The organism is Flavobacterium sp. MEB061 (assembly GCF_000834715.1).
GTDB lineage: Bacteria > Bacteroidota > Bacteroidia > Flavobacteriales > Flavobacteriaceae > Flavobacterium > Flavobacterium pectinovorum.
In genome coordinates this window covers 461,371-519,041 of the sequence record NZ_JXQR01000074.1, presented here as the reverse complement: position 1 = coordinate 519,041, position 57,671 = coordinate 461,371, and the positions used below count along the sequence as shown (strand labels likewise).

The window sequence follows — 57,671 nt, the reverse complement described above, 5'->3', positions numbered from 1 at the left end:
TTGCAGATAATTTCTTTTCTTGGTTCCCGGAATAGGAATTATATCTTCACCCTGCGCTAGCACCCAAGCCAAAGCTAGTTGTGCGGGTGTACAACTTTTAGAGGCTGCAAATGCTGCGAAATTTTCTATAAGCTTATTGTTGTTGTCAATATTTTCACTTTGATAGCGCGGAAGCGTTCTTCTGAAATCATCAATGGCAAGTGTATCCACATTAAGTTTATTGGTAACCAGACCACGCGCCAAAGGAGAATAAGGGACAAGAGAGATACCAAGCTCACGAGTAGTTTTTAATATTCCGTTTTCTACATCTCTTGTGAGAAGTGAGTACTCACTTTGAACAGCAGAGATTGGATGTACAGCATGTGCTTTTCTTAAAGAATTGGCAGAGACTTCACTAAGTCCGAGATAGCGAACTTTACCTTCTTTTACTAAATCTGCCATTGCCCCAACAGTTTCCTCAATCGGGACATTTGGGTCAACCCGATGCGCATAATAAAGATCAATTGTGTCAATTTTCAAACGCTTTAGACTCTGTTCAACTGCAACTTTCATCCAGGCAGGAGAGCCGTCAAAGTAGGTTCCTGAAGCACTGCTTGGCCCCGCAATTCCATCTTTAAAACGAAATCCGAATTTTGTTGCAATAAATATCTTATCGCGGTTAGGTACAAGGACTTTAGAGATGAGTTCTTCATTGGCACCGTTGCCGTACATATCGGCTGTATCCCAAAAGTTAACCCCCAAATCAAGTGCTTTCTCCAGCGTAGCCAGACTTTCTTTATCGTCTGCCGGACCATAAGCAAAGCTCATGCCCATACAGCCTAAACCAAGTGCTGATAGTTCCTCACCGGTTGTTCCGAGTTTTCTGTATTTCATTTTTATCTAATTTTGTTTCTACAAATGTAAACCTGAAAACACAGTCGGGACTTATAGCGATCAAACAGTTAATTATAATATTCAAACAGTTATTCTCAGCTGAGTTGGTGCCAAACCGGTGTGCTTTTTAAAAAAGAGTGTAAAATAGGAAGGATATTCAAAACCAAGGCTGTAGCCAATATCGGCAATATTCCAATCTGTGTGCTGCAATAAGGTTTTAGCTTCTTTAATAATACGATCTGCAATATGAGTTGATGTAGTTTTTCCTGTAATTTCCTTTACTGAACGATTAAGATGATTGATGTGTATAGATAAAGAATTGGCATAATCTGCCGGATTTTTTAATTTTAGTTTGAGTGAAGGAGAGTCAATTGGAAACTGTCTTTCGAGCAATTCAAGAAACAAAGCAGATACCCGGGAAGAGGCATTTGTATAGGTATGAAAATTTGTGGCAGCATTATTTTTCATGGCCTCATGAATTATCAGATGCAGATAGCTGCGCAGAATATCGTACTTATGCGGATAAGTAGAGAGCATTTCTGATTGCATCTTCATATATATGGCTGAAAGCTCCTTTAATTGAGTATCATCGGGAAAAAATATCGGATTACATCCAATTTTGAATAAAGGAGAATCTAGTAAGCTATTCATGCGTTCGCTATGCTGTATAAAATCTTCGGTAAACAGGCAGTACCAACCGGACTGATCCTCAGATTCTGCTTCCCACGAATAAGGCACTACAGGATTAGAAAAGAGTAGGGCAGGTTTGTCAATCTGTATCCATTTGTCGGCATAATAAATCTTGCCCTTGCCGATGATTAGAGAAATCTTGTAAAAATCCCGTCGGCTGTAAGGACTTACTTCGGCACATGATTCCCTGCTAAAAACATTAATATGGCCGATCCCGGCATTATTAAGTGGCACATTTACAGGTGCATGGTTTGGCAGTCGTTTATAAAATTCGCTAACGGTTTCTGCTTGTTTCATTGCGTAAATTTATAAAAATAAAATAAACCTTAAATAGGGAATTACAATTAACAAAGCAGTTGCTTGTGATTTTTATCAAGATGTTTATTTATTTTCGTCTTCTGTTGCTGGCAGGTTACTTCAGGCGGGGCAAACAGTTTTCCATTAAAAAAATCAAAAAAACGTTTTACGTATGCCTGTTCCAATAACGCATTGGTAACTTACGTAGGTTTATCGAACGTTACCATATAATTTGATTTTGTATAAAAAAAACTGCTGAACTTATCGGGTTCAGCAGTTGCATGTTGTAATTGATTCTACAAAAAACTATTGATTATTTTTTAACCATTCTAAACGTCTTTGATCCGGAAGATGCGTAATTTTAAAATCTTCAAAAATAGCCGTAAAGCCTTTTCCATCAGGACTTGCAGCCATCATGCCCACTTGTACCGTTTTAAATTCCGGAAAATAAACGGTATTAGTCATCGTATAATTAACTCCATCAATAGAATAAAAAATCTCCAGTGCATCTAGTCGACGTACGGCCTTCATCCATACATTTTTAGGTTTTTCTTTTAAGCCAAGAACACTCCAGGAACTTTTATCGATAGTATGAACAGTACTAATATTATAAACTCCGTCTACATATTCGACACCAGTTTTTACGTAATTGTTTTCATCAATTCGAAGCATAAGGCAAACCTGATCGAATCTGGTCTTATAAACACCGCTCATTTTTACAACAACTTCAAACTCGCCACTTCTCTCCGTATAGAGAAAAGGTCCATCGTATACAGTAAATCCGTAGTGGCTTTTGTTCCAATAATCAGATTGTGGTGTAACCTGCATAGTAAGTTTATTGTCTTTTATTTCCCAGTCAGCTGGTTCATTGAGCCAGTTCATTGAAGTTAGTTTTTGAGCGTTTCCTTTTACAGCCATAATGCATATACATATTAAAACTAAGTGAATTCTCTTCATGATTTCTTAAATTTGGATTTTATTAATAATTTACAAAGAATGTAATTTGAGTTTTTTGCAGCAATAGTTAAATATAACCATTTTTAAAATCACTCTAATCTCCTTTCTTATAACTTAGTACAGTAATAACGAATTATAGTTATGAATCCTATCTCGAACCTGGAAGACAAATTTTCTTTTGAATCAATAGACAGCCCTGAAAAGCGTAAAGAAGCATTAAATGAGGCTATAACAATGATGGAGGCCTACGTGAAATTAGATAATTCAGTAGCTGTACTCTCAGATTTAGCTAGTAATAAGAGCTATATATTTGCGGGTAATTTTGGTCGTTTTTTTGATATTCATACTTCCGGATTTACAACAATTGATTCTATTTGGGAAGATGATATTTATAACCGCATTCATCCTGATGATCTTTTTCAAAGGCATCTTTTGGAACTGGAGTTTTTTAATTTCTTAAAGACAATATCTTCTGAGGAAAGATTAAATTATGCTACAAAATGCAGAATTAGAACCTTAAATACTAAAAAGGAATACCAGTATATTTTGCATCGCAGTTTTTATATGAAAAACAGTTCAGAAGGCGGATTGTGGCTTGCTGTGTGTCTATATAATTATTTATTAGAAAAAACAGCTGGTGTAAATGGTATAGAGGGAAAAATTATCAATACTAAAACAGGAGAAATCTTTTATGTAGATACCTATGAAAATTGTGTTGATCTTTTGACTTTGCGTGAAAAAGAAATTTTAGTTTTAATTAGTAAAGGTATCATTAGTAAAGAAATTGCTGCGAAACTCAATATCAGTATTAATACTGTAAACAGGCACAGACAAAATATTCTGGAAAAACTAAATGTAAATAATTCTATTGAAGCAGTTCGAACAGCAGGAGCTTTAAATTTGTTGTAATTATTGGATAACTGCGAAGTCGGCAGACTTCGCAGTGCAAAAGGTATTTAAATTAATTTCCCATTCTGAAATCAGTAACACTATTTTGAACTAAGCTTAAATCTTCAAAGTAGCTTAATGAACCTTTGTCAACTGGACATTGGTTACTAATTCCTACCCAAATTTCAGATGGATAGTTGTTTTTGTATAAGCGTACCATGTGCCAGTCTTTTTTATCATAAGAGTAGTAACTAGCAATTGTTTGTGTATCTGAAGAGATTTTCATGTAAATAGATGGAGTAGTTACGATATCATGATTATTATCGTCAGATGTACCTATGGTTCTAACACTTACTACACGGTGTTTTCCACGTTCGTCTTGTTCAAAACATAATTTTTGCCAAAAATTATCATTCACATAAATATATAATACGCCTGCATTGTACAAACCTTCTTTTGTAAATTCAGGAGTTACTTTTGAAATTAAAGTGAAAGGTTTTTTATTGTCAATTTTGGATAACAAAATAGGAGCGGTGTTGTTAGATAATTTTTCGTTTGGATCACAAAAATAATCCTTTTTGGCTCCCGCTTTAAATGTTACTTTTCCATTAGCATCTGCTGTAGCAAGTGTATCTGCACCATTAACCGATTTCGTAAAATGGATTCCCGAAATGGTAATATCGCATGTTGTTCCATTGACACGTGCCGAATCTTGGTTTGTGGTTTTAGTTTCTTTTGTAGTTTCGGCTGTAGATTGATTCGATTTATTCTTGTTTTCGCAATTGGCAAAAAGAGCAATAAGTAACAACGAACTGATACTAGTGATTTTTGTTTTCATAAAAAATATTGTTTTTATAATTAAGGGGAGGATTTTAATCCACTAAAAAATATTTAGCAATACAAATGTATTGGAACTTTAATCTTGTAACAATAGTCAAAATTAACCATTTATTACTACGATGAGTATTTAAAAAATAATATTTACAGCACTGACAGTTGCTTTATTACATCAAATATTATGCAAGTTGTACACCCAACGGTTTACAATTAATCTTTATATTTGAAAGATTAAAATTAATAAAATGAGCGAAAAAACGAAACCGTATGCCTTAATAACTGGCGCTAGCAAAGGCATTGGAAAATCTATTGCTTATGAATTGGCTAAACAGGGTTATCCGCTATTGCTTGTTGCAAGAAGTGATGAGGAGTTAAAAGCACTATCTGATGATCTTCAGGTTAAATACGGCATCAATGCTCCTTTTTTATCAATTGATCTTTCGACAAATGGAGCATCGCTAAAAGTAAGCGATTGGATAAAAATGAATAACTATTCAGTTGGCATTTTAGTAAACAATGCGGGTTATGGTGTTTGGGGCGATTTTAGTCAGTCTTCTCTAACCGATCAGCTTGGCATGATGCAACTTAACATGAATGTAGTTGTAGAGCTTTCACATTTATTAGTACCCATACTTGCACAAGAAAAGCAAGCCTACATTTTAAATATATCTAGTACTGCTGCATATCAGGCTGTACCTACGCTGGCTGTTTATTCAGCTACAAAGGCTTTTGTATTATCGTTTACCCGTGCCTTGCGTTTTGAACTTGCTAAAACTTCAATTTCAGTAACCTGTTTTAGCCCAGGTCCCGTTGATACTGGTTTTGCTTCAAGAGCTGGTTTAGACGCTTTTAGCAAAATGGCTGAAAAGTTTAATATGCAGCCTGATGAAGTTGCAAAAATGGCTGTAAAAACCATGTTCAACAAAAAATCAGAAGCTATTCCGGGTTTTACAAATATCATTTCGGTTTATGCCAACCGTATACTACCAAAGGCATTTATCGAAAAAATGGCAGCCGGGATTTATAAAATTTAAATTTTTCAAAAAAAAATAAAAAAAAATTCTTTGCAAATGAGAAATTATATTACATTTGTATAAATGTCTACTAATTCTATAGAGTATATCTAATATGAGAAATGAGTTTAATTTTACTAAAGATCGAATGCACGCCAACACTATGCGAATGTGTTGCTGTTGTTGCTGTTGCTAATCCTTTAGATAAAATTTAAAACACTATTATTTCATTTATTAAATATATTTATCATGGTATCTTCTTATAAAACTTTTACGCTTACTGAGCAATTAACTGCTGAGCAAATCAACTTTTTTAACGAACATGGCTTCATCCATTTCAAAAAATTTATAAATCCGGAAACGGTTTCATCCATCATTGATGCGTCTAAACAAGTGGAGCAAAAATGGATTCACAATGACCTTCAAAAAGTAAATGGTGTTCCAATTAAATATGGAAAAGATTTAGATGGTTCTCCTATTGTACAACGTTTTGCTTTTATCAATCAACATCATCAAACCTTAAGCGGTCTTTTACTTGATCCAAGATTTAATAGTTTATTACCATTGGCAGGCGATGGTGCAAGATTAGGTACTGAAGAAAAAGACGGAATGGTTTTCAATCATTATATTAATGGGCCAGAAAGTAAGTTTACTAAAATGGGCTGGCATACAGATGGTTTGAGAGATATTTTTTATGGTGCAAAATTAAACCCGATGCTCAATGTGGGTATTCACTTAAGCACTTTACAACCCGAAAACGGCGGTCTTAAAATTATACCGGGTACGCACAAGCAAAGTATTTATCAAATGCTTTTCCGTAAAAAGTACTTTTTAGATAATAAACCCGATCCACAGGAAGTATCCATCACTCCGGAAGCTGGAGATTTAACCATTCACGATGGTCGTTTATGGCACAGAGTGGCTGAATCTTCTATCCGTGGCGAAGACAGTAGAAGGAGAGTTATTTATATTCCAATTATAGCAGGAAAATATGCTCCTAAAAACGAGAACAGCCCAACAGTTTTCTATCAACGTTTTGCAGGTATTGTTAAATAATTATGCTGATTGTCCTCGCATTTAGTTATCTGGTTAGATCAGGTAAACTAAAAAGAACCACCGATTTCTTTAAAAATACGCAAAGAAAAATAAAATTAAAAATTATAAAACTAGAATTAGTATAATACTATCTGGCTTATAAATATTGCGATATTAATGAGAAAAGAAACACAGGTTGAAGATCATAGTGCAATTGTACAAAGAACATTTTCAGACCGAAAGCGTACTAATATTTTAAAAAGAGCAGAACAGTCAACGATTGTATTTTTGCTGCCAAAGGTGCCTAAATTCATTTCGCCAAACGTACTCACTTTAATGGGTACACTGGGTTCTGGATTGGTTTTTTTAGCTTTTGTTTTAGGTACTTATGTAGCAAACTGGTATTTGCTTTTGGGTATTATCGGTTTGGTTATAAATTGGTTAGGCGATTCTTTAGATGGAAGATTGGCTTATTACAGAAATATTCCGCGTCGTTGGTATGGTTTTGCACTTGATATTATTGCCGATTGGATTGGTATTGTATTTATAGGCTTTGGCTACTACATTTATGCCAAAAATAGCACACAAATAGTAGCCTTTGCTTTTGTCGCATTGTATGGCTGGTCTATCATCATCAGTCAGTTACGCTACAAAATTACAAATGAATACAGTATAGATTCTGGCGTTGTTGGCCCAACAGAACTTCGATTTATTATTGCCTTAATTTTAATTATTGAAGTTTTATTTTATGGATCAATTGCATATTTGGCTGGCTTAATCACTATTATATTGCTCATAATTAATATCGTAGATAGCTTAAAACTTTTAAAGCTGGGCGATTTAAAAGATAAAAACCAAGACTGATATGTTCCCGAAAAAATCTATTTTCACTTTTCTACAAGCACAAGTTGCGGCATTTTTAGGAGGCATTACCGATTATGGTTTAATGATTTTATTAACAGAAGTATTTAAATTGCATTTTACCTTTTCGATTCTAATCTCCGGAACCGTTGGCGCAATTGTCAATTTCAGCATCAATAGATTTTGGGTATTTAAAAAACAATGTGGTTATCGTAGCCGTATCAATAGTCAGCTTTTTAAATTTGCGTTGGTTGTATTGGGAAGCATTTCCTTAAAATCATTTGGTACGCTTATTTTACAAAAAGTATTTCAAATCGATTATAGAATCGGAAGATTAATCACGGATAGTTTTGTTTCTTATGGATTTAATTATCCGCTGATTAAATATTGGGTTTTTAGGGTAAACGAAAAACAGAATGTAATTGAATAAAATTAGTATGTAAATAACCAATTGGGTGTAATTCGTGGTTTTTCTGTTCTAACACATAGTCCCCAAAGCCCAATGTCATTAAGTTAAGGAATTAGTAAAAAGACAGAGAAGTAACCACAAAGTTTGTCATCTCGACGAAGGAGAGATCACACTAGTATTTCCGATCAGATATTCGCCAATCTTTGTCGAGTTTCTTGTGTGATCTCTCCTTCGTCGAGATGACAAGATTGCGGATTCTGAAAGGGTTAATCTGCATTAAAACATGTAAAACACCTTTTTTAAGCGTCCTGAATCTATGTTTCCAGCCTGCACTGAGCGGAGTCGAAGTGTGTTTAAAATATTTGCTACCAATGAAAATTTCGTTTATGAATAAATTACCATTTAAAAATTTTAGAAAATCACTAATTGTTGTAACGATGTTAGTAAATATAATTTCCGGAAATCTATTGGCACAATCTAAAAATCCATCGCCATTACATTTTCCAACGCCTAAAAATATAGAGAATATGGTATTTTATATTCAGCGAGACCCCAATATAAACACTGCTATTTATGCCATTAACTATCAGGAAAACGGAAAAATAGACAAAAGCAATCCTATAAAAGCGTATTGGATTCGATATGCTGAGAAAGGAGAAAAAAAAGATTTTAACTATCTACAACGCAAATATGCATACGGAATAGAAAGTAAAGCGTCAAATAATGAGGAGTTTGAACTTCAATTTGTATCGTATAAAAAATTACCCTTAACCTTGAAAAAGATAGATTCAGATCAAAAATATCATGTTTTTGTAAATTTAAATCAGAAAAGAATACAGGTAGAAAAAATATTTGTGCGCATTGAAGGAGGTTCTTTTTGGTTACCAAATGTAAAGTATGCCGAAGTTACCGGAATTGATGCTTCCTCAAATAAAACAATTACGGAAAGAATGTTATTAAAATAAGATGCCTATAATATCTACAAAGAAAATTTTTAAGAATAAACTCTAGTTGAATAATTACTTTAGTTAGACTGTCTTATCCTTATGATACTGCAGGAGCCACTGTTCCATTCGTTGGAGGAGTCTTACTTCTTTTGGGTCACCCATTGGGTTTTCAAGTCCGTTTATAGTCCTGCTTATGTTAAATTTTTTATTTTCAAACTTACAGGTAAATTTCGGAAATTCATTATGGGTAATAGTCCAATGATCGTCGGCTGTTTTATTAATTGCAAATTTTTTCATTTCACGGCTGGGCAGTTTGTTGTATTTGAATTATAAACGATAATGTGTTTTGATTATTATGGTTGAATCAGGTAGCTGTAAATATACGATTGTTAACAATAATTGAGACTGTATCTCTTAGAGTCTTAATTACAATTACTAATGTCGTGTGTATTTGTTTTAATATTTGAAGTTTTGAGGATGCACACGACAATAATCCTGTTATAGGATAAACACTGATTTTTATAGGCAATGATAAGCAAGATCACAAAGGCCACTGTGCAATAACTCTCATTTGCGAAAACTAGAATTTATTTTTTTAAGTTTGCTGATGGGCCGCGATTTATCACAAAACGTACAAAATTAATAGGATCGCTTTAAACCTTTCCAGCCTGTTCGAATTAAAAATTGTTCCCAGGAAAGGCTTTGCGGATTAATTTTTTTGCTCCATTGTAAATCGCGATTTTCTGCAAAATAACCATATTCAACAGCATACTCGGCCATTCCAATTATCTCGTTCACTAAAGTTTCATTGGAACTGAATTCTGGAAAATGTTTCAGAAAATCGTTTCGCGTATATGCCGAACTGTACACAGCTTTCTTGCCTGTAACCTTTATAAAAGTATCAACTATTTCCTGAGGCGATAAAATATCACCAATCACAGGTAATGAGCTGCCTGCATATTTATCTGCATTAGAGAAAATTTCTAAAACAGCTGGACCTGTAGCAGTAAGAGGGTCAACAAACGGTGCACGAAAGTCTTTTGGTAAGTAAATTGGAAATACAAGAACATCATCTTGGATAATCGGGGTATAAAATTCGAGGAAGTTCGTATAAAAAAAGGCCATATAAATGAATGAACTTTTAATTGGCAGTGTCCGTATATACGTCTCAATATTGGCTTTGTCGGTGAAATGGGGCGCAAACTTTTTTCCTGACGTAATTCTATCAACATTTTCCAGGCTGCTAAAAATTAGGTGTTCAGCCTTTGCCTCAAGTGCTGCATCTGCAAGCTCCTTTCCCAACGCAAATTCATGCGTTTGCGGAGGTGCAATACTGGGTGTTATCAAAAAAATGCCGTATGAGCCACGGAAAGCCTCTACAAAATCTTTTTTATAACCCAAAGTAAGAGGTATACTAATTAGTTCTACTCCTTGTTCTATCAAACTTACTGCTTCCGTAGAATCGAGTCTTCTGGTAATACCACGTACTTGATATTGTCCGCTCTGTATTAGGGACTGTGCAACACTGTAGCCTTGTTTGCCTAAAATACCAACAATGGTAATAAGCGGTTTGCTACTTTTAATACTTGATTTGGCTGCGCTAAAATCTTTTTCCATAAGTTCATTACTTTGATTAATTTTGGACTATAAAAATTATAGTTGCAAAACTATTCATAGTTAGATAAATTTGCAATAACTATCTATTTGGATAGTTGGTCTAAAAAAGAAGTTTATGAAAATTGAATGTCAAAGTGATTATATAAAACTGGATAGCAAATTGTACCCATGCACTGTTAGTATAGCTATGGATTTAATCGGTGGAAAGTGGAAAGCGGTTATTTTGTATCATTTAAAAGACACTGATAAACGGTATAGTGAACTTAGAAGAGATATTCCGGCTATTACAGAAATGACTTTAAGCCTCCAGTTAAAGCAGCTTGAAAATGACGGTCTTTTATCACGTACTGTTGAAGGGAAAAAACCTCCGATAAAAGTTGTTTACAGTTTAACAGATTTTGGAAAATCCTGCATACCATTACTAAATGCAATAACGGAATGGGGAAATAAGGCTGCCATACATAAAGGTGAATTTGTAAATCACAAAATACTTTAAAACAGTAGATTGTAAATTTCAACAACCGCATAAAGGGCCATAAACGATATCGCTGGCTGTTAATTTGTAAATGCTTTTAAGATTATTGCCTGGTGGCAATTTTAGTAAGCATTTAAATAGTACTTTTGGAAATTGTAAAACCGTTTTGACATGATAAATTCTGAAAACCCAGTTGGAACTACTAAAGACTTAAAAGAAATCGAGCCAGTAAAAATTATATTGGCTGAGGATGACAAAGATGATCAGGAATTATTTAAGGAAGCTCTTGATGCAACAAAAGTTCCTACTGAAGTTATTACAGTGGACAACGGCGAAGAACTGGTTAATGCCTTAAAGGATGGGTCTGAACCAAAACCTGATATTGTTTTTATCGATATAAATATGCCGATTAAAGGGGGTAAGGAGGCGCTGGAAGAAATAAAAAGCGATCAGGAACTGAAGGAGATTCCTGCGGTTATGCTCTCGACTTCTAATAACCCTAAAGATATTGAAGATACTTTCAATAAGGGAGCAAACCTGTATATACAAAAACCAAATTCTTTTACCAGCTTTATTCTCATTCTGAAAAAAGTATTTATTCTGCACTGGACAAAAGCTTTAATGAATCCGGTGAAAAATATTTTTTTTGTTTCTGAAAAGAATATATCTCCAAAGGATTAAATAGGTTTTAATCGAACCCATTTCCCTTGCAGTACTGAACGTAAAATTATAATTACAGCAATCTTTGTGTTTTTAATAAAGAATCGATCACCACTCAGATATTATTAATTGTTTATTGGCAGGTAGACGTTAAATACCGCTCCATTTTCATTGCTTTGTAGGGCGTCAATTTCACCATTATGATTCTGGACAATTTTTTTGCACATAGCCAGTCCGATTCCTGTGCCCGCAAATTCACTTTTACCGTGCAGCTTTTGAAATATATTGAAAATTTTCTCTGTATCTTCAGGCTTCATGCCGATGCCATTATCAGTAAATTGAATTTTATAATAAGCTAGCCCTTCTTTTAGATTTACTGACTGGATCTCATCGGGAGAGGCAATACTGCAATGAATATGAATTTTGGGCTGCACACCAGGGCGTATAAATTTTAACGCGTTCCCTATCAGATTAAAAAACAGCTGGGACATCTGCAAGGGAATGCCTTTGATGACCGGAAGCGTATTCCATGTAACTTTAGCTCCTGTGCGCGCCATTACTACATCGTAATCTTCCAGCGCATTTTTGACCGTATCCTCAAGGTTTACCGTAACGAAATTGATATCGTCTTTCGGCAGGGCAGAATAGGCGAGCACATCTCGAATAAGTTTGCCCATACGGCTTGTGGCGTCTTTTATTTTATCTATGTATCCTAGTGATTTTTCGTCAAGATGTTCCGTGATTTTGCCCTCCAGCAACTGCACAAAGGTGCTGATTTTGCGAAGCGGTTCCTGCAGGTCATGCGAAGCTATGTAGGCAAACTGTTCCAATTCCTGATTAGAATGTATCAATTGTACGTTGGTCTGTTCCAATTCTTCATTTGTAGCCCTTAATTCCTCTATAACAGCGCCAATCTCTTCGGTACGCTGCTGTATTTGGTTTTCCAGTTCCATCTGTAGTTCCATCTGGATGGTAATATCCTGAGCAGTCCCGTTCATGCGTACAGGTTTGCCCTCGGGATCAAAAACAGTTTTACCCTGCGCATGCAATATTCTTTTCTTTCCGGTAGTGGGATGTATTACCGTGTAGGTCTCATCATACAACCCTCCTGAAGCAGGATTCAGTCCCCATGCCACGGCATTTGCTACTCGTTCGCGATCTTCTTCGAGCAAAATCGGTATAACTTCATTATAGTCCTGAGCGGCAGGATCATATCCAAACCATTCAATAAGACGGTCTGAATAGGTTAACCCGTTTGACGCCACATCAATACTCCATGTGCCAAGCTGGGCAAGCTCAACTGCGCCTCTCATGTTTTGTTCGGCTTCTTCCAGCTTATTGCGCGCAATTACCTCTTCAGTTACGTCAATAGCCGTACAGATGACACCATGGATTCTGCCTTTTGCATCGTACAATGGCTTGTAAGTGTAATCATAATAACCGTAATAAGGCGAACCATTCTTAACAAACATGATGCGGGCGGCGGTTTCGGTATGAATTTCTCCTGTATTTAAAACATTACTATAGGCCTGAAACAAATGCGTCTCTTTGATTTCCGGTACTGTTTCCATTATAGGCCTGCCGATAATCGAATTTCCTTTGCCAAATATTTCAAGCATTTTCTCATTAGCCTCGCGTAAAACCATTTCAGGTCCGGTGTACACCAATTTCGCCACAGGGGAATTATAAAAAACGGTACGCGCAAATTTTTCGCTTTCTTCCACTTTATGCCTTTGATTGACCTGTACTGTATTGTCCATTACCCAGACAGCCACTTTTTTTACATCTCCGGAAACATCTTTTAAAGGGGCATAAACAAAAGTCACGTAACGAGTCTCTTCCTTTCCGTGTCTGATCAGCACAAGTTCAGCCTCATTGACAGAGTAGGACTTCCCTTGAGAAATAACATCCGCCAATGCACTTTCGTAGTAGGAGCGTACTTCAACGAAAGTCTCCCAGTAAAAATGACCAAGGATCGCTTCTCGCGGTTTTCCGGCCACTTCTATAAAGCTGTCGTTTACAATTTCGGCAACCAGCGTTTGGGCATCCAAAACGCAGATGCCGACCGGCGCATTCATAACTAGTAAATAGAGTTCCTGTTGGTTTTCGATATTCATATACTTTAGATTAAATAAGGGCGCAGAAGATTCGAAAGTTCTTTGATACTGCTGGGTTTGTCAGGAAACCGCTGGCACCTCCAGCTTTGAGCTTATGAGCTGTTACAGAATCCGAAGATGTAGAAAGAATAATTAAAAGAATAATTACTGGTATATCCTGTAACGTCGCTTTTAACGTATCCAGAAATTCTTTGCAATGCTTCGGACGCATCAGTAAACGAAACCTAGCTAACAATATCTCATTATAGAAAGTTAATAATTATAATGAAAATAAAAAAAAATATTTTATTGAATCCTTAGATTAGACTATTATAATGATACGTCACTTTCCTTATCGATTATGTTTTCCACATTTCTAAATATTAGTTTACAATGTTTTTAATTATCGTAATGGTAAAAGTACAGGTAAAAAAAAACTTTAATTTATAATATCGAAAAGGAGGTTTATATAATTATCATTGATTAGTCACAATTAGACCTATAAACAAAATCCAAACTGTTAGAACTAATTAAATGTAACAGTATTGTATAATTAAAAGTAAAAGCAACGATATATCGTTGGCAGTCAATTTTCGTATATTTTAAATTTAAATAAAGAATTATCAATACCTTCGTTAAGCTGATTAATTCCAAAAAAAAATGCTCTTAAAGCACTACAGAATAATTCTGTTTCTCCTTGTATGGTTTACATTTGGAGAAGTAAACGCATTGGCTTTTTCGAAGAGCACAATGGAGATAGGAATTGTAGAAAAAGAGCTGTCTAATCTGAGAAATGACCTGGCGCAAGAAGTAGTTTATAACGAACTGCAAGTAAAAAAAGCAGAAGAATTACTAAGTAAATTACCTGAAAGCACAGACAAAATCAAAATTTTATTAAAAGTAAGTGACTGGTATGAAGCTTCTTATAATAACCCTAAAACATTGCAAAAGGCATTTCAATATGCTGAGGAAGCCCTTCGGATAAGCCAGATACTTCATTCTAATATTTATTCTGGTAAATGTTATCTTCAACTTTCGATGGTCCAGGAGTTGAGAAATAACAATTCGATGATAGAAGTCAACGCCAGAAAAGCAATAGAAGTATTAACCAAAACAAATCAAACAGATGATTTGGGAGAATCATGGGTAATGGTTTGGTCAGCTAAAATGCGTACTAATGCACCAATAGCAGAGAGATTAGATCCAATTTTTAAAGCAGCTTCACTATTTGAAAAGTCCGGAAATAATAAAAGAAGCGGTGACTGCTACAGAGAAATCAGCGAATTGTATTTTTCAATCTCAGATTTTCACAACGCTCTAAATTCACTCAAAAAAGCTATATTTTTCTATAAAAAAGCCAATCTTAAAGAAAGCGATATTTATCCTATTTCCTCCAGACTCAATATTATCTATGAAACTGAAAAGAAAAGCATGGATATTATCAAACTTAAAAACAAAACACTGTTGCAGCAAAGCAAACTTAAAAACGAAGTGTTTCTACGTAATTCCATGGTCATTTTTGTTTTGCTTTTACTTATAATACTTGGATTACTTTATAAAAGTTTTATGTTTAAGAAGAAAACAAACAAGGTACTCGAAATACAACAAAATGAAATCAACAAAAAAAATAATACACTGCAAAAGCTGGTTGTTGAAAAAGAATGGCTTTTGCGTGAAATTCATCACAGAGTAAAAAATAACCTGCACATGGTGGTCGGTTTGCTTGCAAGTCAGACTGAATTTTTAAAAAATGAAGAAGCTCTTCAGGCAATTAATAGTAGTCAGAACAGAATTCATGCCATGTCTTTAATCCATCAGAAATTATATCAATCAGAGAATTTATCGATAATTGATATGCCGTCTTATATATTTGAATTAACAGAATATCTAAAAGATTCATTCGAAATCAGAAAATCAATACGGTTTGTATTAGATGTTGACAGCTTTAATCTGCCTTTGTCCCATTCAATACCTATTGGACTGATTTTTAACGAAGCAGTTACAAATGCTATTAAATATGCTTTTCCAGATCATAAAAACGGAATAATTGATATTTCCCTTAAAACAGAGGATCATAAAAATTATATTTTAATAATTCAGGACAATGGTATTGGTCTTCCTGCGGATTTTGACCCTTATAACAATCCTTCATTGGGAATAAAATTGATGCATGGACTTTCTGCTGATATCGATGGAAAGTTTCTAATTACTAATGCAAATGGTACTAAAATAACGCTGAAATTCATTTTTAACGAAAATAGTTCTCATTTATAATTTCGATAAAATGGCAAAACAATTAAAAATACTTATAGTTGAAGATCAGTTTGTTGAGGCAAATCATTTACGACTGATGCTGAAAAAAGCCGGACATTCTGTTATTGGGATGGCAAGGTCAGTTCCTGATGCTAAATATTATATTGCAGAGCAGAGGCCGGAATTGGTATTATTAGATATTTTTCTTTCAGGAAAAGAGACCGGTATTGATCTTGCCGAAATACTCAAAAACGAAAATATTCCTTTTATTTATCTCTCTGCCAACTCTAATGAAGAAGTTCTTAGCAAAGCTAAACTGACTCATCCCCAAGGCTTTTTGGTAAAACCTTTTAGAGAAAAAGATTTGTTGGTAACAATTGAAATTGCCGAATATCACCAGCAATATGGAATAGAATCATCAATTAGAAAAGAGCTTTTGTTTCAAAAACAATTAAAAACTATAGTAACGAAAAGCGGTACCTGGGATGAAAGGGTTCTCAATATTATTACCGCCCTGCAGTCTCTTATTTCTTTTGATCTTGTAATGGCTGTTTTTTATATGGAAAATAAATTATCCAGCAGAGTTTTGGGCTACGCAAGAACAGGTTTACACGAATACCAACGAATAGGAATTGAGGAGTTGCAAAATATTACCGCCTTAAAAGAATCTGAGATTACTGAATTGCGAAACAAAAGCAAAGTCGAGACAGATGCGACATTCTATAATGGTCAGGATTTTATAAAAATATGCGATAAAACCCCTATCAAAAAATTGATTGCGACCTCGATGAATATGAAATCGAATCTCATGCTGCCGGTTCCTTTGACATTGACAGAAAATGGCGGGCTATATCTGTCTTTTTTCAGCAGGCAGGCAGACAATTACAATAAAAATCATTTAACGCTGTGTGAAAGACTTCAGGAGCCTTTGATTTTTGCAATTGAAAATTTGATCAGTCATGACAAAAAACGGGATAAAAAAAACACTTCTTCTGAAAATATTGTGTCAGTTAAGAATATAAAAGATGCAGGTTTTGAATCGATCATTGGTAAAAGTCCGGCGTTGTTAAAAATATTTGATCATATTTTACAAGTTGCCCCCGCCGATACAACAGTTTTAATTACCGGGGAAAGCGGTACTGGCAAAGAGAGTATTGCCCATAGTATTAAGGAACTTTCAAATAGAAAAAATCAGCCGTTTGTAAAAATTAATTGCTCAGCACTTCCTCAAAGTCTGATAGAATCAGAATTATTCGGACATGAGAAAGGATCTTTTACCGGTGCAGCAGAAAGACGAATTGGTAAATTTGAACAGGCAGATAACGGCACTTTGTTTTTGGATGAAATTGGTGATATGCCCTTAGAAATGCAGGCAAAATTACTGCGGGCAATCCAGGAAAAAGAAATTGAACGCGTTGGAGGTAATGCCTCAATAAAAGTTAATGTGCGAATTATTGCAGCTACCAATTGTAATCTTGAAAAAGAAGTTGCTGACGGCCGTTTTAGACTTGATTTATATTACAGGTTAAATGTGTTTCCAATTCAGCTGCCTCCTTTAAGAGAGCGGAAAGAAGATATTGGACTTCTTGCCCGTCATTTTATTGCTGTCTATAGTTCTAAAACGGGAAAAAATGTGACCGAAATATCAGAAAGTGCTTTAAAAAGCCTTTTATTGTATCAATGGCCAGGGAATATTCGTGAACTCGAAAACCTTATTGAAAGAAGTATTCTTTTGGCAAAAACAAATACCATTGAGCACATTCCGCTTCCGGCTTTTGATGACGCTAAAATAAATACCAAGTCAAATGACTGGTATTTTAAAACTATTCAGGAAAACGAAAGGGAGCACATTATCAATGTGCTTGAAAAATGCAATGGAAGAATAAGAGGTATTGGAGGAGCATCAGAAATCTTAGGATTACCGCCTACAACATTAGCTTCGAGAATGCAAAAATTGGGTATAAAGAGAAGCCACTTTTAAATGATGAATTATGAGTTATGAGTTATGAATTAAAAGCACATTTTACGTTTCAACTACGCGTTACTTTTCATTCATAACTCATAACTCATAACTCAAAATTCATAACTCAAAAAACGATATTAAGTTGCTTTATTTTCGTTGTACGACGAAATATAGTCGTTTCAAATTTCAATATAAATGTTTAATTAATTGAAAATCAGTTAAATAAAATACAGGTTCGGTTTTAGTTTCTTCTTTGGCATAACATTAAAAACAATGTATTATGCTGACTGAAAACCCTACTACAATACTTTTTATTACAGGTGCATTTGTAAGCAATAAATGCTGGGATGACTGGAAAGTCTTTTTCGAAAGTAAAGGATTTACAACTCTGGCGCCAGCGTGGCCGTACAAAGACGCTCCGGCTGCTGTTTTACGAGATCGTCATCCAGATCCTCAAATTGCCGGTCTACGCTTGACCGCTTTGATAGATCATTTTGAAAATATCACAAAAAACCTTCCTCAAAAGCCCATAATAATCGGCCATTCTATTGGTGGGCTTATAGCTCAAATACTTTTACAGCGTAATTTAGCCTCGGCCGCAATTGCCATACATTCGGTTCCTCCTCAGGGAATTATGACCTTTAAATTTTCATTTTTAAAAGCCGGCTGGGGACCGCTTGGTTTTTTTACCTCTGCAAAGAAAACTTTCTTAATGACTTTTAGCCAATGGCAATATGCATTTACTAACGGAATGCCAGAAGAATGGCAGGAAAAAGCATATTATGATTCGGTTATTCCCGAATCTAAATTAATCGTGCGAGATACCATAACCTCGGCTGCAAAAGTAAATTTTAACGCTTCTCACAATCCATTATTGTTACTTGCAGGATCTGCAGATCATACTATTCCCGAGTCACTTAACTATTCTAATTACAAAAAATATACGGATAAAAATTCTATTACAGATTTTAAGGTTTTTCCCGAAAGAAATCACTTTGTTTTAAATCAGCCGGGCTGGCAGGAAATTGCAGTCTTTATACAAGATTGGATAGGAAAACTGCCAGCTTAAAAAAATATAATAACCAATTATTCTAATAACCAATTAAAATTTTAAATTATGAAAACGAATTTATTGAACACTACTTTTTTAAACTTTAAAAGTAAAACAGTCCACATTTTAACTTTTGCATTTTTACTAATGGTTTTAATTTCCTGTAATAAAAAAACAGAAGAAACTACTGTAACAGAAACCACACCTGCGACATCATCCGAAACAACTCAGGCAGTACCTGCAAATCCACCTGCAAATTTCAAACATGCCTATGAAGAAGTAAATGGAGTTAAAATTCATTACGTGATTGGCGGTAAAGGAGATCCGCTGGTATTGGTTCATGGTTTTGGACAAAACTGGTACATGTGGAACCGTTTACTTCCGGAACTTTCAAAACATTTTACCGTTATCGCTCCGGATTTAAGAGGTGTTGGGGAATCTGATAAGCCAGAAGGAGGTTATGACAAAAAAAATATGGCAAAAGATATTCATGAACTGGTAAAAAAATTAGGATACAATAATATCAATCTGGCAGGACATGATATCGGACTTATGGTGGCTTATGCTTATGCTGCACAATATGGAAGTGAAGTTAAAAAATTAGCTTTGATGGATGCGCTTCTTCCTGGTATCGAACCGGTTTGGTCGCAAGTTTCGGCTTCTGCATGGTGGTTTGGATTTTTTGCATGGCCAGCTTCGGGAGATATTGTAAAAGGAAAAGAAAAAGAGTTTTTAACCAATTTCTGGCCAATGGTAGGACATGTAAAAAATCCGTTTACAGCTGAGGAAACTGCTGAATTCGTAAGAGCTTACGCTGTTAAAGATGGTGCGAAATCAAGTTTTAAATGGTTTGGAGCATTTCCGCAGGACGGGAAAGACAATTTAATTTTGGCAAAAACAAAACTTAAAATGCCGTTGCTTGCTATGGGCGGGGAATATTTTGCCGCAGCTTTCTTAAAAGAGCACTCTAAATTGGTTGCAGAAAATGTAACCGAATCTAAAATTGCAGGTTCAGGACACTGGCTGGTTCAGGAAAATACAGCTCAGGTACAAAAAGATCTTTTGGCATTTTTCCTTGCGAAATAAAGTTCTAAAATAAACAGACCAATTAAATCTCATAAAATGAAACAAATATTTATCATACTATTATTTTTCTTTGGTCTGTTAATGCAGTCTCAGGAAAAAGCCGATCTGATTATTTACAATGGAAAAATTGCAACCATGCAAAAATCAGGCGAATTTGTGCAGGCGTTGGCAATAAAAGACGGGATTATTCTGGAAACAGGAACTTCAAAAAGTATTCTGGAAAGTTATAAAACCTCATCTGCAAAAAGCATCGATGCAAAAGGAAAAACGGTTATTCCGGGTTTAAACGACAGTCATATTCATGTCATTCGCGAAGGCTTAAATTATAATGCAGAATTGCGTTGGGATGGCGTAAAAACCTTGAAAAGAGCTATGGAAATGCTCAAAGAACAGGCCGCCAGAACTCCGCCGGGAGTTTGGATCAAAGTAATTGGAGGCTGGAATGAATTTGGCTTTGATGAAAAAAGACAGCCAACCATTGAAGAAATAAATGCCGCAGTTCCTGATAAACCTGTGTTTATAACCTATTTATACGGCAAAGCTTTTTTAAACAAAAAAGGAATCGAAGTTTTGGGGTATACTAAAGATACACATTACGAAGGAAGTGTTCTTGAACAAGACAAAAATGGAAACTTAACCGGATTAATGTTTGCAAAAGAAACTCCAAAAGCCATTTATACCACTTTGGGATTAACCACAAAATTAACTCCCGAAGAAAGAATCAACAGTTCACTTCAGTTTAATCGTGAACTCAACCGTTTTGGATTAACGTCTGTAATCGATGCGGCAGGAGGTTCTCAAAACTTTCCTTCGGATTATACAACTTCGATGGAATTGGCCAAACAGGGAAAACTAAATCTTAGAATCTCGTATTATTTATTTGCACAGCAAAAAGGAAAAGAACTTCAGGACTACGAAAAGTGGGTTGCCGAAACGGTCATTAACAAAAATGATAATCTTTTGACAGCTAACGGTTATACCGAAGAAGGGGCGGGTGAAAATATAGTAGCATCTGCAGCAGATTTTGAAAATTTTCTGGAACCAAGAATTGTTCTTTCTGATGAAATGGAAAAAGATTTGGAACCTATAATTCGCTTGCTTGTTAAAAACAAATGGCCTTTTCGATTGCACGCCACTTACGGCGAATCGATTGACAGAATGCTCAATGTTTTTGAAAAAGTAAATAAAGAAATTCCATTTAACGGATTACGCTGGTTTTTTGACCATGCAGAAACCATTACACCTCAGGAATTAGAAAGGGTAAAAGCATTAAATGGGGGAATTGCAGTTCAATTCAGAATGTATTTTCAAGGAGAATTGTATGAGAAAATGTATGGTGCTCCAAAAACACAATTGCCTCCGATTAAAAAAATGCTCGAAATGGGAATACCTGTCGGAATGGGTACTGATGCAACCCGTATTTCAACTTATAATCCCTGGATGGCGCTGCATTGGCTCATTACAGGAAAAACATTAGGAGGCATGCAGTTTTGGCCGAAAGATCAGGTTTTGGATAAGTTTACTGCACTTCAATTATATACTTCAGGCAGCGCCTGGTTTTCAGGTGAAGAAAAAGAGAAAGGAAAACTGGTAAAAGGAATGTATGCCGATTTTTCAATTTTATCAGAGGATTATTTTACAGTTCCAGCCGATAAAGTTCGAAATATCGAATCGGATCTGACTGTTGTTAACGGCAAAATTGTTTATGGAGCAAGAGATTTTAAAGTATTTGATCCTGTAATTGCACCTGTAATTCCGGATTGGTCGCCGGTGAAATATTTCGGAGGATACGCTAAAAAACTTTAATCATAAATAAAATTCGTTGGGTGTAATTAGTTTTAATATATAAAATGCAGACTTTAAAATAAATGCCACAGATTAAAAAGATTAAAAAATCTGCTTAATCTGCCAAATCTGCGTGAAAAACAAACACATAGATTTTAAATATAGCCACAGATTAAAGGATTAAAAAGATTAAAAAAATAAAATCTGCTTAAATCTTCTAAATCTGCGTGAAAAACTAGCACATAGATTTATGTGTTTTTAAACCAATTATATCCAATTAATTTAATCAAACAAAATCTATAAAAATTTAGATCATGAAAATTCAAAAAATAATCTCTGCATTGACAATTATCATGTTGTGTACATTAGTGAATACAACGGCTTATGCACAATTTCCAATGCCCAGTCACGTACCCATTTGGGACGCTAACAAAGTGACTTTAAAACTGCATAAAATTTCAGAAAATGTTTATGCTATATCTCCAAGTACAACCGAAACCGAAACCACAAAAGGAATTGCGCAGGCAACTTCGGCAGGCTTTATTGTAGGAGACAAAGGGGTTTTGCTTATTGAAACGATGTTAAGCAAAGGATTATACGATCAGCTTTATAAATTAATACGATCTGTAACGCCAAAACCTATTGTTTATGCTATAAATACAAGCGATCACGGCGATCATTGTTTCGGGAATTATTTACTTCCGAAGGAAACAATTGTCATTCAGAATGAATTCAGCAAAGACAATCTGGCGAAGAATTATGATAATATCAAACAGTTTATGATCATGCTTTTTGGAAAAGGCAGAGGAATTGAAGAGAGCGTTTACCGTCCTGCCGACATTACAATAGCCATCAACCAAACCATGAAAATTGATATGGGAAAAGGCAATATCGTTGAAATTATAAATGTGGGAACCGCGCAATCTCCAGCAGATCTTTTTGTGTATTTAAAAGCGCCTTCAGGAAATGTGTTGTGGGCAGGAAATCCTTTTATTGCTGAGAGTCCGACAATTCCGTGGTTATTTGACGGCTATTTTTTGGAACCGGTTCAAAACCTGAACAAAATTTACAATATGATTTCTGATAAAGATATTGTAGTTCCGGGACATGGTAGAATTACCAATAAAGCAGGAATAAAATACACGATTGATTATGTTACAGCTTTGCAGTCTAATGTTGAAAATGCCGTAAAAAAAGGTTTGACATTAGAAGAAACAAAAGCGGCTGTAACCATGAAGGAATTTGATAAAGGATATGAACTTTTTAACTGGCTTCATTTCAATTTTAATGTTCCAAATGCTTATAAAGATATTAAGCAAAACGGGGTTAAATAATTAAAAAATAACCCTGTTGGGAGTAATTATTTTTAAACACATAGAAACATAGGATTATTGAACTCAAAAAAGACGTTTCACTTGCATTAACAAACATAGCTATGTGTTAAGAAACGAGTTTCTTTTTGACTTTCTTTTTTTCAAAATTATAAAATCTATGTTTCTATGTGTTTAAAAATAATCTCAATAGCGTGATAATAATAAAAATTGAATTATGAAAAACAAAATCCTATTAGTGGTTTTATTGCTTTCATTTTCTGGTTTTGCACAGCGGTACCCTGATTTTAAATCACTTCGGTTTGATGAGAATTATAGTGTTTTGGAAAATGATACAGTAAGCAATGACTGGTATAAAACAGTAAAATTTCTGCCAATTTCTGCTTCTAAAAAGACGTATATCAGTTTTGGGGGCGATATACGTTTTCAGTACTTCTATGCTAAAAATGAAAATTGGGGCGATGGTCCGCAGGATAACGATGGTTATGTTTTAGGAAGATATTTGTTTCATGCCGATTTTCATGCAGGAAAATTTTTCAGAGCTTTTGTTCAGACACAAAGTAGTATGGCAGATGGCAGAATTGATCCGAATCCTGTGGAACAAAACCCACTGGAAGTACATCAGGCTTTTGCTGATTTCAATATTATAAATGAAGGCAGCAAAAGACTTATTTTAAGAGTAGGGAGGCAAGAACTCACATACGGATCGCAGCGTTTGGTTGCCGTTAGGGAAGGACCGAATAACAGGCAGTCGTTTGACGGAATTAAAGCAATTGTATCCAGACAGAATTTTGCAACCGATTTGTTTTATACACATTACGTTGTCGCGCACGATGGTATTTTTGACGACGACTCGAATAAAGACCGACAATTATGGGGAAGTTATTTGGTGTTTAACAAAATACCAATTATCAAAAATATTGATGTTTATTATTTAGGTTACGAAAGAGCCAATGCAGCATTTTTTGACGCAACAGGTAAAGAGAAACGACAATCTGTTGGAACAAGAATTTGGGGAAAAACAGAAAACTGGCGTTATGACGCAGAAGCTGTTTACCAATTTGGTGATGTTGCTGACAAAAACATAAGTGCCTGGACAGCTTCAATAAATGCAGGATATCGTTTTAATACCGTCAAATTTCGTCCGGAAATTGGTTTTAAAACCGAAATTATAAGTGGAGACAAAACGGCGGGCGACTCTAATCTGCAAACTTTTAATCCGCTTTTTCCAAGAGGTGCTTATTTTGGATTAGCTTCTGTAATTGGGCCATCGAATTTAATTGATTTTCATCCTTCATTGAGTCTTGAAATTGTTAAAAACGTCGATTGGGTTATTGATTATGATATGTTTTGGAGATACAGCAGCAACGATGGTATTTATGCACCAAATACAGCATTGATTTATCCCGGAGACACAACGACAGAAAAGAAAATCGGTAACCAATTAGAAAGTGAAATCATCTGGGAGCCAAACCAATATTTGTATTTCAGGCTCGAAGCGACTTGGTTTCAGGCCAAAGATTATATAAAAGCATCAGGAACCGGTAAAAATATATTTTTTACGGGAATTACGATGCAGCTCCATTTTTAAGTTTTAAAATTGAATTGCATCAGAAACATTAAAAAATCTCATTATGAAAAAAGCTGTTTTTAAATCAAAAATGGAAACAATAATATTAATAACAGCAATGCTATTGATTGGTTTCTCGGCACAGTCACAAGTATATTCTGAAGAAGAAATAAAAACAAAAGAAACTGTAGAGAAGTTTTTTGGTTATATAGGATCTAAAAATCCGGAAGGAATTGCGTCCATGGTTTCAGAAAAAGTAGATTGGTATATTTTCGAATCGAAGTATATGCCATGGACAGGACATCGCTCAAAGCGAGAAGAAATTTCGGTGTTATTCAAAACGCTCTTTAGTTATTTTGTTGACGGAAGTGAAAAGCTGGAGGCGAAATCTTTTTTATTGAGAGGAAATGAAGTGGCTGTCTTTGGTTTTGTTGAAAGAACAGTGAAAAAAAACGGAAAACATTTCAAGATGCCTTTAGCGATTCATATCACGATTGAAAATAATCTGATCTCCAAATTTTCACTTTATGAAGAAACGCTGATTATTGAAAAAGTACTTAAATAAAATCAAAAGAAATGAAAGATAGAAGAACATTTATAAAACAGGCAGGTCTTGCTGGTCTCGCGGGATTCGTTCCGATAAACCCATTGCTGGCAAGCGATTTCAAAGAAGATAAATCAGCTAATAATGAAGTTTCTGATGCCAAATGGCCGGACGGATCACGTTTGGTAGTATCAGTATCTATGCAATTTGAAGCAGGCGGACAGCCTGTAAATGCTGAAAGCCCATTTCCGCAAAACATGCAGAAAGGATTTATAGACCTTCCGGGCGAGTCCTGGTATCAGTATGGATATAAAGAAGGAATTCCCAGAATGCTCGACAATTGGGATAAATTTGGAATCAAGGTTACCTCGCACATGGTTGGTTCGGCAGTATTAAAAAATCCGGAACTTGCCAAAGAAATTGTAGCAAGAGGACACGAAGCTGCAGCCCACGGTATGGACTGGGCGACGCAATATTCTATGCCGTATGAAACAGAAAAGAAGTTTATCAAAGACGGTGCAGATGCTATTAAAAAAGTTACCGGTTTTGAACCTGTCGGCTATAATGCAAATTGGTTAAGACGCGGAACGAATACATTGGAAATTCTACAGGAACTGGGCTTTAAATACCATATTGATGATTTAAGCCGTGACGAGCCTTTTTTATTAAAAGTAAAAGGAAACGATTTTGCAGTGGTTCCGTACACCATTCGCTGTAATGATATTGTGTTGGTAGAAGGCAAAAACTTTAGTGCAGATCAGTTTGCGCGTCAGGTTATAATGGAATTTGACCAGCTTTATATAGAATCTGAAAAAAAGCGCCGACAAATGTCAATAAGTTTTCATGATCGAATAGGAGGGACACCGCAAATGGTCGCAGCCACGACACAAATCCTTAGTTATATTCAAAAACATAAAGGAGTTAGTTTTAGACGAAAAGACGAGATTGCTCAAATGGCTTATCAGGATAAAAATATCATTAGAGAATGATTCAAAAGCACTTAAAAGACAATTCAACCTTTTAAAATATACAATTATGAAAAATGAACGCAAAACGTGGTTTATAACAGGAACTTCTCAGGGAATTGGTCTTGTTTTAGTCAAACAACTATTGGCTCAAGGATTTAATGTTGTTGCTACTGCAAGAAATGTAGAATCGCTTAAAAAAGTGGTCGACAATTCGTCTGATCAGTTTTTACCGTTGCAGGTCAATTTGATCAGTGAAGAAAGCGTAAAGCAAGCTGTTAATTCAGCGATTGAGCAATTTGGCTCTATTGAATATTTGGTCAATAATGCCGGTTATGGTTTAATAGGCGGAATTGAAGAAAGCTCGGATGTTGAAGTTCGTGCCAATTTTGATGTAAATGTTTTTGGTTTGCTAAATGTTACAAGAGCAATTTTGCCTCATATGAGAGCCGCACAATTTGGACACATTATAAATCTTTCCTCTGTTTTTGGCTTAATTGCCGGGGCAGGCTGGGGAATTTATTGTGCTACTAAGTTTGCCGTAGAAGGACTTTCTGAAGCACTTGCAGAAGAGGTTAAGCCATTTGGAATTAATGTAACCATTATAGAACCCGGTTATGTACGTACGAACTTTTTAAATAGTTCATCATTAATTGCTTCGAAAAATCCTATTGAAGAATATACAGCTATACGTGAAGGTGTAAAGGCACATCAAAATGATATTCCGGGCAATCAACCAGGAGATCCTGAAAAAGTAGCGGATTTAATTATAAAAGTAACACAAAAAGCAGAACCACCGCTTCGTTTGCTGACAGGATCTGATGCCTATGGATTTGCTACTTATAAAATTGATTCGTTGAAAAATGAAATTGAAGCAAATAAAGAACTTACTTTTTCGACAGATTACAAGTTATAATTCAAATACATAAATAACAATTATAATGTTTTCGTATTGATCCCGTAAAAGGTGGTTAAATAGTACCGAGAAGACATAAAAAAATCCCATTTCGTAAGAAATGGGATTTTTTAGTTTGCGCCTATTGATGTTAAGTATAAATATCATTTCCTAATAGAGCGGCGCTGAGAAAAGCCTTACCATAAATATCTTAGCGGAAGCGATTTATCCTTCTACTGTTCCATTGCGTCATTGACATAGACAGGGATAGCATGTGAATTTAAAATCTACTTTAAAAATAAAAAACTGGCTCAATTCTTTAAATTAAGCCAGTCTTGATCTTGCAAAAAATACTAATTACTAGTTACAGAATAACTGTTACATGTAAAATTTGCCCCATTTCCGTTTGTCCCATAACAGGATGAGATTTCAAATCCATATTGTATGTCTCCAACGGTGACATTACCAAACCATCCCTTGTTTTTTATCCAATTATAGATTGCTTTTGCATCTATTGTGCCGCTGTTGGTTTTTGTCGTGCGTAAAAATGAATAAACATTATTAGATCCATTGTTTCCGCGGAATACGTTCCAGGTGTGACCACCTATGCTTTGGTTTGTGTATACCGGAACAGAAGCACCAGTTGATGAATAATTATAAGAAATTGGTTTTACATTTCCTGAACCGTCCGAATTTCCTGTGTAGTTTAACCACAGCATTATTTCATTGGCTTTATTGCTATCCCAAAGATCATAAGCAGAAACCCATGCTCCACCACTTGGAGTAGTTGCATTAAAGCTGGTACTAAGAGTGTTGATTGTATTTAATGCTTTACCTACATATTTGGTTGAATTTGGGTATGATTTAATACCTGCAGTATTTGGATGGTTTGCCCAAATACCCCAATTACTGTAATTATTTGCCCATATGGATTGGCTTCCTGCACCAGAACCCCATATATTATTATAAACGGTATAACCGCCATTTGACCAACTAGCATATTGATCAGATGATGACCATGCTGCTTTAACTTCTGAGTCATTCTTTACCTCGCTTGTTTCGCACCCCATAAACATTAGGCTTAATACTACAAATAAAATTGTTTTTCTCATAAATTTTAAATTTTAAGGTTAAATAATTAGTTATACTAAGGTATTGATAATTAAATATTTATATTAATAATTATTAAAAACACGAGTGTTTTTGAATTAAAATCATAAATAACTGGTTTTAGGTCCTTAAAATTTAAAAATATTATTTAGTTATGGTAAAAATGACTATATATAAAATAAAAAACTGAGAATAATATAATTTGTAAATAATAAAACAGACTTATTCTCATTATCGTAAGAATAAGTCTATTTTTTTTGTAACTAAAATAAATTGTATGTCAATGTATTGTTATAGTTTAATAACAACTTCGAGAAGAGAATTAGTTTACTTTCCTAAATTTGCAACCCATATGTTTCCTGATTTTCCAGCACCCATTTCTACATAAGTATTACTCATCATGGCTTTACAATGGTCTTCGCTGTTTTTCCAGCCTATTACAACTTCGGCAGAAGTACTGTAATTGCGAGCAATCACTTCACCTACGTATTTTCCGGTATAACTAACAGCAGCGGCTCTTTGTATAGGACTTGTCCCTTCAGGCGATATATGCGCGAAATAATTACGTGCATTCATATCCTTAGCATAATTAATAGCTGTTTTTGTTAATAATGTATTGCTTACCAATGCAGGTACAGCAGGCATATCATCGGCTCCACATTTACATCCCGTTGCTCTAAGTTTGTTTATTTCAATCAAAACAGAATCAGTAACGTCTGTCCCATCAATGAGAGTATCATCATCATTACTACATGAGATAAATAATAAGGAGGTCAAAAGAATATAAATGACACGCTTTGGAAACATAATAATTGATTATTTATTAAGGAGGTATAAAGATATTTGTTTTATTGTTTTAAGATTTTCTAAAATTAAGGTTCTTTGCTTTTATTATTGAAATTTTTTCTCAAAAAGATAAACGACAGTTTAGTTCATCACTTGTAACTCTACGGGGAAACCAAACCGCTGGGTATTTACATATTCATACGTATTAAATGGAGATAAAAGGGCATAAAAAAAGCTCCAAATCAACAATTTGGAGCTTTTTATTTGTGACCTTGACTGAACAAATTTCTATAAATTTTATGGAAGATTTGAAGAGATTGGCTTATTTTTATTTAGATATACTTTTTTAATTATCGCAGAACGAACCAATTTGCTTTAAATGCCTTTCGGTCTGGTATTTATTAAAATTGTCCCATTTTGGAGCGTTACTTGTTTTTTGTCCGTACATGGCATCCAGGCAAATGTTGTTGTCTTTGTATTTGTCATGTAAAACAGCCAAAATTTTAAAGAAAAATTCATCCAGCATGATTATCGCTTCAAATTCTGATTTTAGTGTACTGTAATTAGAATCTGATGGATTTAATAGCTGGAGTAGATTTAAAAGCTCTTTCTTTTCTTCTTCATTGATTTCAGTGGCATAACCCGTTTTTAAGGTTTTAAAGACCAGGTTATTCCAGGCTTTGCTGTCATGTCCCCATTGCACATCAGGCAGGTTTAGAGAATGTTCGCAAATTAGAATAATAGAAAAAAGAACATCATTTAAATACTCCGCCGGGAATTCATCAAAGCTTCTGAATTCGAAACCGCTCTGGTACATTTTTTCCTGATTAAAATCAAGCCCCACTTCCGAAAGCATTTCATATTCCATGTCGGCTTCAATCTGATCACGCCACCAGATATTTTCTTCTTTTGTAAATTTCAGTAGTTTTCTAAAATTGTCTACCTTATAGGTTAGAATTTTACCTTTTGGCATTGATTTGTTATAGGTTCCAACACCTATGTAACGGGACATGGCATTTCGCATTGAACCCAAAGTGAATTTTTTGTCTAAACTGTACTTATCACTTATCACGCCCATAATATCAGGGCTTCCGAGCGTGGATATGAAAAAAGGCTCAAACCACTGTAATAGATAAATGGCGTTAGCATGTGTTTTTTCAAAATCATTGTAATCCACAATTCTACTGTCTTCTGTTAATGACGGTAAGGTGATATGAAAATGGTAGGTTCCGTTATTGAACAAAACCAGGTTTTCCTGATTGGTCATAAACATATTAAGGCCGTTATTGTAATCCGGAAAATTTAATTTTCCGTTTAACACAGACGATTCGTTGATTTTATCCAAAAACAGTTTTTTGGTCGCTTTCAATTCTTTGCAGGAATCAGTAATTGTTCTGTTTTCAAAATATTTGGTTACAAATTCAATAGAATCACCATCAAAATGCACCGATCCCATCGTTTTGTTTCTTTGGGTAATCATACTCTGAATGTTGTATGGCTGATCTTCAAGGAAAAGTTCCATGATCGATTTGCCCAGATATTCCGGATTTTCAATCGGTTCTGCGATTATCTCACCAGCTTCCGTATCGATTACTGTTTTTACTGGCGATAATGTCTTGTGCTGATAATTGATATCGAGCTTTTCCAGCGAATGACTGTTCATCATTCGACTTACTTTATAGTTTTCAGTCAGGTTAAAAGCTTTTTTCAGCATAGGAGCCAGGCTTTCGGGTTTATAGCATTTTCTGTAATCAATACTATATTTCTCAAAGCCAATTTTTTCTTGTATAAATTCACCAGAAACTATTAGGGGTTCTTCAAACTGCATGTAGGTTTCGTTTTCCAATCCTATTCCCCAATAATATTTTTTTGTCTGATTGTCTTTCATTTATACTTACTTTCTTTTTTAAGGTTATTTTAATTTATAAAGTCATTTTTATTCACAAATACAAATTCAATCTGTTAAAACCAGAGACAAGAAACCTATAACGGATTAAGCATATTGTTGCCTCCATTATAAAAGTTTTCGTTTACTTTTAAAAATATAGGAATTTATATTTTAGATTTTTTGCAATTTTATCGATTGAAACATCAATTTAGAAGTAAAATTTTATGATAAGGTTATAAAATTACTTTCGTTATCAATCACTTTTGTATCAATAATTTAGGCAAGAGAATAGCTAAATCACAACTTTTGCTGTTCTTGTTTTTTCTAAGTTGCAAAAATAGTTTTTTATTATCGTATTTCCAAGTAGTTATCTCGTTGATAATCAATATTTTTTTAGAATGTTTAACGATATGGCGAATTGCGTTTTTATTCGTGATAATAAAACAGATAAGAGGAATACAAATCATCATTCCACCAGTCTTTTCTCACCTCCGAAAAGTAATTGTAATTCAGTTTTCCTGCCTGTGACTGCAACGGATATACGACAACGCCATTTTCGCGGTATGCTTTATGCAGCTCTGTTTCAGGAACTACGGGAACAATGTGTCCGGAGAGACCTTTTTCTCTTCTCTTGGCGCAAATTATTCCAATTCCGCCATTGGCATTTACCTTCTGCTGGATTTCTTCAGCTGTAAACATTTTTTCCCATCCAAAATTTGGTCCCCATTCTAAAAACCAGTCGTGTATGGCACTGGAATAGATACGGTCTACGGTTTGTTCAAAAACAGCTTCTACATCTTGTCCTTGTGTAATTTTTTCAAGGGATTCGGGAGTCCACCAAACGGTTGGAAGATATACTTTAGCGAAATAGCAATAATCATAAGAGTATACATTGCAATAGGTGTCTTCTACAGTTCTTTGATATCTAAGACTGGTTTCAACGTCCAGTTTATCAATTATTCGGGCAATACTTTCTTTTTTACTCGTCGTATCTGTCATATCCCTGTAAGGAATGGTAGAATCCATTATCGGTTTTTCTTTCATTTCCATAGAATCCAGCCTCGATTGCAGATCTGGTAACAAATTGGCTTTCTTAATTTGAATATTCGATAGTGTATGATCATCTAAAGGTAACGATGCTACTGTTACAGTATGTTTTTTCATCTTGACTGCTTAAAATTAATTGACCTGACGCTGCTAAATTGATTAATTATACAGCGAAATTTGATTAGCCAGCGGGTAAATGTAAGGATTTTAAGTTGCTAAAGAGTTTTAGAAAAAGACAAATTACAGAAAATTGTGTGATTATTTTAATTGTTTTGCCCTTTTAAATACAAAAAAGCATACCATTTAGTACGCCTTTTGCTTTTGAAATTATGATAGATTTCGTTAATCTTTGTCCTTTTTTACTTCCTCTTGGTATTTTGGTTTGGATGTCCTGTTGGTGATTGATGTAAATTCGTATCTTAGGTTGTCAGAGATTTATTAGAATGCCTGTGTAAAGCTAATAGCTATCCGCGTACCATTTTCCTTGACATAATTCATATTATTAGACTGCCATTGGGAGATAACCGAATAATAATCTTTATTAAATAAATTTTCGACACCAAGGCGAATTGTACTTTTTTCTTTTAAAGTATAGCTTGAAGAAAGATTAAAAGCCGTGAAAGATTTTATTGGACCAGTTCCGTATGTGTAAGCGCCATTAACAGGCTCAAATCTGTCCCTGCCGTTTGTACTTGTCATTTGTAGAAATATTGACCAGTCTTCAAGTGGTCTAAAAACAGTATAAGCTGCTATTTTTGGAGGATTTATACGATCTCCTCCTAAATATACTTTTTTATCGGTTAGTTCGCGTTTCCCTTCCGTAAAGGAATAATTTGCCCCAATATCAATTTTCGGATGAAGACGATACTTGGCTGAGAGTTCAAAGCCATAAATTTTTTCAGGTGAGCGGGAAATCTGCGGATTACCATCAACATAAACATAAGACGCGCCTAATTTTGATGTACTGTAATAAAAAGCTCCTTCGTAAGAAAGTTTAGCCAGTGATCCGGAGAATCCAAATTCATAATTATTGGCCGTAACCGCTTTTATCGAAGTATTGCTAACTGTATTTTCTTTGGCAGCGCGAAGTACCAAACCTAAATCGGCAACGCTGAAACTTTGAGAGAAACTAACAAAAGGTTTAAAAAGAGCCCATTTTGTATAACGCAGTCCGGCATTAAACATAAGGGCATCGAAATCCAATGCTCCGCCATTTACAGCAATCCCGCCGCCTACATAAGTTCCATTTACATAATTACGAATACCAATAGTGGTGTAATCCGGTACATCGATATTTACATTCTCAAGCCTTAAACCTGTTTTTAATACCAAGTTCGGTCCAAACATGTTTTTAAGCTGAAAATAAGGTGCAAGATTCGTCATATTCATTTCAGGAATTACCAATCTTCCATCCGTAAGATGTGTGTCTGTTATATCCGAAAGAATATCCAATCCATAAGTTAAATTACCTGATATAAGAGAACTGAATTCGTATGGTGTGTTTAAATTTAAGCGAAAACCCAGTTTCTTGCTTTGTGTTGCAGGCTGTCCGTTATTTTCAAAAAAGTCACTGTAGTTGATTAGTGTAAGATAGTCCTGAAAGTAAAGCGTTGCGTTAACATCCGTATTTCCAATTAAATTTTCACTAGTATAACTTAAACTTGCATTATGGTTATAAGGTGTTCCTTCAGGTTCCCCCGGGCGCTGTCCTCTAATTCCGGTAGTTGGCGAATCAAAATTACCGTAAACACCGGCTTTTGCTATATAATCGGTATGCTGTGTACTCTGAAAATAGTTATACATTAATTCCAGGCGGTTATTGGTATTGATATCATAACCAATTTTTGCAAAAGTATTCCAGTTTTGAAGATCATTCATTCCGTATTCCGGAGAAAGTACTCGTCCTTTCGAATCCCGATAAAGTCCCGTCTCTTCATAACGCCCACTGACTACGTAATCGAATTTCTTTATTTTTCCAGAAAAAAGCTGGGAAACAAAGAAACCGGCGGTTCCTTTAGGCTTTATAAGAGAAAAAGCTGTTCCTGCCTCTGTTGATCCGCTAATCGCTTTATCAGTATTGGCTTTTTTGGTAATATAATTAATCAAACCGCCGTCTGCACCATTACCATAAATAGCAGTTGCTCCCTTAATTACTTCTACACGCTCTAAAACAGTAGGATCAAGAGATCGCATGTCTTTGGCGCCATCTCTTAAAGGTGTACTTTGAGGAATACCGTCAATCATAACCAATACACGACGGCCTCGTAAAGTCTGTCCTAAATTCTGAGTTCTATTGGTAGTAAAACCAAGACCTGGTACGGATGCTCCCAGGATATCACTAAGATTAGAACTAATGCTTAATTGTTGCTGTATTTGTTTTTTGGATAATAAGGTAACCGAAGAAGGAACTTCATCTAAAATCTCTGCCTTCCTTGATGCGGAAACAACAATTTCCTGTAATTCATTATCAGCCGCTGGCTTATCGGTTAAAATACTATCCTGACTTTGTGGATCTGTTTTTTTATCTTTTTCTGTTTTAGTGTTTGATTTAGAAATTTGCTGTGCAGAGAGTGAACTTATAGTGAAGCACAACAGTAAAAGGAGCGTATAAATTTTCATTGGTATTATTTAGACTTAATTTAAATAGTTACAAATATATAAAAATCAATAACAAAATCAATTGGATAATACATGCTTATTTAAAGAAAATGGAGGGCCTGATTAAATTTTTGTTAAAAAAAATACTAACACCGTAAATACAGAATTTCTTCAGATTTCAGGTTGAACTTTGCCTTATTAATCTTTAACAGAAAGACTTATCATTCTAATTTAATCAGTTTTCTATGAGGAAAAACTACGTTTATTTTCTATTCAACAAGCGTAATTAGTAATTTCTAATCTTTTTTAAAATGTTAAAAACCTTCCTCTTATTCCTTTTTGGTATGACTTCGATTTGTGCACAAAACACAATAAGTGATACAATTGCTGTACAAGATACTGTACCTAATTTAAAGTTCAATTACAAACAATTAATCATTCCCGGGGTTCTTTTGGGATATGGATTTATTGGTTTAGAAAGTGATCAGCTTAAGAGTTATAATTCAGAAATTAAGGAAGAAGTAAATGAGGATATTGATCATAAAGTTTCTATTGATGATTTTTCTCAGTGGGCACCTGCGGCTTCTGTTTATGCACTTAATGCTTTTGGCGTAAAAGGGAAAAATAACCTAAAAGACCGCTCTATTATTTTGGCCAGTTCTTATTTAATGATGAGCGCTTCGGTATTTGCCCTGAAAAACATTACTAAAGTTGAAAGACCAGATGGGTCTTCGAATAACTCATTTCCTTCTGGACATACTGCTACTGCTTTTGCAGGGGCCGAATTTATGTATCAGGAATATAAGGACCAATCAATTTGGTACGGAATTGCAGGATATGCAGTGGCAACAGGAACGGGACTTTTTAGAATGTATAATGACAGGCACTGGCTTACAGATGTTGTTGCGGGAGCAGGTATAGGAATATTAAGTACAAAAGCTGCTTATTGGATATATCCTTATCTGCAGAATAAGGTCTTTAAATCCTCAAAAGAAAATAAAACCACATCGATGATTATGCCTTTTTATAACGGAAAAGAATTAGGATGCAGTTTCGTAAGGCAATTTTAAAGCAGTATATAAATTAAGAATTACAAAATTAATTTCCATAGACAGATTATGTAGTCTCTCTATGGAATTTATGTTTTTATAAAACAAGAACCTGCAAACCGTTGGGAAGTATGCTTACTTTTATTTCATTTGTTTTTAAATTATACTGTTCCCCGTCAATTTGAGCATCAATGAAGATTTTGGACGGCATTTCGATTTGAATATCTTTTACTAAAAAGTGTTTTGCCTTTTCAAATTTTTCAATTGAATTTCGAAGCACATGATAACCCAGCATAATTTTTTCAAAAAAAGACAATTTCGGTATAATAATCATATCCAATAATCCGTCGTGAAGACTTGCTTTTGGAGTCAGGCTCATATTGTACCCCATTTCGTTTGAGTTAGATATGAATAACATCAAAGGATCTGTTTCTATAATTTGATCGTTAAAATGTACAATGGTTTTTTGCGGTTTAAATTCTAAGCTGGAAGATAATGCAGCCTTGATATAAGCGGGAAGTGTTCTTTTTCCTGCTCTCTCATATTTTTTTATAATCATGGCATCAATGCCGATACCCATATTGCTGAAAAAGTATTTGTGATTTAGCTGTCCCACATCCATCGCTGTTGCATTTCCTTTTTTAATGATAGCAATTGCTTTGTCAAAATTTCTGGGAATATTCAAGTTAGAGGCCAGCCCGTTTCCTGAACCTACCGGAATAATTCCTAACTTAATTGAAGTTCCCACAAGGCAAGAAGCTACTTCGTTGATGGTTCCGTCTCCGCCACAAGCAATTATATAATCGGGATTGTGTACAATAGCCGCTTTTGTGAGTATTATGGCATGCTTTTTTTGATTGGTATAATCAATTTCAATTTTATATTTTTCTTTCGAAAATTGACTTAAAAGATAGGAAGCAGACAAATTGTGTTTTCCACTTCCGGATATAGGATTGATTATAAAATGAATGTAAATCATTATTTTAAAAGTTTATTGGTAAAAAGAAAATCGGCAGTCTGGTACCATGAAATAGTTTCTTCTAAAAATGATTGATCGATAGTAAGAGCTTTAAGACTATTGTCTTTTTTGTTCCACGAGTAAAAGGCTTGTTTCTTCTGATCGGATAAAATCATTACCTTTTCCTTTTTCATCAAAACCAATTTGCGATACGTTCCCATTAATGCTCTTTGTTCAAAATTGGCATCCAAAACATTTTTTCCAAAAAAATCAGATTCATAGTTCCAGTGAAACAAAGAAAAAAGAGTAGGCCATAGGTCGATTTGCGAACACTGTTTGGCTATTTTTTGGTTCTGATTCTCTGGTAAATTCACAATGAAGGCTGGAATATGGTAATTGGCAACATCTATTTCATCTTTTCCGGCGCTGCTGGCGCAATGGTCTGCAATGATTACAAATACTGTGTTTTTAAACCAGGGTTTTGTTTTGGCTTTTTTGAATAATTCTTTCAGTGCAAAATCGGTGTATTTTACCGCTCCTTCACGGCTTGTTCCCGATGGAATATCAATCTTTCCTGAAGGATAAGTAAAAGGCCTGTGATTGGATGTTGTCATTACAAAATTAAAAAATGGCTTTCCGGCTTTGTATTGTAAATCTGCCACTTTTAGCATTTTATTGAAAATGTCCTGATCACAAATTCCCCACGCATTCTCAAAAGTAACTTCGTTATCATTTATATTATGGCGTACGGTTTTGATTTCGTCGCTCAAAACGCTTCCTCGTCCACGATCATAAATCGTAAATCCGTTGCCTCCAAAATAGGCATTCATATTATCAAAGTAACCGTCTCCGCCATAGAAAAAATTACAATCGTATTTTCGGGTTTTAAAAACATTAGAAACCGTATATAGATTTTGGTTATTAGGTCTTTTTACAATGCTCTGGCCCGGCGTGGGAGGAATACATAAAGTAACGGCCTCCATGCCTCGAACCGTTCTGGTTCCCGTGGCATATAAATCCTCAAAAAAGATACTTTTTTGGGCGAGACTGTCCAGAAATGGAGTTATGTTTTCCTTATTTCCAAACTCCTTAAGAAAACTTCCGCTAAGGCTTTCGACCAAAATAAAAACGACATTTTTGTTTTTAAGGGAAGTGGCACTGTCTGTTATTTTTCTATGAATAGAATAATCACTTTTAAAATAAACAGCATTATCAGCTGCCAGTTTCTTTCTTATAACACCAAAAGCTTTGTCATTATGAATTGAAGTATAGAAGTCAACATATTTCATCTGGTTGTTTCTAAAAGCGGCAAAAAAGGAATAAATTCCTGATTTTGAAATTTCAGAATTATAGCGGTTTGTAGACCATTCCGCCTGATTATTTCTAATAAAGAAACCAAAAAAAAGAGCCACAATAATGGATGGGGATAAAACTGAAAGTCTGGTTTTTAAAGTTGATTTTGAAGTAAAAGTTGTTGTAAAAGCTTTTTGCTGATAAAAAAGAAACAGAAATGCTGCACTTAGCAGTAAAACCCCGCCAATTAGCAAAGGAAGCGGATAAGACTGTTTGATATTGGCTACTACTTCATGCGTATAGATAAGATAATCAACGGCTATAAAATTAAATCTGGTTTTAAATTCATCCCAAAATGTCAATTCGGCAAAAAAAGTAAATACAAGAATAAAGACCGTGAGTGATGTGAAAAAATAAATAAGGATTTTATCTAATATCGAGCCAATCCATTTATTGGGCATTAGACTATAATAAAATATACTGCAGAGTGAAATGAAAGTAACAGTACCAAAATCAAAAAACAAACCTGTAAAGAATGTTCTTAAAATGGAAATTAAACTCCAAGAAACTTCGTCACATTGCCATATAAAAAAAGCAATTCTCAGCAACAGTGAAAGGGTTAAAAACCAGATAATGAAATGAAACAACAGCGAATATCTGCCGTATTTTGAAGATAATTTATTCATATATTTTTAGTATTGAAATGCAAATTTTATAATCCAATTCTGAATTTATTTTGAATTTTGGTTTTTATTGGGAAATCAGAATTTATAACTGTAGCCAAAGCGAACTACTTGTGTCTCATAGTAATCCTTGCTAGTGTAGCGGAAACCTTCACCCTGAATTTCTTTTTTTATTACCAGTGTATTGAAGATATCGGTGGCATTTATGAATACTTCGCCTTTTCCTTTCTGCACACTCTTTTTTACACCAAGATCAGTAGAAAAGCGAGAGTCAATTTTTCCCTGTGGAATAATGTCCGGTGCCAGATAAACCATAGAAACCTGTCCGGAAAGTGTTTTGTTAAATTGAAAAGTATTATTCCATTTTACATTACCCGAAGTAATTTCCTGAAGACTTCCGCTATAAATTGACGGAACCGGATATAAATTGGTTACAGTAAAAGCGTCTATAGTATTTTTATATAAATTTCCATTCAGATTAAAAGAATACCAAGGCGTAATTTCTTTTGCAAAGACAAGCTCAATCCCAAAAGAAGAACTTTCCATGGCATTCTGAAACACATTATAAATGATAGGACTGCCGGGAACTGTTGTTGCAATTCGGGTAATTGTACCGTTTACAACCCGGTAATAAAGTGAACCTAAAAAATAGCCCTTCTTAAAATCGGTTTTATACCCCACTTCAAAGGCACTTGTGTACTGCGGACGAAGGGCAGGATTTCCTACTTTAATAATTTCAGCATCATCGTATTTAGGAAAAATACGGATATCGACTTCATTAGGCCTGTCAACGCGGCGGTTGTAAAAAGCGGTAAATTTATTTTTATCATCTATTTTGTAAGCAAGCTTAACACTCGGAAAAGGTTCTGTATAATTATAACCGTTACTTTTATAAGTAGGATGATTGGGGTTTACCTCATACTTTAGCTGTACATATTCATAACGCAGTCCCAACTCAGCTTCAATTCTTTCTGTTTCATAAATATAGTTTCCATAAATAGCAGGAATGAGTTCTTTATAAGTGGCCCAACCACCTGCATTGGCATCGATAGGGGAGTTTTCGCCCGGAAAAAACTGCATGTTGGTTGGAATTTCCCGATTTCTAAATTTAATTCCCGTTTCAAAACGACCGTATTTTAAAGGCTGAACATAATCTAAATTTAGATCGATTACTTTTTCATCTGAAAGTAACTTAAAAGCATCTTGTCCTGTAGAAGCTGGCAGAATATTATCAAAGAAATATTTTTCATCTTCCTGATGGTACGTGTAATTAATTCCCGCATTTAATTTTCGCCCAGCTTGTCTAAATTTATGCTGGTAAGAAGCGCTTGCCATGACGGTTGTCTTAAGCTCATCTTCTAAAAATTGCCATAAGCGCAAACGCTGAGAATAATCTTGGTTAAAAAAAGGCTCATCTCCGTGATCGATAATTTTTTCGCTTCCAAATAATCCGGAAAATGAAAAAGTGTTTTTGTCGTTATAATTCCAGTCGATTCCGGTTTTAATAGTCGTAAAATGCGTGTCACGATTTCGCTTGGTTTGTTGGTTGATTATCGTTCCATCATCATAGGTTCTGGTTACAAACTCATTTTTGTTTAGGGTTTCAGTATACAGATAATCGGCTTGTAAATAAGTGTTTACTTTATTTTTTCTGTAATTTAAAGACAGGCTCGGATTGATTTTTGGCGTCATGTGATATTGATCCCTGATCGTGGGAAGATTTGCCTTACGCTCCCACAACGCGCCATAACCCGAACTGATTCCAATTTTACCATTTAAGCCATCCTGCTTATTTTTTTTATAGATGATATTGATGATTCCGGCATTTCCGTTTGCATCATATTTTGAGGAAGGATTATTGATGATTTCAATTTTTTCGATAGCAGAAGCGGGAATATTATCCAGTCCCGACTGATTTCCAAATCCTGTTAGCGCAGTTTGCTTCCCGTCAATTAAGATGGTAACTTTATCATTTCCTCTTAACTGTACTTTTCCATTCTGAACGGTAACACCGGGCAAACTCTGCATCGACTGCAAAACTGAACCTCCGCTTTGCGTAATATTATCAGCGACTGCAAACACTTTTTTATCCATTGTAACAGGATTTTTTTGCATGTTGGAGCTTACCATTACTTCAGATAAAGTATTGATGTCTTCTTCAAGTTCGACAGTTCCAAGATCCAGATAATCAGAAAGACTGCCAACAAATACGGACTTTGATTTTATTTTAAAACCAATTGAAGTTACTTCCAGCGTAAAATTTCCTGAATTTACTCCTGTTATGGTAAAGCGTCCATCTTCGCCGCTAACGGTTCCGAAGAAAATTTTAGAATCTTTTGAAGATTTTAAAACAACATTGGCGTAAGGTATCGCAACTTTGGATTTACTATCGGTAATAATTCCCGAAAGAATTACAGTTTTTTTCTGGGCAGATAATTGCATTACGGCTATCAGCAGAAAAGAGAAGAGCAGTAGTGTTTTTGATTTCATTTATACTATTTAAAAAAAAGAATAGTACAAAGCTCAAAAGTGATTCTGTAGGAAGTTTGAATTTTTAGAAAATCACCTCAAAAATATGCAGATTTTCAGTAAAAGAATAACGGATATCCCAATGGTTAATTTCGCAGATTTTTTTGATAATTGCCAGTCCCAGCCCATTTCCTTGTGATGAAGGGTTTACTTTTGAAAAACGATTAAAGATACTCTGCGCTCCCAACGGTGTTTCCTGACCAGTATTGACAAATTTGAGGGAATTGTTTTCTATGATAATATCAATTACGCCATTTTTTATATTGTGGCGAATGGCATTTAGAAATAAATTATTAAGCAGCACTTCTGTCAGGGCAATATTTCCTTTTGTTCTTAGAATATTTTTAAAATGCGTATTGATTTTTACATTTTTGGCTTGTGCCTGTTCAATGAAGAAATCAAGATTTTTATCAATATATTCATTTAAAATAATGGTTTCCTGTTCCAGATAAATTTCATTATCAATTTTAGAAAGTAATAAAAGGTTTTTATTCAGTCTGTTTAATCTTGAAACATCCTTGTTGAGAGATCCCACCAACTCAGATTGTTCGCGGGTTAAGTCCAATTGTTGCAGCGTGTCAATTTTAGTCTGAAATAAAGCTAAAGGGGTCTGAAGTTCATGAGCTGCATTTTCCACAAATTCTCTTTGACTTTTATAAATAATAATGTTTTTTTCTATTAAGCGCTCCAGACTTTTATTAAGCCTGTCAAATTCATCAATATCTGTTGCAATAAATTGCGGCGAATTATTTTTATCAATTTCAAACTCCTCAATCTGGCTCAGTGTATTATAGAAAGGTTTCCAGATTTGTGCAGCCGATTTTTTGGATATCCAGATAATCCCTGTCAGCAGGATAATGATGATAAAAAGGAACATAAACGCAACGCTAATGACCATTCCTTCCATTTCTACCAGATTACGCTTTTCTATATAAGTATACTTTTTTCCGTTTATTTCTACCGGGGCATAAAGTATGCGAAAAGGCTCTTTTTCATTGGCTATGGCTTCAAAAATCATCTCACCAACGATGGAATCTTTGGTTACGCCCATATCGGGCACAATAGTAACATTATGATTGTATTTGTTCCATGCCGCAATATCAGCAGCTTTATAATTGCTATGGCTCTCATTTACAAAAGCCCCTTTATGAAAAAGCAGTACTTCATCTGTTTCATAAATGTAGAGCCATTGGCAGGTATAATAAAATACCGGCGCTGCTATTAAAAGTATAACAACAGCATAAATAAGAAAACTGTTGGTTGTTTTAAGAAGTAGTTTTTTATTGCTCATTTTCCCATTTGTATCCTAAGCCGTACACCGTTTTTATATAATCTCCGCTGCCGGCCTGAGTTAGTTTCTTTTTAAGATTTTTGATATGGGCATATATAAAATCATGATTGTCCAGCATATCTGCCATATCACCGGAAAGATGTTCTGCAATGGCAGATTTTGATAATACTTTATTTTCGTTGCCAATTAAAAACAAAAGTAAATCTAATTCTTTTTTGGTAAGATCCAGTTTTATATCATTTACAGCTACTGTTTTGGAGAAAATATCGACCGCAATTTCATTAAAGACAACACTATTGCTTCCTTTAAAATTTTTACGACGTATAAGCGCCTGCATGCGAACCAATAATTCAGCCAGATGAAAAGGTTTAGTCAAATAATCGTCAGCGCCCAGATTAAATCCCTCCAAACGCGTTTCAAGGTTTTCTTTTGCTGAGATAATAATTACGCCTTCGGTTTTATTTTTAGCTTTTAACTCTTTTAAAATATCAAAACCATCACCATCTGGCAGCATAAGATCCAATAAGATACAGTCGTAATCATAACTGTCTATTTTGGTGAGTGCCAAATTATAGTTTTCGGCGGTTTCGCATTGAATGCCGTTTGTTTTAAAGTAGTCTTTGATGCTTTGCGCAATTTCGCGCTCATCTTCAATAATAAGAATTTTCATGCTGCAATTTACAAATGAATTCTGAAGAAAAACTGAATAAAAGGGTTCTTAATTAAAATTTAATAATCCTAAAATGTTTTAAAATAGCAGATTGTAAAATTCTTACCATCGTATGAAGGGGCTATAAAAGATGTCGATTTATTTTGTTCACCATGAAATAATTTTCTTGAAATATAGGGATTCATCCAGTAGGCAATTTTGGTACTCAGAATTCCAATTCCTGCACCTGCGGCTACATCTGTAAGCCAGTGCCTGTTGTTGTACATTCGAAATATCCCAGTACCTGCAGCCACCGCATACCCCGCCACGCCGTACCATATGGATTTGTCTTTATATTCCTGATATAAAAATTCAGCGCCCGCAAAAGCGATAGCGGTATGACCGGAAGGAAATGAATTATTAGAAGATCCATCCGGGCGTTCTACATTAGTAACCGACTTCAAAGCAAAAACAGTTCCCACGGTTATAATAGTTGAAGTCGCCAGAATTACAGATCGGTCCCGCATATTATTTTTTCCCTTGACCCCAAACGCATTAAGCGCATAAACAGAAACAGCAGGAACATATCTTGAAAAATCATCTATTGTAACCTTTTGATCAATGTCCTCTGTAAATTCGTCACGGATTTGAAAGTTGAAACTTTTTATCTGGCCGCTTTCAGCTCCCCAAAAACCATATCCTATTAAAACTCCCGGAATGATAAGCTGTTTGTAATTAAACCTGATATTTTTAACGGTATCATTTATTATAGAATCCGTTGGAGAGGCATTTTGCCCTAAAGTAGAGTAGGATAAAAACTGTAAAATAACAAGGATAATTATTTTTCTCATCAAATGATTGGTTTGTTGTTGCTAATATACATTGATCAGTGTTTATTAAAGGTATTATTATTTTTAAATCAATACAAAATATAAGGTGGAAATTTAATTATAATATTACACGTAAGATTATTTCATTAAATAAGTATAATATTTACCCGAAAACATTAAAAAGAAAAGATCAGAATTAAAGTACTGCCAATAGTCTCTAACCGCAATCGCAGAGATTTTGGCAAATTGAAGTTTCATTTTTTACGAAGAAATTATGATTTTATTTTGGATGTCCCTTTAGGGATTGATAAAAACTCATAAGATCGCTCTATGCTTCGAACTCAATTTGACAGTTATTTATTTATTGTGTTTTCTGTTTTTAAAATCCCCTAGTGCCACGATTTTGCAATAAATATAACTGAGATATCTTTAAAAATCGCCTTTATGTTTTGTGGTAAAATTTGAGGCAACTCCAGTAATATGAGAAATTATTTAAGTAACAATAGTTTAATATTCTCTAAAACTAGTTTAGGCTCGTCAAGTTGGATAAAATGTCCAGAATTTACTGTGGTAATATGTGTAAAATCAGTTACTCCGACCTTTAGAGATTGGTGGGCATCATACCATTGTTGTTTTGATGCGGCATCATTTTGGGCATCAATTTTCATACTTGTCAGTATAATGGTTGGAACATCAGGTAAATTAGGCAAAACTTCCATATATTTAAAATCTTCAATTAATTGCAGAGTTTCCAGTGCTATGCCTGAATTTGCGCCGTAAGTAATTTTATAATTATTATAAAATGTATTTAGTTCGTCTTGCGAAATATGATTTTTTTTTTCGTGAGAAGAATCAACGAATAATAATCCTGCAACTTTTGCAGGATTTTTTATTGCATAATCTCTAATAATCATTCCTCCTAGTGAATGACCTACAAGGACTACTTTTCTGCCTTTTGCAAATTGATCAATAACTGTTTCAAGCTCACTTCTTAATTTATTAATATCTCTGGGCTCAGTATTGAATTCTGATTTCCCATAACCGGCTCTATCGTAAAGTAAAACGTCAGAATCTAAAAAATCAGCGATAGATAAAATCTCAGAAGATTTTCCGCTGCTGTACCAGGACGTGTGATCATTACCATGCCCGGATTCAAAAACAACCAGATATTTTGAGTTTTTAGCTACTGTATAGGCCATGAGTTTATGAGTTCCTAAATTCACTGTAGTTCCCGGATATTCGGCAGTACTATTTTTATCATCATCGGAACAAGAAGTAAAAATAAAAGCAGAAATAGTGAGTATAAAAGTACATAATAATGTAACGTTTGTGGTTTTGTTCGGAGTTAATTTCCGGGATGCTTTTGTAAAAATCATGTGTGTATTTTTTAGTAAATAGAACACAAATATTGCTATAATTTAGCCATTATAGGTTCTGATTTATGAATCAGAACCTATTTAAAATAAGCTGCAAAGCCACTATCACAGAAAAAAAATAATAATAGTGTAAAAGAGTTATATTAAAAGGTTAGATTTTTTAAATTCAGACGGGGTCTGATTGGTACTTTTCTTAAAAGTAGTATTAAAGACCGTTTTAGAATTGAATCCAACTTCAAAAGCAATTCCCATTAAACTTAAATACTGCATACCGGGATCCTGAATCATTTTTTTTGCTTCTTCGATTCTGTACCTATTGATAAATTGATAAAAATTTTCGTCACAGCCATTATTGATGACATAAGAAAGCAGATGAGATGAAATATCCAATTGAGAAGCTAATTTAAATAAACTCAATTCAGGATTCAAAAAAGGTTTTTCATTGTCCATTATGTGAATTAGAGCAGATTTTATTTCTTGTAAATCCTTATCAGAGATCAGTTTTTTGGGCTTGCCTTCTAAGTCAGAACTCTCAGAAATAATGGTGTCGATTTGCTCTTTTTCCTGTTTATTAAGTGGATAATATTTTTTTTGTTTTAAAGAAAAATAGGAAATATAAAAAATCCCGAAAAGATAGATAGCACTAGCGATAATGTCAAAAAAAGCATAGATTTTTGCTAGTTTAAAAACATTATCAATTAACCACACCCCAGTTATGATTAATACACAAACTACTACTTTTTGTAGCCATTTTAAATTGGTTTCCGATGTGTCTGAAGTGTACAGAAGTAAATTCTTTTGATAAACTGTGATTTCTCTGTAAGCAGCAATACAATAAACGGCAACTTGACAAGAGAAGACTAAATTAAAAACAGTAATAATTATAGCGGCATTTTCTTTATCCTCTGCTCTAGGAGGATTTTTTATCTCTATTAGGAGCGAGATTGAAAGCAGTACTAAAATTATAAAAGCAAATGCAAAATGAAAATGATCTCTTATTTGCCATTTTCTATTAGGCGTAATAAAATAAATTACACTAAAATAGAAAACCGGAGCTACGATAAAATCTACTATACCCAAGAAATCATTTGTAATCCTTCTTATTTTTAGAAACTCCGTTTTTTCTAACAGATCATTAAACTGAATAAGGAAAATGCATAAAATAAAAAAAACAAACCATCGATTAACTTTACTGTTTGTCTGATTGATATTTGCAAAGATTAAAAATGCCAGCAGTAAAGTAGTTCCTGCAACAAAAAAGCTCATTAGTTGGTCCATATAAAGCATTTTTTAGCCTAGTATTAGGTTTCGATTGTTTTTCTAAAAAGGATAAAATTACTAAATAAATGCAGATTCTAAAATTATCATTTTTTAATTTTTCCTCACTATCTGGGAAGTAATTGGCTCTCCTCTCTCTGTAAAAACATCGTCGGCATAGTAGTTTTGAAATTGCATAGGGAGACCAACACCAGTTGTAAGAGATGAAGTTGTCTGCAGATGATAATGCAGATGCGGCCCTGTAGAATAACCGCTGTTTCCAGCCAGACCAACCTGCTGGCCTCTCTCTACCGTATCTCCGACCGCTACTATTATAGAATTCTTTTTTAAATGAAGCATAAAGGAAAACTCCCCATTCAAATGATCAATAATAATATAATTCCCTAACGATTGCTTACTGTTTTTAATTCCGGGAACATTATCCTCAATTGCGTTTTCCATCGCTATTATCTTTCCGTCTCCAGGCGCATTCAAACGTTTCCCAAAACAATAATAATCTTCATTTTTGGTTCCGTCTCCTGTATTCCCTCTTCTGTTTATTATATGAACAATGTCCAGTGCATATCTCTGGTGCCGGTTAGGCATAAAATGATGATTTAATTCTAGAGATTTCCCTCCTGCGACTATATACCAGTCGTCTTCAAAAGGCAATTCTAATACTGTTTTTGTCTTGTAATTTAAATAGATGTCTTCATCGTATTTTCCTTCATCACCCATAAGCATGTCTGCACAGGAGGTAAATAAAACCATAAAGATAATTGCAAAAAAGCATCCCAAAGATTTGATTTGTTTCATAATTAAAATTTATAGTTAATACCCAGATTTAATTGATGCTGCAGTTCTCTGTATGCACTTGGCACCTGAAGCCTCGCATAATTAAAATTATAGACTGCTTTTACATCAAAATGATTAGAAAGTTTATAACCATACTCTAATTCCCATAAAACACTTTGATAGTTGTCTATGGTATAAACTTACCTTCTGCGTTGGTAACTCTAAGTAATACTACAGGAAGAGTTAATTTTGATGATAAATATTTTTTGTCACTAGATTGGTATCTAAATCTACCCGTTATTCCAAATTCCTAATGTAGCGTATAATAATCCTCATTATTAAGAGAAGAAGTGTTTGGATTGCTATAAATAGAAGTATTGGTCTGTGATTGAAGTCCTCCATATATAACAAATCGATCTTTATCATAAATCTTTTTGAGATAAGAAAAACCCAACCCGGCTTTCGCAAAATCATTATTGAGATTGGAAAGTTTATCGGTTTTTAGTTCAGATGAAAGATAATCCATCTTAATTTCAAATAGATTTTCTTTTTTACTAGTATGTGTGTAATTTAATTTATACACCGAGCCTTCATACTCATACATTGACACTGGCGCAAACTCGAGGTTTTTCAAATAGCCAAAATTATAGCCTGTCGAAAATTCCAGCTGGTTCTTTTTTTCGGTAGTTTGTGCTTGGACCGAGACTGCAGACAAAATCGCAGTCGTAAAAATGAGTCGATTTAATTTCATATAAATTGCAATGATTAAGTTGATTATGATGGCAAACCTAAATGAAATAAAAACCGATAAAGTCCAAATATCTTAAGACTGGAGAAATCCGAACTTATTTATTGGTATTCCGAAAACTGTTTGGTGTCATACCTGTAGATTTTTTGAAGGCATTGTGAAATGTTGTCTTCGAAGTGAATCCAGATTCTAATCCTTTAGAGAAAGAAATAAAGGCAAAAAATGATTTAAAGTTATCGTATTTAGTAGAAGTAGTAAAAAAAAAAATGGTGTCAATTGAAGACAATTGACACCATTTGGCTGTGACGTTGAGTTCACAATTTACAAACTATTTTATGAACGATTTAAAGAAATTGGCTTACTTTCAAGTTAATTTGTAAGATAATTGTTTTGAATTTTGATTAAGAGGAGGTTTGTATGTCTTGTTAAGGTTGAATGTTAAAACATATGCATTTTGTAAATTTATTAAGATGTAATAGCATTTGATAAATTTCTTGATTATAAATTTAGTAGCTATTAGTAAACTTTCGTTATCATTTCATCTATAGGCAAACGAACTTTTTTCGTGGCTGACATATAGTCTTTTTCCGAATCCCGATATCCTAAAGCGAGGATAACTGTAGAATGCAACCCTTTTTCTTTCAAACTCAAAACCTCATCGATAGTGGCGGCGTTAAATCCTTCGATAGGAGTGGCATCCACTTTCAATTCTGCTGCAGCAATGAGTGCAGTTCCTAGTGCAATATAAGCCTGTTTGGCAGCCCAAAGTGCTTTTTGCTCTGCGTTGATAGCGCTAAAATAGGAATGCAGTCCATTTCTAAATCCTGATAAGGCACCAGCATCAAGACCTCTTTGCTTTTCTGTCATTGCCATGTAATCGTCAATGTAAGTCGAAGACATGTCAGTGAATGCAGCAAAAACCAACAAATGAGAGCAAGAGCTAATCTGTTTATTATACGAATCAGCACCTAATTTCTTTTGGATTTCCGGGTTGCTTACAACAAAAACACGGTAAGATTGCAGACCACAAGAAGATGCTGAAAGATTTATAGCCTCTAAGATCTGATCGATCTTCTCTTCTGTTACTTTAATGTTATTGTAAGCTTTTGTGGCGTATCGCCATTTTAAATTTTCTATCAAATTCATTACTATGTCTATCTTAAATTTTGGCAAATATAAATGATATTGTTTTCTTTTTCGAGTTTTTGAAGCGCTCTGGGAAACTCCAAATCAATCATCTTAGGTTGCTAAAGAATATTTATCTGTTTTTCTTCATTATTATATTTGTTTAAAGATTAATAATCTTTAAAAATAAATTTTAAAAGAATAATTAACTTAATTTATGTATAAATAAAAATATTTAATCTTTTATATTCAAATTTGCAAGGTAAAAAAACTAAACATTATCATCAGATGAAAGCGAATATACAAGAAGATAGGGGAATAAGCGAAAAGCAGAATAGTGTAAACACCCAGAATACAATCCAAAATGATTTTGCATTCACATTAGAGAGCACTTGTTTAGATGAAAACTATCACCCCTCAAGTCAAACGCGTTTGACAACCAATTTTGCAAACCTGGCTAGAGGAGCTAATCGCCAGCAAAACTTACGTAATGCCTTAAATATGATTAACAATCGATTCAATGCATTGGCTCATTTAGATAATCCAAAAGGGGATCGTTACCTTGTAGAACTTGAAATCATCACAGTAACGATGAGTATTGATGATAAGAATGGTATTAACAATCTGCCGTTGATTGAAGTTTTAAAAACGAATATTTTTGACCACAAGACTAGCCAGCGTATCGAAGGTATTGCCGGAAATAATTTTTCGTCTTATGTCCGTGATTATGATTTCAGTATTTTATTGATCGAACACAATAAAAATAAAGCTAATTTTTGTATTCCTGAAAATTTTGGTGATTTGCACGGAAAACTTTATAAGTGTTTTGTCAATTCAGCCACTTATAAAGAGCACTTTAGAATGTCACCGATCATTTGTCTAAGTGTATCGAGCAACAAAACTTATACTCGCACTGCGTATCAGCATCCGGTTCTGGGTTTTGAGTACTTGCAGGATCAGTATTCTATCACTGATGAATATTTCTCTAAAATGGGCTTAAAAGTTCGTTTTTTCATGCCTTCGAATAGTGTGGCACCGATGGCTTTTTATCATTCCGGAGATCTGCTTGCTGATTATACTGATCTTGGACTCATCAGCTCAATCAGCACGATGGAAACTTTCCAGAAGATTTATCGCCCTGAAATTTACAATGCAAATTCAGTGGCTGGGAAAATTTATCAACCTACTCTTAAACACGAAGATTATTCACTGACTCGCGTGGTTTACGACCGCGAAGAGCGCGGCCGACTGGCTGTTGAACAGGGTAAATATGCAGAAGAGCATTTCATTAAGCCTTACAAAAGTCTCCTGGAACAATGGTCTGCTAATTTTACCCTTTAATTGATTACAACGCATTAAAATTATACTATTATGAAGAAATTATTATTACCCACCTCTATTGTTGGAAGTTTACCCAAACCTGCCTGGCTTGCACCACCCGAAAAACTTTGGTCACCATGGAAATTAGAAGGTGATCAGCTACTTGAAGGAAAACAAGATGCTTTGCGTATTTCTCTGCAGGAACAGCAATTGGCAGATCTTGATATTATTTGTGACGGCGAGCAGACACGCCAGCATTTTGTAACGACTTTTATCGAGCATTTAAGCGGTGTAGATTTTGAAAATCGTAAAACAGTAAAAATCCGTAACCGTTATGACGCGAGTGTTCCAGTGGTTGTAGGTGAGGTTGCACGTCAAAAAGCAGTTTTTGTTGAAGATGCTAAATTTTTGCGTAAACAGACTAACAAGCCTATAAAATGGGCATTGCCAGGCCCACTGACAATGGTAGATACCTTGTACAACGACCATTATAAAAGCCGGGAAAAATTGGCGTGGGAATTTGCGAAAGCACTCAATGAAGAAGCAAGAGAACTTCAAGACGCAGGGGTAGATATTATCCAGTTTGATGAACCTGCATTTAATGTGTTCTTTGATGAAGTAAACGATTGGGGAATGGCAGCATTAGAAAGAGCCATTGAAGGTTTACATTGTCAAACTGCGGTTCATATTTGTTATGGTTATGGAATACAGGCAAATACTGATTGGAAAAAGACATTAGGTTCAGAGTGGCGACAATATGAAGAAATTTTTCCGAAAATTCAAAAATCTAAAATTGATGTGGTGTCTTTAGAATGTCACAACTCCAATGTGCCATTAGATTTAATGGAACTTGTTCGCGGTAAAAAAGTAATGGTCGGTGCCATTGATGTGGCAACCAACACTATCGAAACACCAGAAGAAGTAGCTGCTACCCTGCGTAAAGCTCTTGAGTTTGTAGATGCCGAAAATCTTTACCCCTCTACAAACTGCGGTATGGCACCGTTATCTAGAGATGTAGCCAGAGGCAAGTTAAGTGCTTTAAGCGCAGGAGCAGAAATTATACGTAAAGAACTTGGGATTTAGTCTCAATATATTAATAATGAATTCCGTGCCTCCACGGAGGAATAATATTTAAACACATTGAAGAAATTATTAGAAGTATTAAAAAAAGCAGGTTTCGACGGTTTCCTGTTAATGATAGCCACCATGATTCTGATGGCTTATTTTTTGCCAAAGCCAGGTATGGTCAAAGAACCTGTTTCGCTGGAGGAGATTGCCAATGCAGGCGTTTCGTTGATTTTCTTGTTTTATGGCTTACGGCTAAGTGTTGAGAAACTAAAAGCCGGACTTTCCAACTGGAAAATGCACATTGTCGTCCAGTTGACAACCTTTTTATTTTTTCCGCTCATTGTTTTGTCATTTCGCCCGTTGTTTGTTAATAACGGCTTCGAGTTGCTTTGGCTGGGCGTATTTTTTTTGGCAGCATTACCGTCCACAGTTTCATCTTCGGTGGTCATGGTTTCCATTGCTAAGGGAAACATTCCTGCAGCCATTTTCAATGCAAGCATTTCCAGTTTGATTGGAGTAGTCGTTACGCCTCTCTGGGTTGGGCTGTTTATTGCTTCTGCGACAGGCGATTTTGATGTCACTCAAATCGTCATAAAGTTGATTCTTCAAGTTTTGCTGCCTGTCATCATTGGCATAAGTCTCAATTCCCGTTTCGGCGCCATTGCCGAAAAATACAAGAAACAGCTCAAATATTTCGATCAGGCAGTTATTCTAACGATTATTTACACGTCGTTTTGCAAGTCATTTTCCGAACATCTTTTTGAAGGCTTCACTGCCCTTGAACTTGCCGGACTCGCTGCAGGGATGATGGCGTTGTTTTTTGCCGTATTCTTTTGTGTCGGACTACTGAGCCGCCTGCTTGGTTTTTCAGATGAAGATCGTATTACTGTCTTATTCTGCGGGTCTAAAAAGTCATTGGTACACGGCACCGTTATGTCAAAAGTACTTTTTCAGCACAGTACTATCACCGGCATCGTATTGCTGCCGCTCATGCTTTACCATGCCTTGCAATTGATTGCCGCTAGTATCATCGCTCAGGGTATGGCTCGACGAAAAAAAGTATAATTTTATTTATGACGTGGCTCTTTATCTTTTTTTGATAAAGGGTACCAAGGATAACGCTCCCTGCTATAAAATAATGCCTTTTAGATTTTTATACTGTGAAGATAAACGCTGCAGTATGTTATTTTTTTAACTTGTGTAAAATAAGATTTTTGTGTTGTTTTTGGTTATATTTGAAGAATTTTATTCTGTTTTAAAAAATAAATTAAACCTCTTTAAAGTAAATATTCTATGGAACAAATAGACGATATTGATCTTCAGTTATTAAATATACTTCACGATAATTCTAAATATACTGTAAAAGAGCTTGCTAAGATGGTAAATCTTTCGGCATCGCCTGTTTTTGAGCGAATTAAAAGATTGGAAAACAATGGTTATATAAAAAAATATATTGCCCTGCTTGATGCAGAAAAATTAAACAGGGGATTCATTGTTTTCTGTAATATCAAACTTAAACAGCACGATCGTAATATTGGCAATCAGTTTGTTAGTGATATTATGAAAATAGAAGAAGTTGTAGAATGTTACAATATCTCTGGTGATTACGATTTTTTAATGAAAGTTTCTGCCAAAGACATGAAGCATTATCAGGATTTTGTGTTTAATAAATTGGGATCAGTTGAAAGTATAGGGAGTACCCAAAGTACCTTTGTTATGTCGGAGATAAAAAATCTCTACGGATAGTTCCGCGAGCAACGATAGTACGGAAATTCTTTCCTTGGCTGTTCCTAGTATTAATAAAAACTAGACTTACTTTTTTATTTGTAGAAATATAATTTGCGGACACGGATTGTAAATCCGCACGATAGGTTTTATATCAGATATTACTTTTTTGATTAAGAACTATAAATCCGAATATTCCAAAGAGTTCCTTATAAAAAGCCGTGCAAATGTCTCTGAAATGCCCCCAAAAAGTTAGACACTATTTGGGGGCATTTCGTTAGAAATGGGCTTTTCAGCTTGCGACTACTACGATACAAATTACAAAACATTTTATGAATAATTTAAAGAAATTGGCATACTATATCTAGTGTCTGTCTTTCATAGGCTTTATGAATTTGGTTTGGATGTCATGTTGGGGATTTATGGAAAAATACATTTAGTTTTATATCAAATTTTGCCACAAAATGTAAAAAATTACTGCAGATTTAGAAATTCATTGATAACTGGCTGGTATTTTTCAAGATCTTCTGACATAACGGCAATTATTCTGTTTTCGTCAGTGTGAACGAGGACCTCATCATCATTGTATAAACTAAACCAGATCATTGAGGAACTTAAAGAATTTTTTGTTTGGGTAAATATATCAGATTCAGCAGAGGTGATGTATCCCTCATCAGATGTTATATATTTATAAATTTTAGAACCAAGTCCCAGATTTCTGAAATTCATTGCAAAACCTCCAAGAACATCAATGCGGTTAAATTGACCTTGTAAAGTTATACTGGGATTTAGTCCACTGAATTGCATTTCTGTGTCGCCATAAACTGCATAATTATAAATCTGGTGAATCCCCTTATCTGCTTCTTCATTTTCAGCAAGTCTTTCTAATTCGGTGTACATTTCTTTAATATTCGGAGGATAGTTAAATGTATATTTTATTTGAGTACTACCGCACACTTTTGTGAGGGGAAGTTCCTGCCAAGGCAACGCACGTAAATATTCTTTTATAATGATAATTTGGGTGTTTATATGAGCAAGCACTTGCTTTCTTTGTGCTGCATCCCTGAGTCTTTGGCTTGGCATACTTCTATAAATTTTACGATTTCGTTAACAAAAATACATTTTTTTTCACTGGCTTGAGAACCTAATTTAAACACTTATTAAAATGATTAAATCTGTTGTAGTAATTCTTTCTGAGCCCGTTCCTATTATTAATAAAAATTGATTTTTCTTTTTTTTAATCTGTTAAGACATACTTTGCGGGCACGTATTACAAATCCGCACGATAGGTTAAATAAAATTCAAGAGAAATTGAATACTTTTTTTACTGCGCAAAAACACTGCGCACTAAACAAGTATCTTTGACTAAGTAAATAACAAAATTGATAATCCTTTAAATTAGACAAAAAATGATTCCAAAATCAGAATGGTTACAAGTATATGTTGCAATTAAATTGTTAAAATTTTATGCGATGTCTTCCAAAAACGGAGATGTAGATAAAATAAGAGAAAAGTATCAAGCATTCTTAAATGCTGAGTTTGCTGATGATAACGAAAGGCATGATTTTGATTCAATACCAAATTTATTATCATTTGCATATTTGACACTTGTCCGAAGTCATGAACTGCTGGATAGATATGTTAAAGAAAACATAGATGATCTTTATAATACAATAGAGAATAAATTAAATTTAAAAACTGATACCGATTTTCTTGTTCGATACTCTATGGTAATTATGTTATGGGAAAACATGTTTGATGATTCTGGAAAGGATTATAAGCAACACTTATTACAAAGTTTAGTAAACAAGATAAGAAATTCAATAAGTCATTTTAGATACACTATAACTGGCACTAATATTTTATTCCAAGATGGTTTTCCACCAAAGCCTGGTAAAGAATTTATTCAAAACTTTAGAATAAGTTTACCAGCCCACCATTTTTTAAACTTAACGATAGATTTTGCAAGTCTAATGAGTGATTATTTGAAAGATAATAATTTGATTGACTGGGAAGATAAAAAGGTATAATATCTTCAGACAAAGAAAATTAGTTAAAATTAAAAACTGCTGGTAATAACTACTACAACGGATTTTGGCAATAGGCTCAATGGGAAGTTGATTTATTTCTGGGACATTTGACAAATCCGAAAATAGAACTTAATTTAGTTCCAAACCCCCTGTAGTTTCAAAACAAAAAGAGACTTTCGAGTCTCTTTTTGTTTTAATATATCTTCTATGAATAATTATTTATTGATTAACTTTTCAAGCCTCATCATCATTTCATCTTTCTCTTTCAACATACGCTCGTATAACGCAATTTTTTCATCATATAATTGAACAATTTTATCAATATGATTAAATGAGGGTTGGTAGCTAAATCCAGAAGCAACAGCGTTATCCTTAAAATCTTGGAATGAATAAGTATTTGCAATAACATTTACAGCTTGCTCTTCATCAAAATTCTGAAAAGCTTCAACTGGAATTTTTAATGCGTCTGAGATTTGATTAAGTATATCATCTTCAATTACATCTTTTTGCTCCAGCATAGAAATTTTCTTCTGATTCCAGTCATTTCCCAAATCAAAAGCCAATGCTTCTTGTTTGATGCCAAGCATTTCTCTAAAACGTTTTACGTTTCTTCCCTGATGTATTTTCTGTTCCATAATGAATATCAATTTTCTAAAGGCTTAAAGATAAAACCATTTTTTGAATTAAAACCCTGTGTTTCAAAAATTAAAAAAAAATCCCATTTCGTTAGAAATGGGATTTTAATTTTGTGACCTCGACTGGATTCAAACCAGTAACCTCTTGAGCCGTAATCAAGTGCGCTATTCAGTTGCGCCACGAGGCCTTTTGTTTTTCAATAAGGTATTTTTTATACCTTTGTTGATTGCTGTTAGCGGGTGCAAATATAGGCATAAATGTGACATATACAAACGAAAAATAACATAAAAATAAAAAAAAATGAAGATTGAAAATTATATACGTGATATTCAGGGGTTTCCTAAAGAAGGAATTATATTTAAAGATATCACTCCGCTACTAAATGACCCTATTGCAAGAGAAGAATGCCTTAAAATATTATTAAATTCTTTAAACGGACAAAAAATTGATAAGGTAATAGGAGCAGAGAGTCGAGGTTTTTTCTTCGGAATGTTATTGGCCGATCGTTTAAACGCAGGTTTTGTTCCTGTACGCAAACCCAAAAAACTTCCTTTTACAACAATTTCTGCTTCTTATGAATTAGAATATGGAACTGATTCTTTAGAAATACATATTGATGCTATCAAAAAAGGCGATAAAGTTTTAATTCACGATGATGTTCTTGCAACCGGCGGAACAGCAAAAGCACTTGCCGACTTAGTAAATGAATTAGGAGGCGAAATTGTTCAGTTTAATTTTTTAATGGAACTTTCTTTTTTAAATGGAAGAGAAAAAATAAAGGATAATCCTATATTTGCTGCAATTACCTATTAATGACCCAAATCATTTAAAATAAACCTACTATGAAGCAATTGTATTGTGTGGCATTACTTGCCGTATTATTTTCCTGTAAAGACAATAAAGAAACTGCTGAAAATTTGAATAATAACATTCAGAAAAATACAACAGTTGTAAAGAATGTAACTGATAATTCTTCAGATTTAAACCTGAAAAGTAATTTAAGAACTGGCGAGAAGCTGCAGCTTGAACAGGTTTATAATGATACTATTCAGTTTGTTAATTTTGATGGAAATGGAGATTATGCTTTATTTACGGTACAGAAAGACAAAAAACTGATTTCGTTTTATACAGATCTTGCAAATGCCAAAGCTTTTAAAAGAGGAGATTTACTTGATGTATCCTGGAAAATGGATACCATTTATGAAGCCGGCGAAGGAGAAAAACTGGAATTTGCTGAATGGCTTGTAAATGCAAAAAAAATAAAAGATGGAAATGTGAGTTTGTTTCGAAAAAAACATCCTAAACCAATAAAATACTATTCAGAGAAAAACGATTTTACAGCAGATTTTAAAGATCATATCTACGAACAAGTCGAATATTATCTGGCAAATTCTAAAAGCGAACTGGTAAAAAGTACTATAAAAGATGCAAACGCTGATTTAAGCTATTCAATTGAAGAAAAAGACAGAGAAAACCATTCTTATATTGTTTTAGGAATATCGAATGATTTTGAGCATCATACTAATATAATTCAGTGGTTATATCTTAATGATACAAACGGTAAATTATACGAATACGACTTACCAAACGATAGATTAATTCCGTTTGATTAAGTTCAAAAAAAATTGTCTTAGTTGCTTAAACTAAGACAATTTTGTGTTTTATGGCATATAACACTAAGCCTATTCTGGTTTTAATTTCGAGTTTATCAAATAAACACTCTCTGTAGCCATCAATTGTTTTTGGACTTAAACACATTTCCGAAGCGATTTCTTTGTATGT

At 34.4% G+C, this 57,671-nt stretch carries 52 protein-coding genes and 1 tRNA gene (2 of these 53 only partly in view); 26 read left to right on the top strand and 27 right to left on the bottom strand.

From position 1 onward, the window contains the following. The 3 genes from RT99_RS23395 to RT99_RS23385 form a co-directional block, all read right to left on the bottom strand. A protein-coding gene (locus tag RT99_RS23395; RefSeq protein ID WP_042567125.1) for an aldo/keto reductase crosses the window boundary here: on the bottom strand, positions 1-873 show its 5' portion. Its footprint begins 129 nt before the window's first position; 873 of the gene's 1,002 nt are visible here — the first part of the coding sequence; the start codon lies at positions 871-873; its stop codon lies beyond the left edge, outside the window. Between the two features lie 81 nt (positions 874-954). Further along, on the bottom strand, positions 955-1,860 hold the full coding sequence (locus tag RT99_RS23390) for an AraC family transcriptional regulator (protein ID WP_042567124.1): 906 nt from the start codon (positions 1,858-1,860) through the stop codon (positions 955-957). Between the two features lie 306 nt (positions 1,861-2,166). Continuing rightward, a complete protein-coding gene (locus RT99_RS23385; RefSeq protein ID WP_042567123.1) occupies positions 2,167-2,817 on the bottom strand; it encodes a DUF1349 domain-containing protein in 651 nt (216 codons plus the stop codon). 141 nt (positions 2,818-2,958) lie between these two features. Here RT99_RS23385 and RT99_RS23380 point away from each other — a divergent pair, with 141 nt between their 5' ends. Then, the gene (locus RT99_RS23380) at positions 2,959-3,726 is read left to right on the top strand and encodes a response regulator transcription factor (RefSeq protein ID WP_042567122.1); all 768 of its coding nucleotides are present in this window, start codon (positions 2,959-2,961) and stop codon (positions 3,724-3,726) included. A 52-nt stretch (positions 3,727-3,778) separates the two neighbouring features. Here RT99_RS23380 and RT99_RS23375 read toward each other — a convergent pair whose 3' ends face one another. Further along, a complete protein-coding gene (locus RT99_RS23375; protein WP_042567121.1) occupies positions 3,779-4,543 on the bottom strand; it encodes a DUF1349 domain-containing protein in 765 nt (254 codons plus the stop codon). Positions 4,544-4,787: 244 nt separating this feature from the next. On the opposite strand from RT99_RS23375, the gene RT99_RS23370 reads away from it, so the two are divergent. The 5 genes from RT99_RS23370 to RT99_RS23350 all read left to right on the top strand — a co-directional run bounded on the left by RT99_RS23370 (position 4,788) and on the right by RT99_RS23350 (position 8,825). After that, entirely contained in the window at positions 4,788-5,576 is a 789-nt protein-coding gene (locus tag RT99_RS23370) for an SDR family oxidoreductase (protein WP_042567120.1), read from the top strand. Between the two features lie 228 nt (positions 5,577-5,804). Continuing rightward, a complete protein-coding gene (locus RT99_RS23365) occupies positions 5,805-6,611 on the top strand; it encodes a phytanoyl-CoA dioxygenase family protein (RefSeq protein WP_042567119.1) in 807 nt (268 codons plus the stop codon). 156 nt (positions 6,612-6,767) lie between these two features. Then, positions 6,768-7,454: a CDP-alcohol phosphatidyltransferase family protein gene (locus RT99_RS23360; RefSeq protein ID WP_042567118.1), complete on the top strand. Its 687-nt coding sequence runs from the start codon at positions 6,768-6,770 to the stop codon at positions 7,452-7,454. A gap of 1 nt (position 7,455) precedes the next feature. Further along, positions 7,456-7,881, top strand: a complete 426-nt coding sequence (locus RT99_RS23355) for a GtrA family protein (protein WP_042567117.1) — start codon at positions 7,456-7,458, stop codon at positions 7,879-7,881. A gap of 365 nt (positions 7,882-8,246) precedes the next feature. Then, positions 8,247-8,825: a DUF4833 domain-containing protein gene (locus RT99_RS23350; RefSeq protein WP_042567116.1), complete on the top strand. Its 579-nt coding sequence runs from the start codon at positions 8,247-8,249 to the stop codon at positions 8,823-8,825. A 621-nt stretch (positions 8,826-9,446) separates the two neighbouring features. Here RT99_RS23350 and RT99_RS23340 read toward each other — a convergent pair. Continuing rightward, on the bottom strand, positions 9,447-10,424 hold the full coding sequence (locus RT99_RS23340) for an NmrA/HSCARG family protein (RefSeq protein ID WP_042567114.1): 978 nt from the start codon (positions 10,422-10,424) through the stop codon (positions 9,447-9,449). Between the two features lie 115 nt (positions 10,425-10,539). Here RT99_RS23340 and RT99_RS23335 point away from each other — a divergent pair, with 115 nt between their 5' ends. Both RT99_RS23335 and RT99_RS23330 read left to right on the top strand, forming a co-directional pair. Then, the gene (locus RT99_RS23335; protein WP_042567113.1) at positions 10,540-10,920 is read left to right on the top strand and encodes a helix-turn-helix domain-containing protein; all 381 of its coding nucleotides are present in this window, start codon (positions 10,540-10,542) and stop codon (positions 10,918-10,920) included. Positions 10,921-11,070: 150 nt separating this feature from the next. Further along, positions 11,071-11,580, top strand: coding sequence for a response regulator (locus tag RT99_RS23330; RefSeq protein ID WP_042567112.1), 510 nt, complete (start codon positions 11,071-11,073; stop codon positions 11,578-11,580). 104 nt (positions 11,581-11,684) lie between these two features. Here RT99_RS23330 and RT99_RS23325 read toward each other — a convergent pair whose 3' ends face one another. Further along, positions 11,685-13,676, bottom strand: coding sequence for a PAS domain-containing sensor histidine kinase (locus RT99_RS23325; protein ID WP_052483782.1), 1,992 nt, complete (start codon positions 13,674-13,676; stop codon positions 11,685-11,687). 639 nt (positions 13,677-14,315) lie between these two features. On the opposite strand from RT99_RS23325, the gene RT99_RS24880 reads away from it, so the two are divergent. From RT99_RS24880 to RT99_RS23275, 10 genes are all read left to right on the top strand, one after another. After that, entirely contained in the window at positions 14,316-15,929 is a 1,614-nt protein-coding gene (locus tag RT99_RS24880) for a sensor histidine kinase (protein ID WP_082037007.1), read from the top strand. 10 nt (positions 15,930-15,939) lie between these two features. Further along, positions 15,940-17,889 carry a sigma 54-interacting response regulator gene (locus RT99_RS23315; protein ID WP_042567111.1) on the top strand — a complete coding sequence of 650 codons (1,950 nt, stop codon included), beginning with the start codon at positions 15,940-15,942 and terminating at the stop codon, positions 17,887-17,889. Positions 17,890-18,151: 262 nt separating this feature from the next. Continuing rightward, complete coding sequence (locus RT99_RS23310) at positions 18,152-18,940, top strand: alpha/beta hydrolase (protein WP_042567110.1); 789 nt, start codon at positions 18,152-18,154, stop codon at positions 18,938-18,940. 48 nt (positions 18,941-18,988) lie between these two features. Continuing rightward, positions 18,989-20,008: an alpha/beta fold hydrolase gene (locus RT99_RS23305; RefSeq protein WP_042567109.1), complete on the top strand. Its 1,020-nt coding sequence runs from the start codon at positions 18,989-18,991 to the stop codon at positions 20,006-20,008. 36 nt (positions 20,009-20,044) lie between these two features. Then, entirely contained in the window at positions 20,045-21,814 is a 1,770-nt protein-coding gene (locus RT99_RS23300) for an amidohydrolase (RefSeq protein WP_042567108.1), read from the top strand. A gap of 293 nt (positions 21,815-22,107) precedes the next feature. Next, the gene (locus RT99_RS23295; RefSeq protein WP_052483780.1) at positions 22,108-23,127 is read left to right on the top strand and encodes an MBL fold metallo-hydrolase; all 1,020 of its coding nucleotides are present in this window, start codon (positions 22,108-22,110) and stop codon (positions 23,125-23,127) included. Between the two features lie 214 nt (positions 23,128-23,341). Next, a complete protein-coding gene (locus RT99_RS23290; RefSeq protein WP_042567107.1) occupies positions 23,342-24,715 on the top strand; it encodes an alginate export family protein in 1,374 nt (457 codons plus the stop codon). A gap of 43 nt (positions 24,716-24,758) precedes the next feature. After that, positions 24,759-25,259 carry a nuclear transport factor 2 family protein gene (locus tag RT99_RS25500; protein WP_042567106.1) on the top strand — a complete coding sequence of 167 codons (501 nt, stop codon included), beginning with the start codon at positions 24,759-24,761 and terminating at the stop codon, positions 25,257-25,259. 11 nt (positions 25,260-25,270) lie between these two features. Then, positions 25,271-26,227, top strand: a complete 957-nt coding sequence (locus RT99_RS23280) for a polysaccharide deacetylase family protein (protein WP_052483779.1) — start codon at positions 25,271-25,273, stop codon at positions 26,225-26,227. A 46-nt stretch (positions 26,228-26,273) separates the two neighbouring features. After that, entirely contained in the window at positions 26,274-27,119 is an 846-nt protein-coding gene (locus tag RT99_RS23275; protein ID WP_042567105.1) for an oxidoreductase, read from the top strand. A 332-nt stretch (positions 27,120-27,451) separates the two neighbouring features. Here RT99_RS23275 and RT99_RS23270 read toward each other — a convergent pair whose 3' ends face one another. The 5 genes from RT99_RS23270 to RT99_RS23250 all read right to left on the bottom strand — a co-directional run bounded on the left by RT99_RS23270 (position 27,452) and on the right by RT99_RS23250 (position 34,548). Then, positions 27,452-28,210, bottom strand: coding sequence for a glycosyl hydrolase (locus RT99_RS23270; RefSeq protein WP_052483778.1), 759 nt, complete (start codon positions 28,208-28,210; stop codon positions 27,452-27,454). 325 nt (positions 28,211-28,535) lie between these two features. Then, a complete protein-coding gene (locus tag RT99_RS23265; protein WP_165587227.1) occupies positions 28,536-28,985 on the bottom strand; it encodes a CAP domain-containing protein in 450 nt (149 codons plus the stop codon). Between the two features lie 355 nt (positions 28,986-29,340). Beyond that, entirely contained in the window at positions 29,341-30,882 is a 1,542-nt protein-coding gene (locus RT99_RS23260; protein ID WP_042567103.1) for a hypothetical protein, read from the bottom strand. A 426-nt stretch (positions 30,883-31,308) separates the two neighbouring features. Continuing rightward, entirely contained in the window at positions 31,309-32,046 is a 738-nt protein-coding gene (locus tag RT99_RS23255) for a hypothetical protein (RefSeq protein ID WP_042567102.1), read from the bottom strand. Between the two features lie 321 nt (positions 32,047-32,367). Beyond that, positions 32,368-34,548: a TonB-dependent receptor gene (locus RT99_RS23250; protein ID WP_052483776.1), complete on the bottom strand. Its 2,181-nt coding sequence runs from the start codon at positions 34,546-34,548 to the stop codon at positions 32,368-32,370. A gap of 290 nt (positions 34,549-34,838) precedes the next feature. On the opposite strand from RT99_RS23250, the gene RT99_RS23245 reads away from it, so the two are divergent. Then, a complete protein-coding gene (locus RT99_RS23245) occupies positions 34,839-35,597 on the top strand; it encodes a phosphatase PAP2 family protein (protein WP_082037006.1) in 759 nt (252 codons plus the stop codon). A 76-nt stretch (positions 35,598-35,673) separates the two neighbouring features. On the opposite strand, the gene RT99_RS23240 is transcribed toward RT99_RS23245, so the two are convergent. The 12 genes from RT99_RS23240 to RT99_RS23190 form a co-directional block, all read right to left on the bottom strand. Further along, on the bottom strand, positions 35,674-36,555 hold the full coding sequence (locus RT99_RS23240; protein ID WP_042567100.1) for a diacylglycerol kinase family protein: 882 nt from the start codon (positions 36,553-36,555) through the stop codon (positions 35,674-35,676). Next, positions 36,555-38,513: an LTA synthase family protein gene (locus RT99_RS23235; protein ID WP_042567099.1), complete on the bottom strand. Its 1,959-nt coding sequence runs from the start codon at positions 38,511-38,513 to the stop codon at positions 36,555-36,557. Before RT99_RS23235 ends, RT99_RS23240 begins: the two co-directional genes overlap by 1 nt. Positions 38,514-38,588: 75 nt before the next feature. Beyond that, complete coding sequence (locus tag RT99_RS23230; protein ID WP_042567098.1) at positions 38,589-41,000, bottom strand: TonB-dependent receptor domain-containing protein; 2,412 nt, start codon at positions 40,998-41,000, stop codon at positions 38,589-38,591. Positions 41,001-41,064: 64 nt separating this feature from the next. After that, positions 41,065-42,330 (bottom strand): HAMP domain-containing sensor histidine kinase, encoded by a 1,266-nt coding sequence (locus RT99_RS23225; RefSeq protein ID WP_042567097.1) that lies wholly within the window; start codon positions 42,328-42,330, stop codon positions 41,065-41,067. Beyond that, the gene (locus tag RT99_RS23220; RefSeq protein ID WP_042567096.1) at positions 42,320-43,000 is read right to left on the bottom strand and encodes a response regulator transcription factor; all 681 of its coding nucleotides are present in this window, start codon (positions 42,998-43,000) and stop codon (positions 42,320-42,322) included. Before RT99_RS23220 ends, RT99_RS23225 begins: the two co-directional genes overlap by 11 nt. A 68-nt stretch (positions 43,001-43,068) precedes the next feature. Next, entirely contained in the window at positions 43,069-43,830 is a 762-nt protein-coding gene (locus RT99_RS23215; protein ID WP_042567095.1) for a phosphatase PAP2 family protein, read from the bottom strand. Positions 43,831-44,297: 467 nt separating this feature from the next. Continuing rightward, on the bottom strand, positions 44,298-45,185 hold the full coding sequence (locus RT99_RS23210; RefSeq protein WP_082037005.1) for an alpha/beta fold hydrolase: 888 nt from the start codon (positions 45,183-45,185) through the stop codon (positions 44,298-44,300). Positions 45,186-45,323: 138 nt separating this feature from the next. Next, entirely contained in the window at positions 45,324-46,463 is a 1,140-nt protein-coding gene (locus RT99_RS23205) for an AraC family transcriptional regulator (RefSeq protein ID WP_165587226.1), read from the bottom strand. 93 nt (positions 46,464-46,556) lie between these two features. Further along, positions 46,557-47,213: a M23 family metallopeptidase gene (locus RT99_RS23200; RefSeq protein ID WP_159438466.1), complete on the bottom strand. Its 657-nt coding sequence runs from the start codon at positions 47,211-47,213 to the stop codon at positions 46,557-46,559. A 334-nt stretch (positions 47,214-47,547) separates the two neighbouring features. Further along, positions 47,548-47,988 (bottom strand): hypothetical protein, encoded by a 441-nt coding sequence (locus RT99_RS23195; RefSeq protein WP_042567093.1) that lies wholly within the window; start codon positions 47,986-47,988, stop codon positions 47,548-47,550. 94 nt (positions 47,989-48,082) lie between these two features. Continuing rightward, positions 48,083-48,271: an AraC family transcriptional regulator gene (locus tag RT99_RS25190; RefSeq protein ID WP_117614834.1), complete on the bottom strand. Its 189-nt coding sequence runs from the start codon at positions 48,269-48,271 to the stop codon at positions 48,083-48,085. A 230-nt stretch (positions 48,272-48,501) separates the two neighbouring features. Further along, complete coding sequence (locus RT99_RS23190; RefSeq protein ID WP_042567092.1) at positions 48,502-49,131, bottom strand: nitroreductase family protein; 630 nt, start codon at positions 49,129-49,131, stop codon at positions 48,502-48,504. 267 nt (positions 49,132-49,398) lie between these two features. Between RT99_RS23190 and RT99_RS23185 the strand changes: the two genes are divergently transcribed. The 4 genes from RT99_RS23185 to RT99_RS23170 all read left to right on the top strand — a co-directional run bounded on the left by RT99_RS23185 (position 49,399) and on the right by RT99_RS23170 (position 53,244). Next, positions 49,399-50,451 (top strand): DUF1852 domain-containing protein, encoded by a 1,053-nt coding sequence (locus tag RT99_RS23185; protein WP_207384908.1) that lies wholly within the window; start codon positions 49,399-49,401, stop codon positions 50,449-50,451. 30 nt (positions 50,452-50,481) lie between these two features. Further along, positions 50,482-51,513, top strand: coding sequence for a methionine synthase (locus tag RT99_RS23180; RefSeq protein ID WP_042567091.1), 1,032 nt, complete (start codon positions 50,482-50,484; stop codon positions 51,511-51,513). A gap of 57 nt (positions 51,514-51,570) precedes the next feature. Continuing rightward, positions 51,571-52,563 (top strand): bile acid:sodium symporter family protein, encoded by a 993-nt coding sequence (locus RT99_RS23175; RefSeq protein WP_042567090.1) that lies wholly within the window; start codon positions 51,571-51,573, stop codon positions 52,561-52,563. Positions 52,564-52,791: 228 nt separating this feature from the next. Then, positions 52,792-53,244: an Lrp/AsnC family transcriptional regulator gene (locus RT99_RS23170; protein WP_035644147.1), complete on the top strand. Its 453-nt coding sequence runs from the start codon at positions 52,792-52,794 to the stop codon at positions 53,242-53,244. Positions 53,245-53,697: 453 nt separating this feature from the next. Here the strand turns inward: RT99_RS23170 and RT99_RS23165 are convergent, their stop codons facing one another. Further along, complete coding sequence (locus tag RT99_RS23165) at positions 53,698-54,306, bottom strand: hypothetical protein (protein ID WP_042567089.1); 609 nt, start codon at positions 54,304-54,306, stop codon at positions 53,698-53,700. 326 nt (positions 54,307-54,632) lie between these two features. Between RT99_RS23165 and RT99_RS23160 the strand changes: the two genes are divergently transcribed. Continuing rightward, positions 54,633-55,253, top strand: coding sequence for a hypothetical protein (locus tag RT99_RS23160; RefSeq protein ID WP_042567088.1), 621 nt, complete (start codon positions 54,633-54,635; stop codon positions 55,251-55,253). 215 nt (positions 55,254-55,468) lie between these two features. Here RT99_RS23160 and RT99_RS23155 read toward each other — a convergent pair whose 3' ends face one another. Both RT99_RS23155 and RT99_RS23150 read right to left on the bottom strand, forming a co-directional pair. Continuing rightward, complete coding sequence (locus tag RT99_RS23155; protein WP_042567087.1) at positions 55,469-55,888, bottom strand: helix-turn-helix transcriptional regulator; 420 nt, start codon at positions 55,886-55,888, stop codon at positions 55,469-55,471. A 114-nt stretch (positions 55,889-56,002) separates the two neighbouring features. Beyond that, positions 56,003-56,076, bottom strand: a tRNA-Arg gene (locus RT99_RS23150). A gap of 113 nt (positions 56,077-56,189) precedes the next feature. Here RT99_RS23150 and RT99_RS23145 point away from each other — a divergent pair. Together RT99_RS23145 and RT99_RS23140 are read left to right on the top strand one after the other, a co-directional pair. Continuing rightward, positions 56,190-56,702 carry an adenine phosphoribosyltransferase gene (locus RT99_RS23145; RefSeq protein WP_042567086.1) on the top strand — a complete coding sequence of 171 codons (513 nt, stop codon included), beginning with the start codon at positions 56,190-56,192 and terminating at the stop codon, positions 56,700-56,702. Between the two features lie 29 nt (positions 56,703-56,731). Continuing rightward, entirely contained in the window at positions 56,732-57,502 is a 771-nt protein-coding gene (locus RT99_RS23140) for a hypothetical protein (RefSeq protein WP_042567085.1), read from the top strand. A 25-nt stretch (positions 57,503-57,527) separates the two neighbouring features. Here the strand turns inward: RT99_RS23140 and RT99_RS23135 are convergent, their stop codons facing one another. After that, a protein-coding gene (locus tag RT99_RS23135; protein ID WP_042567084.1) for a response regulator transcription factor crosses the window boundary here: on the bottom strand, positions 57,528-57,671 show its final stretch. Its footprint extends 501 nt past the window's final position; the window shows 144 of its 645 coding nt (coding positions 502-645); its start codon lies beyond the right edge, outside the window; its stop codon occupies positions 57,528-57,530.

What these genes read in the sequence shown, in the direction of transcription:
- RT99_RS23250 (WP_052483776.1), bottom strand. Translation starts at nt 34,548, where the DNA reads ATGAAAATTTATACGCTCCTTTTACTGTTGTGCTTCACTATAAGTTCA.
- RT99_RS24880 (WP_082037007.1), top strand. Translation starts at nt 14,316, where the DNA reads ATGCTCTTAAAGCACTACAGAATAATTCTGTTTCTCCTTGTATGGTTT.
- RT99_RS23350 (WP_042567116.1), top strand. Translation starts at nt 8,247, where the DNA reads ATGAATAAATTACCATTTAAAAATTTTAGAAAATCACTAATTGTTGTA.
- RT99_RS23235 (WP_042567099.1), bottom strand. Translation starts at nt 38,513, where the DNA reads ATGAATAAATTATCTTCAAAATACGGCAGATATTCGCTGTTGTTTCAT.
- RT99_RS23375 (WP_042567121.1), bottom strand. Translation starts at nt 4,543, where the DNA reads ATGAAAACAAAAATCACTAGTATCAGTTCGTTGTTACTTATTGCTCTT.
- RT99_RS23245 (WP_082037006.1), top strand. Translation starts at nt 34,839, where the DNA reads ATGTTAAAAACCTTCCTCTTATTCCTTTTTGGTATGACTTCGATTTGT.
- RT99_RS23220 (WP_042567096.1), bottom strand. Translation starts at nt 43,000, where the DNA reads ATGAAAATTCTTATTATTGAAGATGAGCGCGAAATTGCGCAAAGCATC.
- RT99_RS23215 (WP_042567095.1), bottom strand. Translation starts at nt 43,830, where the DNA reads ATGAGAAAAATAATTATCCTTGTTATTTTACAGTTTTTATCCTACTCT.
- RT99_RS23155 (WP_042567087.1), bottom strand. Translation starts at nt 55,888, where the DNA reads ATGGAACAGAAAATACATCAGGGAAGAAACGTAAAACGTTTTAGAGAA.
- RT99_RS23385 (WP_042567123.1), bottom strand. Translation starts at nt 2,817, where the DNA reads ATGAAGAGAATTCACTTAGTTTTAATATGTATATGCATTATGGCTGTA.
- RT99_RS23360 (WP_042567118.1), top strand. Translation starts at nt 6,768, where the DNA reads ATGAGAAAAGAAACACAGGTTGAAGATCATAGTGCAATTGTACAAAGA.
- RT99_RS23355 (WP_042567117.1), top strand. Translation starts at nt 7,456, where the DNA reads ATGTTCCCGAAAAAATCTATTTTCACTTTTCTACAAGCACAAGTTGCG.
- RT99_RS23180 (WP_042567091.1), top strand. Translation starts at nt 50,482, where the DNA reads ATGAAGAAATTATTATTACCCACCTCTATTGTTGGAAGTTTACCCAAA.
- RT99_RS23290 (WP_042567107.1), top strand. Translation starts at nt 23,342, where the DNA reads ATGAAAAACAAAATCCTATTAGTGGTTTTATTGCTTTCATTTTCTGGT.
- RT99_RS23195 (WP_042567093.1), bottom strand. Translation starts at nt 47,988, where the DNA reads ATGAAATTAAATCGACTCATTTTTACGACTGCGATTTTGTCTGCAGTC.
- RT99_RS23200 (WP_159438466.1), bottom strand. Translation starts at nt 47,213, where the DNA reads ATGGTTTTATTTACCTCCTGTGCAGACATGCTTATGGGTGATGAAGGA.
- RT99_RS23380 (WP_042567122.1), top strand. Translation starts at nt 2,959, where the DNA reads ATGAATCCTATCTCGAACCTGGAAGACAAATTTTCTTTTGAATCAATA.
- RT99_RS23365 (WP_042567119.1), top strand. Translation starts at nt 5,805, where the DNA reads ATGGTATCTTCTTATAAAACTTTTACGCTTACTGAGCAATTAACTGCT.
- RT99_RS23225 (WP_042567097.1), bottom strand. Translation starts at nt 42,330, where the DNA reads ATGAGCAATAAAAAACTACTTCTTAAAACAACCAACAGTTTTCTTATT.
- RT99_RS23390 (WP_042567124.1), bottom strand. Translation starts at nt 1,860, where the DNA reads ATGAAACAAGCAGAAACCGTTAGCGAATTTTATAAACGACTGCCAAAC.
- RT99_RS23255 (WP_042567102.1), bottom strand. Translation starts at nt 32,046, where the DNA reads ATGAAAAAACATACTGTAACAGTAGCATCGTTACCTTTAGATGATCAT.
- RT99_RS23140 (WP_042567085.1), top strand. Translation starts at nt 56,732, where the DNA reads ATGAAGCAATTGTATTGTGTGGCATTACTTGCCGTATTATTTTCCTGT.
- RT99_RS23280 (WP_052483779.1), top strand. Translation starts at nt 25,271, where the DNA reads ATGAAAGATAGAAGAACATTTATAAAACAGGCAGGTCTTGCTGGTCTC.
- RT99_RS23185 (WP_207384908.1), top strand. Translation starts at nt 49,399, where the DNA reads ATGAAAGCGAATATACAAGAAGATAGGGGAATAAGCGAAAAGCAGAAT.
- RT99_RS23275 (WP_042567105.1), top strand. Translation starts at nt 26,274, where the DNA reads ATGAAAAATGAACGCAAAACGTGGTTTATAACAGGAACTTCTCAGGGA.
- RT99_RS23270 (WP_052483778.1), bottom strand. Translation starts at nt 28,210, where the DNA reads ATGAGAAAAACAATTTTATTTGTAGTATTAAGCCTAATGTTTATGGGG.
- RT99_RS23260 (WP_042567103.1), bottom strand. Translation starts at nt 30,882, where the DNA reads ATGAAAGACAATCAGACAAAAAAATATTATTGGGGAATAGGATTGGAA.
- RT99_RS23190 (WP_042567092.1), bottom strand. Translation starts at nt 49,131, where the DNA reads ATGAATTTGATAGAAAATTTAAAATGGCGATACGCCACAAAAGCTTAC.
- RT99_RS23340 (WP_042567114.1), bottom strand. Translation starts at nt 10,424, where the DNA reads ATGGAAAAAGATTTTAGCGCAGCCAAATCAAGTATTAAAAGTAGCAAA.
- RT99_RS23310 (WP_042567110.1), top strand. Translation starts at nt 18,152, where the DNA reads ATGCTGACTGAAAACCCTACTACAATACTTTTTATTACAGGTGCATTT.
- RT99_RS23305 (WP_042567109.1), top strand. Translation starts at nt 18,989, where the DNA reads ATGAAAACGAATTTATTGAACACTACTTTTTTAAACTTTAAAAGTAAA.
- RT99_RS23230 (WP_042567098.1), bottom strand. Translation starts at nt 41,000, where the DNA reads ATGAAATCAAAAACACTACTGCTCTTCTCTTTTCTGCTGATAGCCGTA.
- RT99_RS23170 (WP_035644147.1), top strand. Translation starts at nt 52,792, where the DNA reads ATGGAACAAATAGACGATATTGATCTTCAGTTATTAAATATACTTCAC.
- RT99_RS23160 (WP_042567088.1), top strand. Translation starts at nt 54,633, where the DNA reads ATGATTCCAAAATCAGAATGGTTACAAGTATATGTTGCAATTAAATTG.
- RT99_RS23210 (WP_082037005.1), bottom strand. Translation starts at nt 45,185, where the DNA reads ATGATTTTTACAAAAGCATCCCGGAAATTAACTCCGAACAAAACCACA.
- RT99_RS23205 (WP_165587226.1), bottom strand. Translation starts at nt 46,463, where the DNA reads ATGGACCAACTAATGAGCTTTTTTGTTGCAGGAACTACTTTACTGCTG.
- RT99_RS23330 (WP_042567112.1), top strand. Translation starts at nt 11,071, where the DNA reads ATGATAAATTCTGAAAACCCAGTTGGAACTACTAAAGACTTAAAAGAA.
- RT99_RS23295 (WP_052483780.1), top strand. Translation starts at nt 22,108, where the DNA reads ATGAAAATTCAAAAAATAATCTCTGCATTGACAATTATCATGTTGTGT.
- RT99_RS23165 (WP_042567089.1), bottom strand. Translation starts at nt 54,306, where the DNA reads ATGCCAAGCCAAAGACTCAGGGATGCAGCACAAAGAAAGCAAGTGCTT.
- RT99_RS23300 (WP_042567108.1), top strand. Translation starts at nt 20,045, where the DNA reads ATGAAACAAATATTTATCATACTATTATTTTTCTTTGGTCTGTTAATG.
- RT99_RS23325 (WP_052483782.1), bottom strand. Translation starts at nt 13,676, where the DNA reads ATGAATATCGAAAACCAACAGGAACTCTATTTACTAGTTATGAATGCG.
- RT99_RS23240 (WP_042567100.1), bottom strand. Translation starts at nt 36,555, where the DNA reads ATGATTTACATTCATTTTATAATCAATCCTATATCCGGAAGTGGAAAA.
- RT99_RS23315 (WP_042567111.1), top strand. Translation starts at nt 15,940, where the DNA reads ATGGCAAAACAATTAAAAATACTTATAGTTGAAGATCAGTTTGTTGAG.
- RT99_RS23335 (WP_042567113.1), top strand. Translation starts at nt 10,540, where the DNA reads ATGAAAATTGAATGTCAAAGTGATTATATAAAACTGGATAGCAAATTG.
- RT99_RS23370 (WP_042567120.1), top strand. Translation starts at nt 4,788, where the DNA reads ATGAGCGAAAAAACGAAACCGTATGCCTTAATAACTGGCGCTAGCAAA.
- RT99_RS23145 (WP_042567086.1), top strand. Translation starts at nt 56,190, where the DNA reads ATGAAGATTGAAAATTATATACGTGATATTCAGGGGTTTCCTAAAGAA.
- RT99_RS25500 (WP_042567106.1), top strand. Translation starts at nt 24,759, where the DNA reads ATGAAAAAAGCTGTTTTTAAATCAAAAATGGAAACAATAATATTAATA.